At 40.4% G+C, this 57,500-nt stretch carries 53 protein-coding genes, 2 rRNA genes and 1 riboswitch (2 of these 56 only partly in view); of the genes, 3 read left to right on the top strand and 52 right to left on the bottom strand.

The window, feature by feature from the left end; genetic code table 11:
• The 29 genes from lysS to pth form a co-directional block, all read right to left on the bottom strand.
• Positions 1 to 1,412, bottom strand: the 5' portion of a protein-coding gene (lysS, locus tag PO903_RS06000; protein WP_069326098.1) for a lysine--tRNA ligase. The gene continues 121 nt to the left of window position 1, outside the view; only the first 1,412 of its 1,533 coding nucleotides appear in the window; its start codon is at positions 1,410 to 1,412; its stop codon lies off the left edge, out of view.
• Between the two features lie 281 nt (positions 1,413 to 1,693).
• Positions 1,694 to 2,173, bottom strand: coding sequence for a transcription elongation factor GreA (gene greA, locus PO903_RS05995; protein WP_069326097.1), 480 nt, complete (start codon positions 2,171 to 2,173; stop codon positions 1,694 to 1,696).
• A 239-nt stretch (positions 2,174 to 2,412) separates the two neighbouring features.
• Positions 2,413 to 3,444, bottom strand: a complete 1,032-nt coding sequence (gene dusB / locus PO903_RS05990; RefSeq protein ID WP_273592891.1) for a tRNA dihydrouridine synthase DusB — start codon at positions 3,442 to 3,444, stop codon at positions 2,413 to 2,415.
• Between the two features lie 93 nt (positions 3,445 to 3,537).
• Complete coding sequence (gene folK, locus PO903_RS05985; protein WP_273592890.1) at positions 3,538 to 4,083, bottom strand: 2-amino-4-hydroxy-6-hydroxymethyldihydropteridine diphosphokinase; 546 nt, start codon at positions 4,081 to 4,083, stop codon at positions 3,538 to 3,540.
• Positions 4,084 to 4,092: 9 nt separating this feature from the next.
• Complete coding sequence (gene folB, locus PO903_RS05980; RefSeq protein WP_137225707.1) at positions 4,093 to 4,455, bottom strand: dihydroneopterin aldolase; 363 nt, start codon at positions 4,453 to 4,455, stop codon at positions 4,093 to 4,095.
• A 42-nt stretch (positions 4,456 to 4,497) separates the two neighbouring features.
• Positions 4,498 to 5,349, bottom strand: coding sequence for a dihydropteroate synthase (folP, locus tag PO903_RS05975; protein WP_502921666.1), 852 nt, complete (start codon positions 5,347 to 5,349; stop codon positions 4,498 to 4,500).
• On the bottom strand, positions 5,346 to 6,248 hold the full coding sequence (gene pabC, locus PO903_RS05970; RefSeq protein WP_273592889.1) for an aminodeoxychorismate lyase: 903 nt from the start codon (positions 6,246 to 6,248) through the stop codon (positions 5,346 to 5,348). Before pabC ends, folP begins: the two co-directional genes overlap by 4 nt.
• The gene (pabA, locus tag PO903_RS05965) at positions 6,245 to 6,832 is read right to left on the bottom strand and encodes an aminodeoxychorismate/anthranilate synthase component II (protein ID WP_069326092.1); all 588 of its coding nucleotides are present in this window, start codon (positions 6,830 to 6,832) and stop codon (positions 6,245 to 6,247) included. Before pabA ends, pabC begins: the two co-directional genes overlap by 4 nt.
• Positions 6,832 to 8,433 carry an anthranilate synthase component I family protein gene (locus tag PO903_RS05960; RefSeq protein WP_273592888.1) on the bottom strand — a complete coding sequence of 534 codons (1,602 nt, stop codon included), beginning with the start codon at positions 8,431 to 8,433 and terminating at the stop codon, positions 6,832 to 6,834. The genes pabA and PO903_RS05960 overlap by 1 nt, the downstream gene beginning before the upstream one ends.
• 248 nt (positions 8,434 to 8,681) lie before the next feature.
• Entirely contained in the window at positions 8,682 to 9,620 is a 939-nt protein-coding gene (gene cysK, locus PO903_RS05955) for a cysteine synthase A (RefSeq protein ID WP_069326090.1), read from the bottom strand.
• A gap of 187 nt (positions 9,621 to 9,807) precedes the next feature.
• Positions 9,808 to 10,716, bottom strand: a complete 909-nt coding sequence (locus tag PO903_RS05950) for a peptidyl-prolyl cis-trans isomerase (RefSeq protein WP_273592887.1) — start codon at positions 10,714 to 10,716, stop codon at positions 9,808 to 9,810.
• 14 nt (positions 10,717 to 10,730) lie between these two features.
• A complete protein-coding gene (hslO, locus tag PO903_RS05945; protein ID WP_069326088.1) occupies positions 10,731 to 11,627 on the bottom strand; it encodes an Hsp33 family molecular chaperone HslO in 897 nt (298 codons plus the stop codon).
• A gap of 60 nt (positions 11,628 to 11,687) precedes the next feature.
• Positions 11,688 to 12,500: a type III pantothenate kinase gene (locus PO903_RS05940; RefSeq protein WP_069326087.1), complete on the bottom strand. Its 813-nt coding sequence runs from the start codon at positions 12,498 to 12,500 to the stop codon at positions 11,688 to 11,690.
• A 6-nt stretch (positions 12,501 to 12,506) separates the two neighbouring features.
• On the bottom strand, positions 12,507 to 13,373 hold the full coding sequence (nadC, locus tag PO903_RS05935) for a carboxylating nicotinate-nucleotide diphosphorylase (protein WP_137225694.1): 867 nt from the start codon (positions 13,371 to 13,373) through the stop codon (positions 12,507 to 12,509).
• Complete coding sequence (gene nadB, locus PO903_RS05930; RefSeq protein ID WP_273592886.1) at positions 13,363 to 15,009, bottom strand: L-aspartate oxidase; 1,647 nt, start codon at positions 15,007 to 15,009, stop codon at positions 13,363 to 13,365. Before nadB ends, nadC begins: the two co-directional genes overlap by 11 nt.
• A 21-nt stretch (positions 15,010 to 15,030) precedes the next feature.
• The gene (gene nadA / locus PO903_RS05925) at positions 15,031 to 15,975 is read right to left on the bottom strand and encodes a quinolinate synthase NadA (protein ID WP_137225690.1); all 945 of its coding nucleotides are present in this window, start codon (positions 15,973 to 15,975) and stop codon (positions 15,031 to 15,033) included.
• 276 nt (positions 15,976 to 16,251) lie between these two features.
• Entirely contained in the window at positions 16,252 to 18,306 is a 2,055-nt protein-coding gene (ftsH, locus tag PO903_RS05920; RefSeq protein WP_069326083.1) for an ATP-dependent zinc metalloprotease FtsH, read from the bottom strand.
• A 109-nt stretch (positions 18,307 to 18,415) separates the two neighbouring features.
• Entirely contained in the window at positions 18,416 to 18,955 is a 540-nt protein-coding gene (hpt, locus tag PO903_RS05915; RefSeq protein ID WP_069326082.1) for a hypoxanthine phosphoribosyltransferase, read from the bottom strand.
• A 48-nt stretch (positions 18,956 to 19,003) separates the two neighbouring features.
• Positions 19,004 to 20,446 (bottom strand): tRNA lysidine(34) synthetase TilS, encoded by a 1,443-nt coding sequence (gene tilS / locus PO903_RS05910; protein ID WP_137225689.1) that lies wholly within the window; start codon positions 20,444 to 20,446, stop codon positions 19,004 to 19,006.
• Positions 20,447 to 20,474: 28 nt separating this feature from the next.
• Positions 20,475 to 21,425: a protein kinase domain-containing protein gene (locus tag PO903_RS05905; protein WP_273592885.1), complete on the bottom strand. Its 951-nt coding sequence runs from the start codon at positions 21,423 to 21,425 to the stop codon at positions 20,475 to 20,477.
• 120 nt (positions 21,426 to 21,545) lie between these two features.
• A complete protein-coding gene (locus tag PO903_RS05900) occupies positions 21,546 to 22,070 on the bottom strand; it encodes a S1 domain-containing RNA-binding protein (protein WP_273592884.1) in 525 nt (174 codons plus the stop codon).
• A gap of 138 nt (positions 22,071 to 22,208) precedes the next feature.
• Complete coding sequence (locus PO903_RS05895) at positions 22,209 to 22,568, bottom strand: FtsB family cell division protein (protein WP_137225685.1); 360 nt, start codon at positions 22,566 to 22,568, stop codon at positions 22,209 to 22,211.
• A 199-nt stretch (positions 22,569 to 22,767) separates the two neighbouring features.
• The gene (locus PO903_RS05890; protein WP_069326078.1) at positions 22,768 to 23,052 is read right to left on the bottom strand and encodes an RNA-binding S4 domain-containing protein; all 285 of its coding nucleotides are present in this window, start codon (positions 23,050 to 23,052) and stop codon (positions 22,768 to 22,770) included.
• Entirely contained in the window at positions 23,052 to 23,324 is a 273-nt protein-coding gene (locus PO903_RS05885) for an HU family DNA-binding protein (protein WP_069326077.1), read from the bottom strand. The genes PO903_RS05890 and PO903_RS05885 overlap by 1 nt, the downstream gene beginning before the upstream one ends.
• 254 nt (positions 23,325 to 23,578) lie before the next feature.
• Entirely contained in the window at positions 23,579 to 25,066 is a 1,488-nt protein-coding gene (gene yabN, locus PO903_RS05880) for a bifunctional methyltransferase/pyrophosphohydrolase YabN (protein ID WP_273592883.1), read from the bottom strand.
• Positions 25,067 to 25,104: 38 nt separating this feature from the next.
• Positions 25,105 to 26,739, bottom strand: a complete 1,635-nt coding sequence (locus PO903_RS05875) for a putative polysaccharide biosynthesis protein (protein ID WP_137225681.1) — start codon at positions 26,737 to 26,739, stop codon at positions 25,105 to 25,107.
• Between the two features lie 139 nt (positions 26,740 to 26,878).
• Positions 26,879 to 28,000, bottom strand: a complete 1,122-nt coding sequence (locus tag PO903_RS05870) for a peptidylprolyl isomerase (protein WP_273592882.1) — start codon at positions 27,998 to 28,000, stop codon at positions 26,879 to 26,881.
• Positions 27,987 to 31,511 (bottom strand): transcription-repair coupling factor, encoded by a 3,525-nt coding sequence (gene mfd, locus PO903_RS05865; RefSeq protein WP_137225677.1) that lies wholly within the window; start codon positions 31,509 to 31,511, stop codon positions 27,987 to 27,989. The genes PO903_RS05870 and mfd overlap by 14 nt, the downstream gene beginning before the upstream one ends.
• A gap of 185 nt (positions 31,512 to 31,696) precedes the next feature.
• Positions 31,697 to 32,257 carry an aminoacyl-tRNA hydrolase gene (gene pth, locus PO903_RS05860; RefSeq protein ID WP_069326072.1) on the bottom strand — a complete coding sequence of 187 codons (561 nt, stop codon included), beginning with the start codon at positions 32,255 to 32,257 and terminating at the stop codon, positions 31,697 to 31,699.
• 179 nt (positions 32,258 to 32,436) lie between these two features.
• Here pth and PO903_RS05855 point away from each other — a divergent pair, with 179 nt between their 5' ends.
• Complete coding sequence (locus PO903_RS05855; protein WP_069326071.1) at positions 32,437 to 32,637, top strand: hypothetical protein; 201 nt, start codon at positions 32,437 to 32,439, stop codon at positions 32,635 to 32,637.
• 66 nt (positions 32,638 to 32,703) lie between these two features.
• Here PO903_RS05855 and PO903_RS05850 read toward each other — a convergent pair whose 3' ends face one another.
• The 11 genes from PO903_RS05850 to PO903_RS05800 all read right to left on the bottom strand — a co-directional run bounded on the left by PO903_RS05850 (position 32,704) and on the right by PO903_RS05800 (position 43,999).
• Positions 32,704 to 33,657, bottom strand: coding sequence for a ribose-phosphate diphosphokinase (locus tag PO903_RS05850; protein WP_069326070.1), 954 nt, complete (start codon positions 33,655 to 33,657; stop codon positions 32,704 to 32,706).
• Between the two features lie 199 nt (positions 33,658 to 33,856).
• Positions 33,857 to 35,242 carry a bifunctional UDP-N-acetylglucosamine diphosphorylase/glucosamine-1-phosphate N-acetyltransferase GlmU gene (glmU, locus tag PO903_RS05845; protein WP_069326100.1) on the bottom strand — a complete coding sequence of 462 codons (1,386 nt, stop codon included), beginning with the start codon at positions 35,240 to 35,242 and terminating at the stop codon, positions 33,857 to 33,859.
• Positions 35,243 to 35,418: 176 nt separating this feature from the next.
• Positions 35,419 to 35,715, bottom strand: a complete 297-nt coding sequence (spoVG, locus tag PO903_RS05840; RefSeq protein WP_273592881.1) for a septation regulator SpoVG — start codon at positions 35,713 to 35,715, stop codon at positions 35,419 to 35,421.
• A 195-nt stretch (positions 35,716 to 35,910) separates the two neighbouring features.
• Positions 35,911 to 36,747 (bottom strand): pur operon repressor, encoded by an 837-nt coding sequence (gene purR / locus PO903_RS05835; protein ID WP_069326068.1) that lies wholly within the window; start codon positions 36,745 to 36,747, stop codon positions 35,911 to 35,913.
• Between the two features lie 170 nt (positions 36,748 to 36,917).
• On the bottom strand, positions 36,918 to 37,772 hold the full coding sequence (ispE, locus tag PO903_RS05830) for a 4-(cytidine 5'-diphospho)-2-C-methyl-D-erythritol kinase (protein ID WP_069326067.1): 855 nt from the start codon (positions 37,770 to 37,772) through the stop codon (positions 36,918 to 36,920).
• Positions 37,773 to 37,991: 219 nt separating this feature from the next.
• Positions 37,992 to 38,267 carry a biofilm formation stimulator Veg gene (gene veg, locus PO903_RS05825; protein ID WP_069326066.1) on the bottom strand — a complete coding sequence of 92 codons (276 nt, stop codon included), beginning with the start codon at positions 38,265 to 38,267 and terminating at the stop codon, positions 37,992 to 37,994.
• Positions 38,268 to 38,373: 106 nt separating this feature from the next.
• The gene (gene rsmA / locus PO903_RS05820) at positions 38,374 to 39,258 is read right to left on the bottom strand and encodes a 16S rRNA (adenine(1518)-N(6)/adenine(1519)-N(6))-dimethyltransferase RsmA (RefSeq protein ID WP_069326065.1); all 885 of its coding nucleotides are present in this window, start codon (positions 39,256 to 39,258) and stop codon (positions 38,374 to 38,376) included.
• A 7-nt stretch (positions 39,259 to 39,265) separates the two neighbouring features.
• Complete coding sequence (rnmV, locus tag PO903_RS05815) at positions 39,266 to 39,808, bottom strand: ribonuclease M5 (protein ID WP_273592880.1); 543 nt, start codon at positions 39,806 to 39,808, stop codon at positions 39,266 to 39,268.
• A gap of 192 nt (positions 39,809 to 40,000) precedes the next feature.
• On the bottom strand, positions 40,001 to 41,119 hold the full coding sequence (locus tag PO903_RS05810) for a resuscitation-promoting factor (protein ID WP_371748125.1): 1,119 nt from the start codon (positions 41,117 to 41,119) through the stop codon (positions 40,001 to 40,003).
• 323 nt (positions 41,120 to 41,442) lie between these two features.
• Positions 41,443 to 41,666: riboswitch (cyclic di-AMP (ydaO/yuaA leader) on the bottom strand.
• A 195-nt stretch (positions 41,667 to 41,861) separates the two neighbouring features.
• Positions 41,862 to 42,629, bottom strand: coding sequence for a TatD family hydrolase (locus PO903_RS05805; RefSeq protein ID WP_069326063.1), 768 nt, complete (start codon positions 42,627 to 42,629; stop codon positions 41,862 to 41,864).
• Positions 42,630 to 42,676: 47 nt separating this feature from the next.
• Complete coding sequence (locus PO903_RS05800; protein WP_273592879.1) at positions 42,677 to 43,999, bottom strand: HD domain-containing protein; 1,323 nt, start codon at positions 43,997 to 43,999, stop codon at positions 42,677 to 42,679.
• A gap of 332 nt (positions 44,000 to 44,331) precedes the next feature.
• On the opposite strand from PO903_RS05800, the gene PO903_RS05795 reads away from it, so the two are divergent.
• On the top strand, positions 44,332 to 44,586 hold the full coding sequence (locus tag PO903_RS05795) for an AbrB/MazE/SpoVT family DNA-binding domain-containing protein (protein ID WP_017815545.1): 255 nt from the start codon (positions 44,332 to 44,334) through the stop codon (positions 44,584 to 44,586).
• Between the two features lie 324 nt (positions 44,587 to 44,910).
• Here PO903_RS05795 and rsmI read toward each other — a convergent pair whose 3' ends face one another.
• The 9 genes from rsmI to PO903_RS05750 all read right to left on the bottom strand — a co-directional run bounded on the left by rsmI (position 44,911) and on the right by PO903_RS05750 (position 52,730).
• Positions 44,911 to 45,822 (bottom strand): 16S rRNA (cytidine(1402)-2'-O)-methyltransferase, encoded by a 912-nt coding sequence (rsmI, locus tag PO903_RS05790; protein ID WP_273592878.1) that lies wholly within the window; start codon positions 45,820 to 45,822, stop codon positions 44,911 to 44,913.
• Positions 45,819 to 46,571 (bottom strand): tRNA1(Val) (adenine(37)-N6)-methyltransferase, encoded by a 753-nt coding sequence (locus tag PO903_RS05785; RefSeq protein ID WP_273592877.1) that lies wholly within the window; start codon positions 46,569 to 46,571, stop codon positions 45,819 to 45,821. Before PO903_RS05785 ends, rsmI begins: the two co-directional genes overlap by 4 nt.
• A 103-nt stretch (positions 46,572 to 46,674) precedes the next feature.
• Positions 46,675 to 47,046, bottom strand: coding sequence for a DNA replication initiation control protein YabA (yabA, locus tag PO903_RS05780; protein WP_137225667.1), 372 nt, complete (start codon positions 47,044 to 47,046; stop codon positions 46,675 to 46,677).
• 31 nt (positions 47,047 to 47,077) lie between these two features.
• Positions 47,078 to 47,878: a PSP1 domain-containing protein gene (locus PO903_RS05775; protein ID WP_069326058.1), complete on the bottom strand. Its 801-nt coding sequence runs from the start codon at positions 47,876 to 47,878 to the stop codon at positions 47,078 to 47,080.
• Positions 47,879 to 48,053: 175 nt separating this feature from the next.
• Positions 48,054 to 49,028 (bottom strand): DNA polymerase III subunit delta', encoded by a 975-nt coding sequence (holB, locus tag PO903_RS05770; RefSeq protein ID WP_069326057.1) that lies wholly within the window; start codon positions 49,026 to 49,028, stop codon positions 48,054 to 48,056.
• Between the two features lie 47 nt (positions 49,029 to 49,075).
• Positions 49,076 to 49,519, bottom strand: coding sequence for a YaaR family protein (locus PO903_RS05765; protein WP_069326056.1), 444 nt, complete (start codon positions 49,517 to 49,519; stop codon positions 49,076 to 49,078).
• Between the two features lie 344 nt (positions 49,520 to 49,863).
• Positions 49,864 to 50,193, bottom strand: coding sequence for a cyclic di-AMP receptor DarA (gene darA / locus PO903_RS05760; protein ID WP_069326055.1), 330 nt, complete (start codon positions 50,191 to 50,193; stop codon positions 49,864 to 49,866).
• A gap of 139 nt (positions 50,194 to 50,332) precedes the next feature.
• The gene (gene tmk, locus PO903_RS05755) at positions 50,333 to 50,986 is read right to left on the bottom strand and encodes a dTMP kinase (protein WP_273592876.1); all 654 of its coding nucleotides are present in this window, start codon (positions 50,984 to 50,986) and stop codon (positions 50,333 to 50,335) included.
• A gap of 40 nt (positions 50,987 to 51,026) precedes the next feature.
• Positions 51,027 to 52,730: an aminotransferase class I/II-fold pyridoxal phosphate-dependent enzyme gene (locus PO903_RS05750; RefSeq protein WP_273592875.1), complete on the bottom strand. Its 1,704-nt coding sequence runs from the start codon at positions 52,728 to 52,730 to the stop codon at positions 51,027 to 51,029.
• A 265-nt stretch (positions 52,731 to 52,995) separates the two neighbouring features.
• Between PO903_RS05750 and PO903_RS05745 the strand changes: the two genes are divergently transcribed.
• On the top strand, positions 52,996 to 53,520 hold the full coding sequence (locus tag PO903_RS05745; RefSeq protein ID WP_069326052.1) for a hypothetical protein: 525 nt from the start codon (positions 52,996 to 52,998) through the stop codon (positions 53,518 to 53,520).
• Between the two features lie 541 nt (positions 53,521 to 54,061).
• On the opposite strand, the gene PO903_RS05740 is transcribed toward PO903_RS05745, so the two are convergent.
• From PO903_RS05740 to PO903_RS05730, 3 genes are all read right to left on the bottom strand, one after another.
• Positions 54,062 to 54,490 (bottom strand): hypothetical protein, encoded by a 429-nt coding sequence (locus PO903_RS05740; RefSeq protein WP_273592874.1) that lies wholly within the window; start codon positions 54,488 to 54,490, stop codon positions 54,062 to 54,064.
• Positions 54,491 to 55,798: 1,308 nt separating this feature from the next.
• A 5S ribosomal RNA gene (rrf, locus tag PO903_RS05735) occupies positions 55,799 to 55,915 on the bottom strand.
• Positions 55,916 to 55,985: 70 nt separating this feature from the next.
• A 23S ribosomal RNA gene (locus tag PO903_RS05730) occupies positions 55,986 to 57,500 on the bottom strand (it continues 1,464 nt past the right edge of the window).

The following is a 57,500-nucleotide window of genomic DNA, read 5'->3' as shown; positions in this document are numbered from 1 at the left end:
CCGTATTCTAGTGCACGAATAAAGTCATCATCCATTTCATGTGCTTCATCGTTGCCTTTTTCTTTTTCAACCATTTGCGCTTCAAAACGTTGACGTTGGTCAATCGGATCATTAAGCTCTGTAAACGCGTTAGCATGTTCACGTGCCACAACAAACAGCTCGAAACGGTCTGTAAAGCGTGGATCTTCTGTGTTACGTTTAGCAAGTGGAGAGATTTCAACCGGATGTCCTGTAATAAAGGTTGGCTGAATCAATGTCTCTTCTACAAATTGTTCAAAGAACTCATTTAAAATATGACCGAATGTCATATGCGGTTCTACTTTAACATGATGTTCCTTAGCTAGTGCATGAGCTTCTTCATTCGTCATGTGTACGCCAAAGTCTACTCCTTTTACTTCTTTAACAGCATCTACCATAGACAGGCGACGCCATTGTGGAGTTAGATCAATATCTTGTCCTTGATATTGAATATGTGTTGTACCCAGTACTTCTTGAGCGATATGAGCGATCATATTCTCTGTTAGACTCATAATATCTTTGTAATCTGCATATGCTTCATACAATTCAATCATTGTGAATTCAGGGTTATGGCGCGTTGATGTTCCTTCATTACGGTATACGCGTCCGATTTCGTATACTTTCTCCAGACCGCCGACAATTAAGCGTTTCAAGTGAAGCTCAATTGCAATACGCATATACAGTTCCATATCTAGCGCATTATGATGCGTGATAAAAGGTTTGGCTGCGGCTCCACCTGCGATAGAGTGTAGTGTAGGTGTTTCCACTTCTAGATAGCCTAATGAATCCAAATAACGACGCATTGATTGAATAATACGGGAACGCGTGATAAATGACTGCTGAACTTCAGGATTCACAATCAAATCTACATAACGTTGACGGTAACGCAATTCAACGTCTTTTAGACCATGATATTTCTCTGGTAATGGATATAGTGATTTGGACAATACTTCTAGATCACTTACTTTAATAGAAGTTTCGCCTGTTTTGGTTTTGAATACTTTACCTGTAACACCTACGATATCTCCAAGATCTAGAATAGAGAACGCTTGGTACTTCACTTCTGGCGTGCTGTCTTGACGAACATAGATTTGAATACGTCCGCTTAAATCTTGAATATGTGCAAAGCTTGCTTTACCCATACCACGTTTAGCCATAATACGTCCTGCTAAACTTACTGTGATACTTTTTTCTTCTAGTTCTTCTTTGGTCAAACTATCATATTCACTAATAACGTCTGCTGCTGTAGAAGTACGTACATACTTTTGACCAAATGGATCAATACCTAGACCGCGTAACTCGTCTAATTTGTCTCTACGTATCTGCAATAGCTCACTTATTTCGTTTTCGTTATCCATCTCTTCTGGATTGGGGTTTACATTTTCTTCAGACATTGCTGAACTTCAACTCCTTCAAAGTAATACCTGTTGGCTATATTTCATATCTATTAATCGCGTTACATACAGGCTATGAAATATACACTATGAGTATAGTGTAACTGATTTGGCAGTATTCATAAATCTATAAAACGATTTTAACTGATAATATCTGCTTAACCTTTGCGAAATGTCCATATATTTCGTATTCATTTCAAGAAAAAAGCTTCCCAAAGGAAGCTTTTTCATAGGATATAACATAAATACGATCTACTTATCTTAACGTACATAAGACAATCTTATTTTTTGATTTCAAGAATTTTGTACTGGATCACACCGCCAGCAGGAACGCTAACATCAACGGTTGTTCCTTTTTGCTTACCAAGAATAGCTTTACCTACAGGGCTTTCATTCGAAATCTTATTCTGTGAAGGGTTAGATTCAGCACTACCTACAATGGTATATTCCATTGTGTCGCCAAATTCCATATCTTCTACAATAACAGTAGCACCAATACTTACGATATTAGTAACGATCTCATCACTATTGATAATACGAGCGTTGCGTAGCAACTTTTCAAGTGTAATAATGCGTCCCTCGATAAATGCTTGTTCGTTCTTAGCATCTTCGTATTCAGAGTTCTCACTAATATCACCGTACCCGATAGCAACTTTGATCCGTTCTGCTACTTCACGTCTTTTTACAGATTTAAGCATTTCTAGCTCGTCTTCCAGCTTCTTCAGACCGTCCTGTGTTAAAATGACTTCTTTGTCGCTCATCTCAACCGATTCTCCTGTCATGTGAATAATTTTCGCTCATCGCGCTTCGGGGTTTCTTGTCGAAATGATGATTGCAATAGGGATTCCCCAAAGAGGCTTAATTACTGTATCTAAACCTTTAGTTCAGGCAAATTTATACTGAAAAAGTATATGGGAATGATTACGAAATGTCAATAAAAAGGCAGGAGCAGTATTAAACACTGTATCCTGCCTTTATTATTTGTACCTATGACGATCATTTAGATGCTACATACTTGCTCTGCTTCTTCGATTTCATTCCCCGGAGAACTTAGTTCACCTACAGGAAGTCCTTCCAAGAAGTTGTGCAAAATCTGTACCATTTCATCACGCTTTACTTCTTCCATAATAGAATCTTTGATTTTGGCTGATCCTTTGATTCCTTTTAAATACCAAGAAAGATGCTTACGCATTTCTCTCACAGCCACATGTTGCCCTTTGAGATCAATCAAACGATCCATATGCAAAATCGCTATTCTGATTTTCTCTTCTGCGGTTGGCTCGGATAGTAATTGACCGGTCTTAAGGTATTCGATGGTACGGTATAACATCCATGGATTCCCTAGAGCGCCCCGTCCGATCATAACCCCATCACAACCTGTGGTATCCAGCATACGCTTCGCATCTTCAGGAGTAATCACATCTCCATTACCGATTACTGGAATAGAGACTGCTTCTTTGGCTTGCTTGATATATGACCAATCAGCTTGTCCTGTGTATAGTTGTTGACGTGTACGACCGTGTACGCTGACCGCTTTACCACCTGCATCAGCTACCGCTTTGACGTTATCGACTACGAAGATATGATCACTATCCCAACCGATACGCATTTTAACGGTAACAGGCTTACTTACATTAGCAACTACAGCAGCGACCATTTCATTGATTTTATTCGGATCAAGTAGCCATTTGGCTCCTGCATCACTTTTGTTAATTTTGGGAGCCGGGCAACCCATATTGATATCAATAATATCTGCATTGGTATCTTGATCGACCACTTTGGCAGCGGCAACTAGAGATTCACGATCTCCTCCAAAAATTTGCAGACTTAGCGGCTTCTCGCGTTCATCCACAAATAACATTTCGTGTGTACGCTTATTACCATTCAAGATGGCTTTATCACTTACCATTTCAGCACAGACTAGACCTGTACCAAATTCTTTGGCTATTAAACGGAAAGCAGGATTACATACTCCAGCCATAGGTGCGAGTACGACCTGATTTTTCATTTCTATATCACCGATTTTTAACATTCGGGTTCACTCCTTGTATCTCTATCCATAATGTAGCATGCAAACAAGCGACTGATTCCCTGTATCAAACAACAGATTTTATAATCTGTATATTTATTTTAATTTTGAATTAAAGGGCATAGTAAAAGCTTTGACATAGTGAATTCCTTGTTGTTCGGCTTCAATAAGCTGTAGCGATTGCTGAACCGAATAAAATAACTCGGGGTGCTGATCAGAGGATACTATTTCTGCTAATGGCACCAGTACAAAAGCACGTTCGTTCATTCGTGGATGAGGTAACTCTAAACGCTCGGTATGCAATTGTTGATGATCCATCCATAGTAAATCGAGATCGACTGTACGTGGGCCCCAGCGAATATCTCGTACCCGACCTAACTTATTCTCAACATCCAACATGCTCATTAATAACGGTTCCGGTTCTAATGTGGTACGTAACATTAATACCATATTTAAAAAAGAAGGTTGATCGATATACCCGACCGGTGCTGTCTCATACAGACCTGAACAACGAACAATCTCTATATCGGAATGATCATTCAGCATCTGTATAGCTTCTGTTAAGGTCTGCTCACGATCGCCCAAATTAGCGCCTAAAGCAATATAAGCCTCTGAATATTCAGAGGGAACAGATGACTTCATGACCGACTCTCACTTTCGTGTACGCCGCAATTCCACAGTAACGCCTTGAAAATGAATATCAAACGGTGGATGAGGCTTGGTTACTCTAACAGTTAGTGCATGTACCCCAGTATAAGCGTCCAGTAAAGAGGATGCAATACATTCTGCCAGAGCTTCAATCAATTTAAAAGACTGCTTTTCAACGATTTGTTTTACTTTTTCATGAATTTCAGCGTAGTTGATCGTTGTGCTAAGATCGTCGGTCTGTCCAGCAGTTGCCAGATCCATTTCTAATTCTAAATCGACATAAAAACGTTGACCTAATCTACGTTCTTCTTCAAAAACACCATGATAACCGTAATATTCCATCCGTGTTAGAATCATTTTATCCATTGAGTATTTATCCTCCTGTGTATCTGTTTCTTTGATTAACTTCTATTGATTGATGGTAGACTCTAGCATCGCATCACACATCATCGCCATCCGCTTATTCTGCTTAATATCATGCACACGAATAATCTGACAGCCTTGAGCAATCCCAAAAGCAGTGGTAGCTGTTGTTCCTTCAACTACATCGTTAGCAGTTAGATCAAGTACTGTCCGAATAAACTTTTTGCGAGATGTTCCTAATAATAATGGATAGCCTAGTGAAGATAGTTGATCGAGTTGGGACATCAGTTGTAGATTGTGTTGCGCTGTTTTGGCAAATCCGATACCCGGATCTAAAATGATATATTCAGCTTGGACTCCTGCTTGCAGAGCATGATCGATACAAGCCTGAAGATCATGAAGGACATCAGATACCAGATCGGTATAATCCATGTTATCTCGATTATGCATTAAAATAATCGGACATTGGGCAGTAGCAGCTACTTGTACCATCAGAGGGTCAGCTTGTCCGCCCCAAACATCATTAATGATATGTGCTCCGGCTTGCAGTGCTTGCTTAGCCACTTCTGCTTTGTAGGTGTCTATTGATAATGGAATATGGGGAGCTTGACGATGCAAAGCTTCAATAATAGGAATTACACGTTCTAACTCTTGCTCTGTCGATACGGGATCATGTCCGGGACGAGTGGATTCGCCACCAATATCAATCAGATCTGCTCCGTCTTTCATCATTTGCAAAGCATGTTCGACAGCTCGCTCGATTAATGTATATTGTCCTCCATCTGAAAAAGAATCTGGAGTGACATTCAAAATACCCATTATTAATGTTGTATCTCCAAGTGTTAAGTTGGTCGAACCCAAATCGTATGTTCTTGTATAGCGCATAGGCTGTTTCACTGCTGATAAGCCTCCTTAAGATAAGCGTAAGCTAATTGCAAAGTCATTGAATGGGAAAGATCCTGAGGAACCTCATACGTTGCTGTATCTTCTAATAATTGCTTTACAGGAACAATTTCTTGAACTGAATTGGTTAAAAATATTTCATCTGCTTCAAGTAAATGCTTCCATGTATAATGACCTTCATGCACAACAATACCTGCTGCCATGGCTAATTGAATAACAAAAGCGCGCGTAATGCCGGGTAGTATGCCCGTATCTATAGCAGGTGTATACAGTTGCTGATTTTTCACAAAAAAGAGATTGCTTACAATACCTTCTGCTATATGTTGTTCTTTGGTCAGCATTAGCCCTTCTACAGCCGTAGATGGATGATCTTGATATTGCATCAGTTCGCGTTTGCCCAAAATACTATTCATATAATGGAGTGACTTAAAACGAATATCGCCTTCTGGTGTGTTGCGTAATGTGTGTAAACAACGTAATGACTTGCTATGACTATATAGATGATCGATAAGCGACATTGAATCAGGACGTGCTGGAGGTAATGATTTGGCATATATAATGATATTCGGTTGCTCATAGGCTCCAGAAGGCAAACCTAATATATCGGTTCCTGCTGAAATCGTATACCGAATGTACGCCTCTGTTAATTCATTAGCATACATGAGATCTCGAATCTGATTTTGCACCTGATCTACCGATTCGTTCCACATGATTCTGAGCGATTCACAACTTGTAGATAGTCGAGTTAGATGTTGCTTCAGTAAAAAAGGCTGTCCATTATAAGTACGAAACGTCTCAAACAATCCCATTCCATACAAAAAACCGTGATCCATGACAGAGACCACGGCTTGATCTGTAGCAATAACTTGTCCGTTTAATGATACATATTTCATAATGTTGGTGCTTTATCTACTTTACGACTCAAAAAGCTACGCAACATTTCATGCCCATGATCGGTCACAATCGATTCAGGATGGAATTGTACACCTTCGACTGCATATTCTTTATGACGTAGACCCATAATTTCGCCTTCCGCTGTCTCCGCTGTAATTTCTAAACAATCCGGTAGACTTTCACGTTCCACGATCAATGAATGATAACGAGTCGCAGTAAATGGAGAAGGTAGATTTTCAAAAACAGATTTCTTATCATGCAAAATAGGTGACGTCTTACCATGCATTAATCGCTCTGCGCGAATAACATTGCCTCCAAAAGCTTGACCAATCGCTTGATGACCCAGACAAACACCGAAGATCGGAATATCGCCTTTGAAATGGTTGATTACGTCTAAAGTAATACCTGCTTCTGTCGGTGTACATGGACCCGGGGATAATAAAATATGATCGGGTGCCATTGTACGAATACCCGCCATATCGATCTCATCATTGCGACGAACAACAACCTCTTCACCCAATTCGCCTAAATATTGAACAAGATTATACGTAAATGAATCGTAGTTATCTATAACGAGTATCATTATATTCTCCCTTTCTCTGCTTGCACTTGATCGTATTGCTCACTTAACATAACTGCTCTTGCCATCGCTCTCGATTTGTTAAAACATTCGCGATATTCGCGATACGGTTCCGAATCGATCACCACACCTGCACCTGCTTGCATATACGCTATATGGTCTTTGACCGTTAATGTTCTAATAATAATATTTAATTCCATATTACCATTATAGTCAATCCAGCCCATCGAACCTGTATACGCACCACGACGAGTCTGTTCTAATTCTTCAATAATTTCCATCGTACGCACTTTCGGTGCACCGGTAATTGTTCCACCGGGAAATACAGCAGCGATAACATCATACACATCTTTGGACTCGGCTAGTTCACCTTCGACTCCAGAGACTAAATGCATCACATGAGAATAACGTTCGATCGTCATCAGTTCAGGCACACGTACTGTACCATATTTGGCGATTCGTCCGAGATCATTACGCTGAAGATCGACCAGCATAATATGTTCGGCACGTTCTTTTTCATTAGATAAAAGATCGTCTTCCATCGCTTGATCTTCAATTTCAGTTGTACCTCTACGCCTTGTACCTGCTATCGGTCGTGCAGAGACTTTGCCATCTACAACACGTACCAATAATTCGGGTGAAGCCGATACTAAATAAAAATCAGGTGTACGTAGCAATCCCATATATGGAGACGGATTGGTTAAACGAAGCCATTCATACACCGATTCTGGTGTCGAAGCTAAAGGTCGATGACTGCGTAAAGACAAATTGACTTGAAATACATCACCCTGACGGATATACTCCTGAATCGTTTGCACCGCTTTTTCAAATTGAATCTGATCAAATTCGGTCTCAAATCCATACCCATCCGTACGTGAATCGGTTAATGCTATTGGATGTTCTGTTAGAAATTGCTTACGTGCTATTGTCGATGATGCTTGAGCTTGTTGTAGAATATTCTGCCACTGCTCTGCCATCTGCGTTGCGCATGTAGCCGCATGATTATACGAAGATTGATGATCTGTACTTTTACCTATAGAGGTATGGACACAACAGTACAACTGCTTATCCGTATGATCAATCACCCAGATTTGGTTAAATTTCATCCATAGATAATCTGGCATCCCTAGATCATTGCTTAGATGATCGGGTAATTTTTCTAAAGAACGAGCGACATCGTAACTTAGAAAGCCTACACACCCTCCTGTAAATAGAGGCACTTCTGGTAATTTGGGAGCACGATCGGTCGACATCCATGTTCGTAATATATCTAAAGGCTTGCCTGTATAAGAGGCATCGGTTATATATTCAGGTTGTGCATTCGGTATAGCCAAAACAGGAGTGGTATCTGTGGACTTTCGAATATGTGCTTGCTGATCTTGACCACTGAGTATAGATACAGGAGAAAGTCCAACATAACTGTATCTGCCACTTTTCCCATTTTCCAATACAAAAGAATAAGGCATCTCTTCTTGCCACAATTGTTCCCAGCTATCCGGTAAAAGTTGATCTTCTAACGGGATACGAACGATATAAGGCAGTTGGGTGTATCCTTCTGCTTGCCAGTCTGTCCATTGTTGAAATGATGTATATACTTTGGTCAATCGATCTTCCTCCAACCTGATGATCTATTCATTGTCGTTAGTATACTAAAGCATGGATCGAATGAGAAGATGCGGAATATAAAAAAGCTTCTAGCCTTATGCCGTGTAGACAAAGGTAGAAGCTTGAGATCCATATATATTCGAATATAACATCTTAGAACAAAAGATCAGTGTATCATACAACTTGATCTCAATACGGAAACATCTTCATATCAATAAAGATACTGTAGATCATCCGATAGTTCTAATTACGATTCGAAGTTGTATAGCGGTGTACTAAGGTAACGTTCACCGTTACTTGCGATAATCACAACGACACGTTTACCTGTACCTAACTCTTTAGCCACTTGAAGAGCGGCTTTGATCGCTGCACCGGAAGAAATACCTGTAAGAATCCCTTCTTCTTTGGCTACACGACGAGCCCATTCAAAGGCTTCTTCATTTTCAACATGAATAATTTCATCGTAAATGTTTTGGTTCAAAATTTCAGGAATAAAGTTAGCGCCGATTCCTTGAATTTTGTGAGGGCCTGGTTGACCACCTGCCAAAATAGGAGAAGCTGCTGGTTCTACTGCATAAATTTTGATCTCTGGGAAAGATTCTTTCAAAACTTCACCCGCACCAGAAATAGTACCACCTGTACCGATACCTGCTACAAAAGCATCCAATGTTCCACCGATCGAACCGATCGCTTCTACAATTTCAGGGCCTGTTGTTTCACGGTGAATTTTAACATTCGCTTTATTTTTAAATTGTTCTGCAATAAAGTAATCTGGATTTTCACTCAAAATCGTTTCTGCTTTTTTGACTGCTCCATTCATACCTTCTGATCCAGGAGTAAGAACCAATTCTGCTCCATATGCACGCAGCAAATTGCGACGCTCTATGCTCATTGTCTCAGGCATTACAATTACACATTTATATCCTTTAGCAGCAGCGACCATAGCTAGTCCAATACCTGTGTTACCACTAGTTGCTTCAACAATCGTACCACCAGGTTTGAGTAAACCTTGTTTTTCCGCTTCTTCTACGATGCTGATTGCAATTCGGTCTTTGACACTGGAACCCGGATTCTGATATTCAAGCTTCAGATAGATATCTGCGCTTCCTTCAGGAACGATACTATTCAACTTAACTAGCGGTGTTCCTCCGATAAGTTCTGTGATGTTATTGACGACTTTTGCCATGCCTATAGCCCTCCTTCAAATGATAGAACGTAGCTGTGAATACGAACTCTATTCTATATGTCTAATCTACGCTATTCCGAGTAAAATAGTAGGTTTTAATATACTTTTATATTATCAATCTGTCACAGCGTTGTCAATCTAGCATTTAGCAAAAATAACACGAAATCGCTAAGATTGAATAAATATTTTATTCTGCCACAGATAAAATGTACGCATTATATTTTTCTCTTAATTGTTGCTCAATTTCATTTAAAGGTTTGGCTTGTCCTAGAGCAATTTTGCGTCTTGCAGTCTCCCGGCTCATGCTCTGCTTGGCAGAAGGAGCTGGACGAATATCGGTGACTTGTACAATCGCATAATGACCTGTACTTAATGCAATCGGTCCAACAACATCACCTGCTTGCATATCTTGAATAGCTTTTAACAATTCAGGTGGTTGAAAAGGATCATCTTGATCGATCCATCCAAGTGCTCCACCTTGTGGTGCTGAAAATGTATCCACTGACATCGATTGTGCAACTGAGGAGAACACTTCTCCTTGATCGATACGTTCTATTGCTTGTTGCGCTGATTCTTCAGTGTCTAATTCAATCCACGCCAAATCAAATTGATGCTTTTGCATCGATTGTTCGTATTGCTTCAAGTACGCATCCACTTCTGCATCTGTAATTTTGATATCTGCTGTAGCGATCTTTTCCAGTTCAATCTGATATTCAGATTCTTGTCTCAGATCATCTGCACTTAATCCAAATTGAGTATTCATTTCTTGATAAAAGTCTGCTGGTGAAGAATATCCGCTAATACGCTCTGCTAGATCATTTTGAATCTCTTCTTCAGTAACTGCGATATGGCGTACTTGCACTTCAAGCTTGACCGCTTGATGATTCAGCATTTGTGTCAAAATTTCTTTGCCATATCTTCGCTTCAATTCATTAACCCATTCTTGTTCACTGATCGACTCATTACCTACCATCGCTACTGTAGAAGAGCTAGAATGTTGAACTGCCCGGATCACCCAAAAGGCACCGAGCAGCATAATAATTACAGATAATAAGACCAAGACGGCTGTCCATACAGGTGATCTGCCTCTAGTCATATATTTCGTATTCCTTAACTTTTAGCTTCAGCAAGAATAGATTCCAGATCTTGACGATTGAATAAATGCTTTTCACCGCAGAAATGACATACTACTTCTGCTTGTCCATCTTCTTCGATCAATTGCGTCAATTCATATTCACCTAGACTCATCAACGTTTGTTCTACACGTTCACGAGAACAAGGGCAATAGAATCGCACATCTGATGTTTCCATCACTTGAGCATCAGGCACAACACGGCGTAACAGTTCTTCTAACTCTAATCCTTCTGCTAAAAGAGTCGTTACAGGTGGCAACGTGCTGATCGATTGTTCGATTTGGTCAATTTCTGCATCGGTAAGACCGGGTAACAATTGAATAATAAATCCGCCGGCTACAATAACAGAGTTGTCTGTATCTACAAGTACGCCAATACCTACCGCAGATGGAGTCTGTTCAGACTTCGCAAAATAGTACGTGAAATCTTCGCCTAGCTCTCCTGAAATAATCGGCACACTTCCACGATAAGGATCTTTAAGTCCCAAATCTTTGATTACATATACAAAGCCTTCTGTACCTACTGCTCCTGCTACATCCAATTTACCCATCGCATTACTTGGCAAATGAACATGTGGATGATCAACATATCCACGAACTTCGCCTTTCGCATTGGCATCCGCTACGATCTGACCGATCGGGCCGTCACCTTTTACTTGTAATGTTAATTTTTCTTCGCCTTTAAGCATAGCACCCATCATTGCTGCTGTTGTCAGCGTACGACCCATTGCTGCTGTTGCTGTAGGCCATGTATCATGACGTTGACGTGCTTCCTCGACTAAATGAGTAGAGCGAATAGCAAATGCACGTACTTTACCACCTAATGCTATACCACGGACGACAAGGTCCGGTTTTGTGTGTTGTTGATTTTCCATTTGTAATGGCTCCTCTCGTTGCTCTTGCTGTATTTTCCAATGAGCATGGTTCTTCTATTTTTATTTAGACGCTTTAGGCGTACCAAAAGTTTTGTCTATCGGTGTGGTTATTACATTACGCTCATAAATCAAACGTAATCCTTCAAGTGTAAGCATTGGATTCACTTCATCGACTGTTTCGGTTTCACTGGAAATCAGTTCTGCCAAACCACCAGTAGCCACGACTTTACCAATCACGCCCATTTCAGCATGAATTCGTTTGACGATTCCATCCACTTGTCCAGCGTATCCATATATAATACCAGATTGCATGGCATGAACGGTATTACGTCCGATGACTTTTTTAGGTTTCTCTAATTCAATATTCGGTAACTTGGAAGCTCGTTGATACAAAGCTTCTGTAGAAATCCCAATTCCAGGGACGATTGCGCCGCCTAGATAATCACCTTTACTGTCAATACAATCAAATGTAGTCGCTGTACCAAAATCAACAACAATGACAGGACCACCGTATTTTGCAACAGCTGCTACTGCATTCACAATCCGATCTGCTCCCACTTCGCGTGGGTTCTCATAACGCAAGTTCAGACCGGTGCGTATGCCCGGTCCGACAATCATAGGAGTATGATGTAAATATTTTCTACACATTTCTTCTAGCGTGTTCATAATTGGAGGCACAACAGAAGAAATAATAATTCCTTGAATATGATCAATCACAATATTGGACATCTGAAAAAGGTTATGCACCATCACTCCATATTCATCCGGTGTAGCTTGACGATTCGTATTGATACGGAAATGATGAAGCAATTGTTCTCCTTGATATACGCCCAACACGATATTCGTATTTCCAATATCAATCACAACTATCAAAGTGCGTCACTCCCCTTTCTTCGCACCCAAATCCAGACTAATATCCAGATTTTCAAAAGAATACGTCAGTCGTCCTACAGATATAATATCAACGCCTGTGGCTGCTAAGTTATAAATTGTATTTAACGATACATTGCCCGATGCTTCAATTTTTACATGCGGGGCTTGCTCACGAATCATATGCACTGCTTCTTGCATACGTTCTGGTGACATATTATCAAGCATAATGATATCTGCTCCAACAGTCAAAGCTTCTTGTACTTGTTCTATACTTTCAGTCTCGACTTCAATCGTCATTGTGTGCGGAATCTGGTGACGAGCTGAGTTGACCGCTTCGGTGATTCCGCCTGCTGCTTTGATATGATTATCTTTAATCATCACAGCATCATAAAGTCCAAAACGATGATTATGTCCGCCACCAATACGTACAGCATATTTCTCAAGCATACGATGTCCCGGTGTGGTCTTACGTGTATCTACCAATCTTACCGGCAAATCTTGAATAGCATCTACATATTCACGAGTACGAGTAGCGATCCCCGACATCCGTTGCAATAAATTAAGTGCTAGACGTTCTCCTGTCAGTAGATGGTGTGTACTGCCTTCTACTTCTGCAATGATATCACCTTTGTGTAGCTTTTGTCCTTCTTGAGCGATAGGTTGAAACTTCAGATCAGGATGAACTGTGCGAAATACTAACTCCGCTACCGGGAGCCCCGCAAGTATTCCATCTTGCTTAGCATGAATAACGGCGCGACTACTATGTCCTTGTGGAACTGTGGTTGCTGTAGTGATATCTCCAGCGCCTACATCTTCGTTTAGCCATAATTTGATCCATTGTATTAGATTGTCTTCGTATCCGTTAAACATCATCACTACTCTCCTTTGTTAGCCCTTGATGAATCTGTTGCACAATATGCTGTTGCCAATCTGTATCATTACGCTCTGGAAAATCTTCTCGATAATGTCCGCCACGACTTTCTTCCCGATACAATGCTGAACGCATCACAAGCAAAGCACATGTCAACATATTGGACAGCTCGATAGCTTCCTTTGTATTCATTGGATATTCAAAAATAATCCCTAATTCTTCAAGCTTAGTTAAGCCTTCTTGAAGAGATACAGAGGTACGACGAAGTCCAGCGTACTGTCCCATAATCTGTTGGAGTTCTAAGCGCCAACTGATCCATTGTTCGGCAGAGTTTGTGAATTCAGGTACATTCTTATCATAAGAAAGCATATCTTTTGCTGATAAAGAGGATTCTTGCTCGGGTTCAACCAGTGGAGGTAGTTGAAGAATTTGCTGAACTACCCGTTTGCCAAAAACAATCGCTTCGGATAATGAATTACTTGCTAATCGATTTGCCCCATGAATACCTGTAGAAGAGACTTCACCACAAGCAAATAATCGCTGCACACTACTTGCTCCTTGAAGATCGGTTTTGATACCACCCATCATATAATGAGCCGCAGGTGCCACAGGAATCCAGTCTTGAGCTATATTTAATCCATATCTCACACAGGTTGCAAAAATAGTAGGAAAACGGCGTTTCAATGTCTCTTCAGACTCATGTGTGATATCCAGATAGACACAAGTACTTTCTTCTTTTTCCATTTCACTGATGATCGCTCTAGCTACGATATCTCGAGGTGCCAGTTCTTTTAACAGATGGTAATTTGCCATAAAAGCTTCACCTGTATGATTACGCAAAATAGCTCCTTCACCGCGTAACGCTTCTGAGATCAGAAATCGCGGTGCACCTGGATAACATAAAGCAGTCGGATGAAATTGAATAAATTCCATATCTCGTACCTGTGCTCCTGCGCGGTAAGCCATCGCCACTCCATCGCCTGTAGCCACATCAGGATTCGTCGTATATTGATATAGCTGTCCACTACCTCCTGAACAGATCACAGTCGCTTCTGCTTGGACATAGACGAGACGATCATCTGGTTGCTTTACGATGACGCCTGTACATTCATTGTGATGCGTGACTAGATCAATTGCCAAATGCTCATCCCAAACTTCAATACGTGGATGTTCAGCCACATGCTGAGATAATGCTCTAACAATCTCATATCCTGTAGAATCCCCATTTGCATGTAAAATACGGCGATGACTATGAGCCCCTTCTCGTGTTAACTCCAATTGTCCGTCAATCGTATCAAATAAAGTGCCTAGACGAATCAGTTCCTGTACACCTGCTGGGCCTTCTTGCACAAGCACATCTACGGCAGACGAGGAACAAAGACCAGCTCCTGCAAGCAATGTATCTTGACGGTGATAAAGAGGAGAATCATCTGCTGCTATCACAGCTGCAATCCCGCCTTGAGCATAACGAGTATTACTGTCTAATAATGATTTCTTTGTGATCATAAGAACGTGCTTATATTCACTTGCCGAAATAGCAGCAAACAATCCTGCAATTCCTGAACCTATAATAATAACATCGACTTGTTTGTGAATATATTCACTCAGATGATAATCTATCAGGCGATTTGGAATCATAATCTGTTCCCTCTCAATCGTTCAAGATGAAGATACTTGTAGCATACGTTCCAAAGAAACACGAGCTTGATCAGCAACAGCAGGTGGTACATAGATTTGAGGTTTCATCTGCTCTAAGCAATTGACTAATTTTTTTAAATTATTCACTTTCATATTAGGGCATACTAAATATTTGCTAGCAAAGCGAAATGTTTTATCAGGGCTGTCTTTGCGAAGCTGATAACCTGTACCATCTTCTGTCCCTACGATAAACTCCTGACAAGGCGATTCTTTGCAATATTTGATAATCGCTGTTGTGCTACCTACAAAGTCACCTAAAGCAACAACATCTGGCCGACATTCAGGATGAACAACAAATTCAGAATGAGGATGTTTCGCTTTCATCTCCATCACGTCTTTGACCGTCAACATATCATGGGTGTTACAATACCCTTCCCAGATAATCATCTTTTTATCAGTATGCTGTTGTACATAGTGCCCTAAATTTTTATCAGGAACCCAAATGATTTCGTCGGAATCAACGGACTGAATGACTTTCACCGCATTTGCCGAAGTACAGCAGATATCTGTTTCTGCTTTGATCTCAGCAGATGAATTAATATAAGTAACCACTTTAGCATTAGGATGTTTTTCTTTTAATCGACGCAGACCATCTACATTGACCATATCTGCCATTGGACAACCTGCCCGCTCATCAGGGATAATCACTGTTTTGTTAGGTGCTAGAATTTTAGCACTTTCACCCATAAAGTGAACTCCACAAAACACAATCGTATCTGCTTCAGTCTGAGCTGCTTTTTGCGCTAACAAAAAAGAATCGCCACGGAAATCTGCCACTTCTTGAATCTCATCCCGTTGATAATAATGAGCTAGAATAATAGCATTGCGCTCCTTTTTTAATTCTAAAAGACGTTCCTTGAGCTGTGCATCCCGTTCTGCTTTCTTTTCCAGTGCTAACGCTTCCATCGTAATCACTCCTTCAAATTGATTGAGATTCATTTCACAATGTTTGGCAGAGAAGTATGTTCTAAGGTAGTTATAGCTTTCTGATCGAATAGTTTGTGAAAAATATCCCTTACTACTGTGTGAATTGTGTCAAATTTGTGATCAGGTTCAACCAATAATGTACACAATGCTATACTCACTTGTCAATCTATGAATTTGAACATATTTTTTAAACGCAAAAAAGCCTGAAGATCCTATTGATCTTCAGGCTTTTTATTTACTGCATTTTGTTATTGATTACGAAGTGGGTGTACTTCCACCTGTTCCATTTGGTCCACGATCTTCGCCAGGGCCATTAGTAGGGCTATTCGGAATATCTCCGTCTTTGCCCAATCCAGGTGTAGATGGAGTGTTATCTTTCTCCAAGCTCAAAGAACCACCGATTGTATCTACAGTTGGTTCGCCACCTTCTGGTGTTTCCCCTGAACCGCTATTACCATCGCTATTGCCAGTATCACTTAAAGATCCAGTTTCGATCAATTCTTTGATTTGTTCTAGATCCAATGTTTCTACTTCAAGCAATGTTTGAGCAATCAAATGCATTTCTCTTGAATGCTTTTGCAATAATTCGCGACAGCGTTCGTAAGATTCCGTAATAAAACGGTGCATTTCTTGATCGATCTCATAAGCGATTTTATCACTATAGTTTTGCTCGTGTCCGATATCACGACCCAAGAATACTTGACCTTGAGCAGTACCGAATTGCATCGGTCCAAGCTTCTCACTCATACCGTATTCAACGATCATGCTACGTACGATACCAGTTGCTTGTTGGAAGTCACTATATGCTCCAGTACCAATCTCGCCGATAAATAATTCTTCAGCAACACGTCCACCTAGCAAACCAGTTACTTTATCCAACAATTCCTGTTTCGTTACAAGCATACGGTCTTCTTTAGGAAGCATAATAACATACCCGCCAGCACGTCCACGCGGTACGATTGTTACTTTGTGTACCATATCCGCATGCTCCAAGAAATAACCTACAATCGTATGACCCGCTTCATGATAAGCAACGATACGTTTTTCACGATCACTAATAACACGACTACGTTTTTCTGTACCTACGATGATACGGTCAATAGCTTCATCAACCTCATTCATCGAAATATCACGACGATTACGACGCGCAGCAAGCAATGCTGCTTCGTTCATCAAGTTCTCCAGATCTGCACCTGTAAAACCTGTTGTACGTTTCGCAATTGTATCCAATCTTACGTTAGACGTAAGTGGTTTGTTACGTGAGTGAACTTTCAGTACAGCTTCGCGACCTTTCACGTCTGGACGATCCACCGTAATTTGACGGTCAAAACGACCTGGACGTAACAATGCAGGATCCAAGATATCTGGACGGTTAGTTGCAGCAACGATAATAATACCTTCGTTAGCTCCAAATCCATCCATTTCAACAAGAAGTTGATTTAGCGTTTGTTCGCGCTCATCATGACCGCCACCAAGACCTGCGCCCCGTTGACGACCAACAGCATCAATTTCATCGATGAAAATAATACATGGTGCATTTTTCTTCGCATTTTCAAACAAATCACGTACACGCGACGCACCGACACCGACAAACATTTCTACGAAATCAGAACCGGAAATGCTGAAGAATGGTACGCCTGCTTCTCCTGCTACTGCACGAGCAAGCAATGTTTTACCAGTACCCGGAGGACCTACAAGAAGTACCCCTTTAGGAATACGAGCTCCAACGGCGTTAAACTTACGTGGATCTTTCAGGAAGTCAACAACTTCGACGAGTTCTTGTTTCTCTTCGTCAGCCCCTGCTACATCCTCGAATGTAATTTTTTTCTTCTCTTCGTTATACAAGCGAGCACGACTCTTACCAAAGTTCATCACTTTGCCGCCGCCACCCTGAGCTTGATTGAAGAGGAAGAAGAACAGAATAAACATAATCACAAGTGGAATCATCGAAGTGATGAATGACAACCAAATACTGTCGCCTTCCATCGGCTTAATGGTTACTTGTGTACCCCCATTGTCACTAGCTGTTTCGATCTCGTTGATCGCTGCATCAGTGGCAGGGATGTAAGAAGAAAATGCATTCGACTTCGCATCTGCTGGTTTTGTTTTGTATTCACCTGTAACTAAATACGCATAGTTATCAAACTGAACCGTAACAGAGGAGACATTACCAGCAGCAAGTGCTGCTTTAAGCTGATCATATCTTGGATTATCGGTAGCTTCGCTTCCGTCACTAACGTAACGTACAATGCCCACCACGACTAAAAAAAGAATTAAATAGAAACCCGAATTCCGGATGAACCGATTCATCCCCTACCTCCTCTCGAGACACTTAAATTATTTTACCATAGCCAGACTTACGTTCTCAATAGAGCTCGAAGCCAAATAACGGATATTGCTGCTATTCAGACATAGGTAATTAGTTTGAATAAATTGCCGGTTTTAAAATCCCAATGTAGGGGAGATTCCGGTATTTCTCAGCATAATCTAGACCGTATCCAACAATAAAAGCATCCGGAATAACAAAACCGGTATAATCTGCTTCTAAGTCAACGGTTCTGCCTGCTGGCTTATCGAAAAGAGTAACTACACGTACGCTACTAGCACTACGACCGCGCAATACCTCCATAAGGTAACTAAGCGTGAGTCCACTGTCAATAATGTCTTCTACGATCAATACGTCCCGTCCTTCAACAGAAACATCTAGATCTTTAATGATTTTGACAACACCGGATGATTTGGTAGATGCTCCATAACTGGATACCGCCATAAAATCAATCTCAAGCGGTACGTCGATCCGTTTAACCAGATCAGCCATAAATACAAAAGCACCTTTCAATACACAAATCACAAGCGGGTTGCGTCCCTTGTAATCGTCACTTAGCTTAGCGCCAAGTTCTAAAATCTTCTGCTGAATCTCTTCTTCACTGATGAGTACTTCTTCAATGTCATTGCGCAACTTGGTTGAACCTCCTACATTATACTTATCAAGCCGAATCGACGATAATCAAACATTTTCTTCAGTTTTTATTCGCCTCATATGTACTACACAAGAAGTACCCGGGTGCACCAAAGCTGATCCCGAACGTCGAATTCCTGGAATCCATAGCACTTGACCGTGAAAATCAGCCAATAAAGGCAAAGTATTACGCTGAGATAATGGTATTTTCTCATCGATAAAAAGATTTTTAACTTTCTTCGTTCCGCCTTTTCCTGTAAGTTTAAACGAGTCACCTTGACGGCGAGAACGCAAACAAAGCGGAAAAGTCAGTAAATCCGCATCAAAAAACGCTTCCTCCGAAGAAAGTTCCATCTGATCTGAATCATTCCTATTCCATGGCAATAATCGGATATCTAATTGCTCCTTGGTAAAAGGAATAGATATAACCTCATTATTACGCAAAATCGGAATACAATATGGTTCATAAAACTTGGGTACTCCTCGTATAAATCGGATATTCTGATACTCTCGGACACAAGTGACCTTATCGCCAATATCCAGACTCCAACTTGTGAGACCACTTTGCATAATCTGTCCCCGAACCATCTCAATTTTGGAAAAATCAAATTGTTCGTAAGATGGTGACAGATAACTCAATATTAGTTTAATCAACCTCCGTTGTAAAGCGACATGCACTTCCACGAAAGAAGTAACTTCAAATGAAAACGATCCTTCTTCTTCTTTAACCAATTCTGCGTATAACGTCCCTGTTTCCTGTTGAATATAATCATTTTCAGTTCCGACAATTTCAGCAAGCCTTGCCAGTGATGGCACCAACTGCTCATTAAATTGCTCCAAAAATGGTAAAACATCCAATCGGATACGGTTACGTGTATACTTGCGGTGAAGATTACTGCTATCTGTAATGTAACCAAAATCGCATTCTTCACAGGCATGAATCAAGGTCGTCTTGTATATACGTAAGAACGGACGTATAAGTTCCACATTTTTTTCAGTTCTACGCATTTTTATTCCGCTTAATCCTTCAGCCCCTGATCCACGCAAAATTCGCATCAATACCGTTTCTGCTTGATCATCCATATGATGAGCCAGTGCGATCGAATGTGCAGACCATTTCTCAGCGATTCGATGCAAAAAATCATAGCGTAATGTACGTGCAGCTTCTTGTGGTCCTTGACCCGTCTCTACCATATAATCAGGCGTACTGACTTCTTCTAGCTCAAAAGGAATGTGCAAGTCTGACGATATCTTAGCTACATATTGCGCTTCTTGTGCAGATTCTTCTGGACGAAATCCATGATTAAGATGAGCGCAGACTAGCTTCCATTGATATTCATCGGATAAAGCATGCAAAACATGAAGTAGTGCTACAGAATCTGGCCCACCTGATACAGCGACAATAATGGTATCGCCAGCTGAACCAAGACGCTGTTCTTTTACAAGTGTTCTGACATGCTCTAACAACGATTGCCATGTCTTTCCACTCATCATACTCTCCCCGTTTCTTGATCGTTTTTTACTTGGTAAAGAATAAAGCGATAAGTAATGTAATTCCTAATATAATGATCGACCAGATCAGCGCATTTTTTAGGCGCCTGGTCACTGGATCGCCATTGTCTCCATATCTATTCAATACACCTGAACCACTTACTGCTTTCCATGCATAATAAGCTTCGCCAGTACTGTCAAATTCTCCGCGCAAAGCACGCTTTAACCAAGGAGCATACCGTTTCAATCTGGGCGTCTGATCGACCAGCGTTACCAGATCGGCAGAACTTCGTATTTGTGGCAATTGAGTAGATATCACTTTTTGTAAGCCTGGTTCATTGAATAATTTGATACACATTACGGCAAAAGCAAACAAATCATAGGCGTAATCTCCTGTCCGACTGCCTGCTTTCCAGAATTTGCGATCATACCATTCTGTAAATTGATGCAGACTTCGTCCTGCTTGACTTGCACCACCGTAATCGATCAATTCTACCTGTCCTTCGTCGGTAATAATTACGTGTTCTGCTTTGAGATCGCCAAATACCCAATCTGCTTCATGCAGATCACGTAGAATTTCTAGTACCCCTAGACCTGCTTTGCCTATATGTTCACTTCCTTTGGATCGAAGGAAATTACTTAATGTTTGACCTTTTACATATTTCATCACATAAAAAGGAATAATGAGTCCATCTTCTTCATAGTCATCGGCATCATATAGATAACGATTGACCTGATTTTTTCCTGTTTCTTTCCAATGCTTATGTAAAGAAAAAAGAAGTTTGATCTCTGCTTGTAACGTACGATTATAAGCTCCCATTTTCAAGGCATATAGATTACCATTCGCTAGAGCAGACACTAAATAAACGGTTCCGTTGGTTCCGGTGCCCAGTACGCGCTGTATCATATACTGTTGTCCTCTGGTTCTTCCGCTAATCATCGTTCCTGGCGGCAATTCAGAATTAGTTGATATTGACACCGGGCTTCTCCTTCTCCTCTGAGGGCAGTCTCTCAATTTAGTGTACCATACCTATAGCAAAAAAACCGCAGATGCCTAGGCACCTACGGTCGTTATTGTGTTCTATATGCAAGGTAAGGATTAACTACGCTTGGCACCACGGCCTCCACGTTTGGATTCCGTATTTTTTTTGAGTGAAGAAATGCGTTCCTCACTATCTTTCATGAAGCGTGTCAATTTATCATCAAACGTAGGTTTGCCAACTGCTGGCTTGTTGAAAGAACGACCTCCACGATCACCGCCGCGGTTAAATCCGCCACCGCCGCCTCCAGAACGTTCTCCGCCGTCTCTACCGCCGCCACCGCTGTTACGTTGCTCAAAGCTACGCTCAGGACGAGGTGGTCTAGAAGATGGTGCTGGTTCTGCTGGTTTGTCAACGGCTTGCTTGATCGAAAGTCCGATTTTACCGTCTTTGTCGACATTGATGACTTTAACAGTAACGACGTCGCCCATTTTAAGATGGTCATTAACGTCTTTTACATAGTTGTCGGCAATTTCCGAGATGTGAACAAGACCAGTGACACCTCCCGACAAATCTACAAATGCTCCAAAGTGCGTTATTCCCGTCACTTTGCCTTCTAACTTGGTGCCCACTTCAATTGCCATAGAGTAAAATAATCCTCCCTTAAAATATACAGTAAAATCCCTTACGGATTACAATCTGCGTTGATTAAATTATAACGGAAGCCGAAAATAAGGTCAACTCACTAATGCTCAGTTTTACGACTTATTTCACTTCATTATTCATTTGCTGTCTGTTGCATCGGTTGCCCAAATCGGTGTTTCACCTGGTAAATACATACCATATTGCTTACGAGCGACTTGTCCGATGTATTCAGGATCTTCCAATCGCTTCACTTCACTTTGCGATTGAGCAAATGCTGCATCTGCTTTTTGCTTCTGCACTTGATGCTGTGCGAGTTCTTCTTTTTTATCCGCTAGATGTATCGACTGCATGATGAAAGTATAGATCGCCCAGCCCAGGAATAACACCATGAAAAGCATCCAAATCCGTAGCCGTCTGCGCGCCCCATTGTTTCCTTGAGATGACTGATTATTTGTTTTGTAGCTACCGCTTCGAATCGGCGTAGGTTTTGATATCATCGGGTTGCCTCCTTGATGGTCTGTCGTTATCGTATCACCAACATTACATTTTAATTAACATTACCACAAAATAACGATTTGTAACACTTTGTCGACAAATTAAAACAAAAACAAAAAAGGCTGTCCTTAAGTCCGAAGACTTAAGGACAACCTTTTTTAAACACTGAGCAATACATATACCATTGGATATCTCTCCAAATTACTCTTTGGAAAAAATATCATCCTGTCTGACGATAGGCTCTTCTTTAAGCAATGTATACATCGTTGCTGCTTCGTCTTTGCGCGTACTATCTGCCAACCGTTCTACTTGTACAGTGACTAGCTTTTGTCCAAATTGAACCGTAATCTCGTCACCGACTTTAAGTGTAGCACTAGGCTTGGCTTCACGTCCGTTCAACAGGACTCGTCCCTGCTCGGACACATCTTTTGCCACAGTACGGCGCTTGATCAGTCTCGATACTTTCAGGAATTTGTCCAGACGCATTAGTTTACCGCTTCTTTAAGTTTGTTACCTGCTTTAAATGCAGGAACAGTAGATTCTGAAATGTTAATTTCTTCACCTGTTTGCGGGTTGCGTCCAGTACGAGCTGCACGTTTGCGAGTTTCAAACGTACCGAAACCGATCAATTGAACTTTATCGCCTTTTGTTAATGCATCTGTAATTTCGCTAAGGAAACCGTTTAATACTGTTTCTACATCTCTTTTTGTCAATCCACTGCTTGTAGAAATGTTGTTAATCAAGTCTGTTTTATTCATTATTCAAAGCCTCCCAAATATTCAAAGAAATATAGCTGCGTTATTCTGATTGTCTATACATGCACAATAAGTTTACGCAAAGTTGCTTGCCTACAGTATATTACATTCTTCACGACATCCCAAATTCCTCTATATTTCACTAGAGTTTTTGGTGCCATATGCATCATAGCATACCGTAAGCGTGTGCTTCAACGCTGCTAGAAAGATCATAACATAAGAACGTATGCTCTGCTTATTTTTTTCGAAATAATTGATTACCCTTTATTTTGCAATTTAGCTTCATCCCATAATTGATCCAGTTCTTCCAGTGTCATCGAACGAATATCTTTGCCTTGCGTGTGTAAAGACTGTTCGATATATTGAAATCTTTGTTTGAATTTGCGATTGACTAATGCTAAAGATTGTTCAGGATCAGCATCGATAAAGCGTGCAATATTCACTGCACAGAACAACACATCTCCAAGTTCCAACTGTTGATCTAATGCAGGATGCCCTTCACGTACTGCTTCTTTAAGCTCTAGAATTTCCTCGTCCATTTTGGCAAAAGCACCTTCGATATTTTCCCAATCAAAGCCGACTTTAGCTGCTTTTTTCTGAATTTTATAAGCAGTTAGTAGTGCAGGCAGATCACGTGGAACCCCATCCAGAAGAGAAGCGGCTACATCTAATGTACCTTTGAGTTTTTTCTCTTCTACTTTCATCGCATCCCAATTTTGGAGTGCCGTCTGTGCATCATTGGCTTCACGATCGCCAAATACATGCGGATGGCGGAAGATCAATTTTTGATTCAGACTTTCGATCACATCATAAACAGTAAAAGCTCCTGTTTCTTCTTCGATCTGAGCATGAAGCATAATTTGTAATAACACATCGCCTAATTCTTCCTGCATATGTTCTGGATCATCATCATCTATCGTTTCTAACACTTCATAGGTTTCTTCAATAAAGTTCTGGCGAAGCGATTGGTGAGTCTGTTCTTGATCCCATGGACAACCACCCGGACTACGTAAAATAGCAACGATCTCATGCAAACGAGCAAATGTACGATTACGTATCTGCTCATCTTCTGTACGAGGTACATAGATCAATGATAAATTACCATAGTTTTCAGTACGATCTAATTCATATACAGGTGTACGTTCGATTATTTCTTTGCCTTGCACTCCCAAATAGTGACACACGATCACTTCAAAATCATCAGGATACAGTTCCATTAAGCTTAATTTGACATCTGAAGCGGTAAACTTATCATAGACTTGTCCAATGACCGTATGAAGCTGAGGCTGAAGCAATTGAGCATTCAACTGCGCTGCATCTAGTAACTGGAATCCTTCGATAGGATCGAAGCCTAGACGGGTAAATGCCTCATCCAAAAAGCTTTCTCCACCCAGTACATTCACAGTAATATTCAGCGCTTGTCCCTGCTCACGCAAAATCTGAACTGTTTTCTCAGCCACCATCGGATGACCGGGTACAGCATAGATAATTTCTTCTGTATCTAGTCCCTCTACTGCTGCTTGTAACAATCGATTAGCAATCTCTGCGTACACTTCTGGAAATGAATTTTTCGATTCATATACATCATCAAATGTGACAAAATCAGCCTGTAAAGCTTCTAATGCTGGATGATCTTTGGTGCGAACAAATAGCTTTTCAGCTTGTTCTAATTTGCGAAAAATTCCGACGGTCAATTGATCAACATCGCCTGAACCCAATCCAACTATTGTAATTTGAGCACTCATATTGTTCCTCCTCACATTTCTCAATAACATCTCTATTTTCACGAAATTAATTTGAATTTTTGGAGTAATTTCGCTAGTTTTTTGCCTATTTTTGGCAAAGCAATAATCTCTGCTGTTGTCATGATTTTCAACTGGAATATCCCGCCGGCAAACACAACACCACCGATACATACTCCGCCTAAAGTAATCAGTGAAGCTTGAATACGTCCATCTAATCCCCAACGATCAAATAGATATTCAGCGCCGAACATCCATGCGATTACAGCACCAGACATCACAGCCACTAAAAATAAAGGCTTCACTACATCTTGCTTCCAGGTAACTTGCAAACGTGTTAATCGTATCAATAACCATGTATTCAATACAGCAGCTACCGCATACCCAACAATACCCGCAAAAGCAGCACCATTAATACCAAAGTACGGCACCAATATAATATTCAGCACCGCTTTGACCACAGTAGCAAGTAGTAGATGTACTGCTGGCGCTTTGACAGAACCCATTCCTTGCAATAATGCAGCGGTCACGATAGATACGGTGGCTCCTACACCTGTAAATGCTAACCAGCGCATCGCTTCGCTACCTGCATCATCTTGATACAACATAATATCTAGCGGAACTGCTAATACAGCTACACCCGCTGAAGCAGCAAGCCCCAGTAACCAAAACCAGCTTAATGCCTGCCGACTCTGCGATTGCACTAGATCCATCCGATCACGCACTCTAGCATCCGCCAGCGCAGGAATAAATAGCACTGATAAGGAAGTTGCTAACATCGACATTAACTGAACTAAAGGCATACCTCGATTGTATATCCCGAATTGTACCATAGCTTCTGCTTCGCTCCAGCCGATCCCTTTTAATAAGCGTGGTACGGTAAAAGTATCCACCAGACTGATTAAAGGAGCAGACAAAGAGCCTAAGCAGATCGGGAGTGCATATAATGATAAAGCTTTAAGTAGCGGAAATACAGGTTCATGCACGCTATGTGATTGAGAGGATAAAGACAACTTGTTCGCTGATTTCTGCCGATAAATCCACCAGTAGATCAGCATCACGAATAGTCCAGCGGCTCCACCAGCAGCAGAACCAAATGTAGCGCCTGCGGCGATCCAATCATCTGCGGCTCCATTACGATCTAACATCAGTAGTAGAATAACCATAGCGGCTACTCGAATCGTCTGTTCAGCAACCTGAGAGACAGCTGTAGGAATCATATTGTGCATTCCTTGGAAGTACCCTCTTAACCCTGCCATGATCGGTACTAACGGCAAAGCGAGTGCTGAACTACGTATCGCGGCTTCTGTATGTCGGTTATCAATCCAATCTGCTAGTAAAGGTGCTCCTATGTACATCAGAATGCCACCCACTACGCCTAACACGATCAACATCACGGATGAGATCGTAAGTACGCGCCTTGCTCCTTCTTCATTACCTGCGGCGATACGTTCAGCTACAAATTTGGAGACGGCAGCTGGAAAACCAGCAGTGGCTACAAGAAGAACGAGCGTATAAAAAGGATACACCGCATTATAAATACCGAATACTCCATCGCCTCCGATATTCTGCAACGGTATTTTTTGGATCGTGCCGATTAATTTAGACAATACAGCAGCTAACGCTAATATAAATGCTCCTTTGAGCATGCGGGACGATGGAGATGATTCTTTCATATGCACGGTGCTCCTTTCTAGCCAGTCGTGGCATTCTTTTTTCGGAATAAATTACACAAAAATAGCGCGGAGTCTCCGCGCTATTTGTTTTGCTCATTCAATCTACTTTTTGCTATAGAAGCCAATCAGTCATCAAATATTATTTACTGCTTTCTGCTGGTGCTTCTGTAGCAGGTGCAGTTGTTGTTGGAGCTGTTGTTCCCTCTGTAGCTGGTGCTGTTGTACCTTCTGTCGGCGCTGTTGGAGCTGTTGGAGCTGTAGTTGCTGGAGCCGTTTCAGATTTAGGTAGATTTTTCTTCGTAATCATACCTGGTACTTCTTTAGACATATACTCACTGAATTTTTGAGAAGCAATTTGAGATTTAATCGTTTCTTTTTCTTCTGTTGTAAGATCAGCAAATGCTTTTTCTGTACGAGATTCAACTTCGATTACATGATAACCGTAATCTGTTTTAACTGGATCACCGATCACACCGATTTTTTGTTCTAGTACTGCATTTTTGAAACCTTCAACCCAGTTTCCGACTTTCTCATTTTCGTAAAGACCACCTTTGTCTTTAGAACCTGTATCGTCAGAATATTTTTTAGCGATGGTTGCAAAGTCTGCTCCGCCATCCAATTTAGCTTTAACTTCTTTAGCTAATTTCAATGCTTGAGCATCTGTACGAGTTGTTTTGCCATCAGCACTTTGTAGTCCGATTAATACATGACGTACAGTCGCTGTTGCATAATCTTTTTTGTTATCTGTGTAGTATTTCTCTACATCTGCATCGGTTACTTTTTCTTTCATCACTTCAGAAGCAGTCAATACACGTGTCATATAATCTTTAACATCTTGCTCTGTCAAATTAGCTTCTTTGAGCATAGTAGCAAGTTGTTCAGGATCTACACTTGTTTTGAATTGTTTCAGTTGTTCTTCACCTTGTTTAGCACCTGCTGTTTTTGCTGCTTCGCTAGCACTTTCATCAAGAGATTTGTAAGCTACCTCTTGCTCAAGCAAAATTTCTTTATATTCGTCCATATCAAACATTTGTGCATATTGAGGAGAGAAGAATTTCATCATACTAACTTCATGATTAAATTCATTTTCAGTGATTGTACCGCCTTTATACTCGGCAACCACCGCACTTGTATCTTTCGTTTCATCATTCTTTGTTTCTGCGGTTGTTCCTTTGTTACAAGCTGCTAACAGACTGATGCACAGAATAGCAACTACTGCTAACATCGTCGTTTTCCGCGCAGCTTTTTTAATTGGCCACATCCTGTAGTTCCCCCTTTAGTTTGAATGATTCCATGATAGCCTCGAGGAATTGGCAGAGCAGTTCAAGTAGCTCGCCATCCGTTAGTCCTTTACCTTTGACTTGAATAACCATATTGGAACCCTGATTAAATTGTACACGTCTTTCGAAGCGATTGCCAACTTGGGACAGTTTGGACAAATTGAACGCTTTTTCTTGCCCTGTATGGAACTTCAGCAACACATCGTCTCCACGGCGCGAAATATTTTCGATTCCATAACGCTTGCCGTACAGCTTGAGTCGTGCCACCTGTAACAACTGCAATACCGCTTCAGGCAATTCACCAAAACGATCCAACAGCTCATCTTCAAGTTCGCCAATATCATCAAATGCAGATAAAACAGCGACCTTTTTATAAATTTCTATTTTTTGGATACTGTCATAAATATAATCAGCTGGAAGATACGCGTCAATAGACAGATCGATAACGGTATTCCAATCGTTCGCTTTGGTATCTTCTTCGCCTAGCATAGTCACTTTACGTTTCTGAATTTCTTCGGCTAACATTTGTGAATACAAGTCAAACCCGACCGAAGCGATAAAGCCCGATTGCTCTGCACCTAGTAGATTACCTGCTCCACGAATCGATAGATCACGCATCGCAATTTTGAAGCCTGAACCCAGCTCTGTGAACTCTTTGATCGATTGCAGACGCTTCTCTGCCACTTCAGTTAAGACTTTATCCCGTTGGTACGTAAAATAAGCATACGCAATTCGGTTCGAACGTCCAACCCGACCACGTAACTGATAAAGCTGAGAAAGACCCATTTTATCAGCATCATGCACGATTAGCGTATTCACGTTTGGAATATCTACGCCTGTCTCAATAATACTGGTACTGACGAGTACATCGAATTCGCCGTCCAAGAAGTCAAGAATCGTTTTCTCCAATTCCTGCTCAGACATTTGACCGTGTCCAACAGCAACTCTTGCATCAGGAACCAGTTCCGAGATTTGCGCTGCCATCTCATGAATGCCTTGTACTTTGTTATAAAGGTAATAAATTTGACCACCACGAATCAATTCGCGCTCTACTGCTTCACGAACCAGAGTATAGCTATGTTCAACCACATACGTCTGTACAGGGAAACGATTCTCTGGCGGTGTCTCAATAACAGAAAGGTCACGCACACCAAGCATCGACATATGAAGCGTACGTGGAATCGGTGTTGCTGTCAGTGTCAGTACATCGACATTGGTTTTGAGGCGTTTGAGCTTTTCTTTATGGGATACACCGAATCGTTGCTCTTCATCGACAATCAATAGACCAAGATCTTTGAAAATAATATCTTGAGATAATAGTCGATGCGTACCAATAACAATATCAACTGTACCTTGCTTGATGCCTTTGATCGTATCATTCTGCTCTTTACGTGTACGGAATCGGCTTAATACACTGATATTGAACGGATATTCAGCAAATCGTTCACGGAATGTCTCATAATGCTGTTGCGCTAAAATAGTAGTTGGGACAAGAATAGCCACTTGCTTACCTTCGATAGCCGACTTAAAGGCTGCCCGAATCGCTACTTCTGTTTTACCATATCCTACATCACCGCAAAGCAGACGATCCATTGGGCGTGTTTGTTCCATATCTTTTTTGATCTCATCAATCGCACGTAACTGATCACGAGTCTCATCGTATGGGAAAATATCTTCAAACTCTTGCTGTTCTGCTGTATCTTTTTCAAATCCATAACCCGAAGCTTCTTGGCGCTCAGCATACAGTTTGATAAGATCATCTGCAATATCTTGAACCGAAGAACGAACTTTACTTTTCACTCTCGTCCATTCATTGCCACCAAGCTTGTAGACTTTCGGTTCTTTTTCTTCAGAACCTACATATTTCTGAATCAAATCGATCTGTTCGATTGGTACAGACAGCTTATCGCCACCTGCATACATAATATGCATATAGTCTTTATGAATACCGGCTACTTCAAGTGTACCGATCCCCATATATTTACCGATACCGTGATTCTGATGAACCACATAGTCGCCTACTTTAAGTTCGGTGTAACTACGAATCCGTTCAGCATTATCTACATTCTTACTGACTTTGCGGACTTTACGCTGCTTTTTAGAGAACATTTCGCCTTCAGTAATAACGGCTAGATTAATCGATGGCAATTCAAATCCTGTTTGTAGACTTCCATCAATCATAATCGGTGTCTCAATATCATAATCGTCAAGAACCCGGCGTACACGCTCCATCCGTTCTTCACCATTTGCCACCATTAATACTTGAATGCCTGCTTTTTTCCAACGTTCCATCTCAGACTTGAGTACGTTCATCTGTCCATGGAAATCTTGCATAGTGCGACTGACAAAGTTAACGATATTGCCGGGTAGCACATGCGGAACTTGACGCAAAAAGATCGACGTCCAGATCGTCTGGAAGCCACTACGATACATAATATCATCAGTGTCTCCAGCAAGCTCAAGCGAAGGCAGGTTTTTACCATTTTGCAGTAAATGCATATTCCATTCGGATTCATCACGCTCTAATTGCTTAGCAGTCTCTAGCAATCGTGCAGGTTCTTCCATAATCAGAATCGTATCTTCAGGCATGTAATTATATAAAGTCACCTGTTCTGGATACAGCAAGCTGATATATTTATATATTTCTGGGAAATAAATATGTTGGCGCATCAATTCGATTTCACGACCAATTTCTTCACGTAGACGAATCTTCGCCTGACGATCGGTCATTTTTTCGATTTGCATTTCAAGACGAGCAGAAGCCAAATCTGCTGCATGATTCATACGGGTACGATCAGCAATAATTTCGCGACAAGGAGTAATGATAATCGATTTGACTTTATCAATCGAACGCTGATCATCAGGATCAAATGTACGAATAGAATCAATATCCTCATCAAATAATTCTATCCGGTAAGCCAGATTAGCAGTCGCAGGGTAAAAATCGATAATCCCGCCACGTACACTCATCTCACCACGTGATTCTACACGTTCTACACGCTCATAGCCAAGCTCAATCATACGCGTCAGAAATGTGTCTAGAACCAGTGTACCGCCTTCTTGCAATTCAATTTCAGCACCTGCTAATGACTCGGGAGCAGGTACAAATCGCCGAATACCGGAAAAAGGCACAACAACAATGCCTCTGAATCCAGCAGCACATTTCATCAATACATCGATGCGTTGAGCTAATGTCTCAGGGCTTGATATCGCTGACTCTGCGGCTACCAGTTCGTTCGCAGGGTATAGCAAAACCTGCTCAGGTGTTAGCGCTTCCTGTAAATCTTCAGCAAGCTTGTGAGCAGCAAACATATTATGAGTGACAACCAATAACGGTCTTTGAACTTCTGTGAACAGACTAGCCATCATGATCTGGCGTGAAGAACCGGATAAACCGGAGATGAGTTGTTCTTTCATCCCGGACACAATACCAGATGTAACAGAACCAAAATCCTTATCTTTGGCAAATGCTTGTATCAGAGTTTCTAACAAAACGGCACCTCACTTATCCTTAGGTAAAAACGGTAAAACGACAAATCGGATTCATCTCGATTTGCCTATAAACAACCGCCTTCTTATCCAACCCTTATTACGGATCAGACTCAAAGGCGGTACTTATGAATTTGGGACAGTTATCAATGTCTGTATTTGCTTACGAATTAAGGCTTATTATAGCATTAACCGTTAAATTTAGCCATCGTCTGCTCAAAGGTATGCTTTAAGCTATATTCCATCGCATTACACGAATTTTCGATCATTTCATCTAACAGTTCCTTTTCTTTTTTAGCAAAAGGAGATAGAACATAATCAACAATCGCATAACCAGGCGTTGGTCTTGAAATACCCATTCGAATACGATCAAATGTCTGTGTACCGGTATGTTGAATAATCGATTTGATCCCATTATGTCCACCTGCACTACCTTGGTAACGCAGTCGAATTTTACCTGTTTCGGTATCCATATCATCATAGACTACAATCATATCTTCTAGAGCAACTTTATAATAATCCATATATCCTCTGACCGCTTCGCCAGATAAATTCATATAGGTCATCGGCTTGATCAAAACGACCTTAATTCCATCAATATGTCCTTCACCGATCAGCGATTTACTTTTAGCTTGATTAATAGCGATCCCGTGGCGATCTGCTAAACGATCCAATGCCATAAAACCTACATTATGACGAGTTTTGGCATATTCAGATCCGGGATTGCCCAAACCTACAATCCATTTCATTCGTACATATCCTCTTTTCTTTAGAAATAGGCAATGATGCAAAAATTAAAGGTTGCTATATTATCGTGCAGTCACTAACATTTTTTGCTAAAATCAGATTATTGAATACGTATCCGCTTTTTGATACTTATCTGCAAATGATCAACTTCACGACTAACCAGTAGAGAGGGGGATTCAGCATGTACACCTTTGGGCAGCAATTGCTGAAAAACCGTCATTTTTATGATCATTTTAAACAGGAAGTGCCTGTGCAGATTTATCGTCGTGATATTCCTGTCGATATCGGAATGATTACGGCGTATGATCACCAGTTTATTGAAGTGAATCGTGTATTGTACCATCGGCAACGTCATGTTTTTTTATCAAGACCAGGTTATTAAAATAGATACGCCGATAAGGGTTACTCGCCTCAGATGGGGCAAGTAACCCTTTTATTACATCAACGCTTATTCAATTTCAAATAATTTACTGATCGACAACTCTTCATGAACACGAATAATCGCTTCACCCATAAGAGGTGCTACCGACAATACTTTTAATTTGCTTGTAGGATTAGGATGTGTAATCGGAATAGTATCTGTAACAATAACTTCTTTGAGTGGTGAGTTTTCCAAACGATCCATAGCTGGGCCAGATAATACAGGATGTGTACAACAAGCATACACTTCTTTCACTCCACCTTCGATCAAAGCATTTGCACCCAATACGATAGTACCCGCAGTATCAATAATATCATCTACCAAGATCGCAGTTTTACCTTCGATATTACCAATGATGTTCATCACTTCACTCACATTCGGTTCAGGGCGACGCTTATCGATAATCGCAAGCGGAGCACTGAGTAGATCAGCAAGCTTACGCGCGCGAACTACACCACCGTGGTCAGGAGACACGACAACAGGATTCTCAATTTTTTTGGAACGGAAATATTGAGCCAAAATCGGTACTCCAAGTAGATGGTCTACAGGAATATCGAAGAATCCTTGAATCTGCATCGCATGTAGATCCATAGCAATAACGCGATGAGCGCCTGCTTTTTCAATCAGATTCGCAACCAATTTGGCTGTGATCGGATCACGTGAACGTGCTTTACGGTCTTGACGTGCATATCCGTAATACGGAATAACCACATTGATACTTTTAGCAGAAGCACGTTTTAATGCATCTACCATAACTAGCAGTTCCATCAGATTATCATTGACAGGTGCACACGTAGATTGGATGACATAGACATGGCAACCACGAACACTTTCAGACAACTTCACCTGAATCTCTCCGTCACTAAATCCAGTCGTACGAGATTCACCCATAGGAATACCAATATAGTCAGCAATCTGTCCCGCCAACTTAGGGTTAGAATTACAAGTGAAAATTTTTAATTTAGAATCACAATAAGTCATAATGGTTAAAACCCTCCGTGGTGGTTCATTGGAATGCTTATCAACTCGGCGTTCATTTCTCTTTAGATCCGTCAAATCATACAACAAGCATTATATATTTCATATTATATAATAATTCTTTAGCGAATAGTGGCATTTTGTTCGTAAGAATCGATAATAATTTTAGCTACACATCATTAATTTTTGTTATAAATGTTAATTATTCCTTTTTATCATGAATTGCTTTCGCTTTAGCGCGAATTTTTTCAGCATATCCTGATTTGTTTTCTTGACGTTGACGAGCGATTGCCATGTCGTTAGCTTCTACATCTTCTGTAATGGTTGAGCCTGCTACCACATAAGCGCCATCACCGATACGTACAGGAGCAATCAAGTTCGAATTGCTGCCAATAAATACGTTGTTACCAATCTCTGTAACAGCTTTGTTGAGTCCATCATAGTTAGCTGTGATCGCCCCACAACCAATATTAACGCCTGAACCTACAACAGCATCCCCTACATAACTAAGATGAGGAATTTTGGAACCTTGTCCTACAGTTACATTTTTCAATTCTACAAAGTCGCCTACTTTTACTTGATCACTTAACTTTGTACCCGGACGCAAGTAAGCAAATGGACCAATATTACCTTCAGCCCCTACTTCAGCTCCAGACAGAATCGATTGACGAACCGTTGAACCATTGCCTATTGTGGAATTTTCAATTTCTGTATTCGGTCCGATGATACAATCTTCACCAATCACTGTTGCACCGTTAAGGACGGTTCCTGGATAAAGGACTGTATCTGAACCGATTACCACGTCAGCTCCAATATAAGTCGCTGATGGATCAATAATCGTAACTCCGTTTAACATATGTTTTTTTGCAAGGCGTGCGCGCATAAATCCTTCAGCTTCTGACAACGCTAGACGATCATTCACACCGATTGATTCAGCTAGATCAAATGTTTCGTAGGCAGCTACCATTTCACCTTGTTCACGCAAAATAGTAATGCAGTCTGTTAGATAATATTCTTGTTGAGCATTATCGTTCGTAATTTGAGAAAGAGCTTGGAACAATTTGCTGTTATCAAAACAATACGTACCTGTGTTGATTTCTTGTACAGCTAATTCTTCAGGCGTGCCTTCTTTTTGCTCAACGATTTTCTGTACACTACCATCAGCTCCACGAATAATACGACCGTATCCTGTAGGATCAGTCATTGAAGCTGTCAAAATCGTTACTGCTGCACCCTGACTTTCATGATTAGCAATAATATTTTCAAGTGTCTCAGGAGTTACCAAAGGCGTATCTCCACAAATAATAATCGTTGTTCCTTTTTCAGTACCCAGCAAAGATTCTGCTTGTTGAATCGCATGACCGGTTCCTAATTGTTCACTTTGTAGTGCGTATTCTGCACGATCGCCTAGATAAGCTTGTACCGCTTCTGCTCCGTGACCTACAACGACTACACTGCGCTCACAATGAACTTGCTGTACAGCATCCAGTACATGACCTACCATCGGCTTACCGCATACTGGATGTAGAACTTTGTACAATTTGGATTTCATGCGTTTACCTTTACCTGCTGCGAGTATGATTGCCATTCTTTTTGAATCCAACAATACAGACCTCCTTATTCGAACTCATATATTTAAATCATTATGTTAGATTTATCGTTAAAACTCCTTAATGAATATATCTTATTCCAGACAAAAAGAAAAGGGAGCCACAATGTAGCTCCCTGTGGCTCCCTTTTCTTTCAAACCCCAATAAGTAAACGTTAAGCACCTTCTTCAATCACTTCTTCAATCACTTCTTCTTCCAATCCTGCACGTTCATATTCAGCTAATACAGCTAACTGAATCTTCTCGCGAGTTCCAGAAGAAATAGGATGTGCGATGTCGCGAAACTCGCCATCAGGTGTCCGTTTGCTTGGCATTGCAACAAACATTCCATTGTTACCATCAATTACACGAATGTCATGAACGACAAATTCGCTATCAATTGTGATGGATGCGATTGCTTTCATTCTGCCTTCGGAATTTACTCGGCGGAGTCTTACATCCGTTATTTCCATATGTGTTCACCACCTTTGTCTATTCAAGACTTGGTTGTGTAATTCCACACATGGAAGTCAAATTCCTTCTTTTTTCTCCAAATTAATTGTATATTTTTTTATTTTATTTATCTTTAGGCTCGATTTCTACCGTTTTCACCTGATTTTGATGATATTCGTTCTCATTACGAAAATGAAAATTATCGGCAGAAAAGCTTAATTAGAATCATTTTCAAAGTAGTTCCCAGGTTGTACCGTAATTTTTTTGTTTTTAGGATCAATATCAGTTACTTTCGCAAGTGACACATAATCTGCCCACAGACGATCATCCGTGTCGACAGAACCAGATTCTAAAAGCACCCCGACTCCAGCAACCGTTGCATTAAATTCTCCTAAAAGATCAACCATACCTTGAATAGTACCGCCAGCTTTCATAAAATCATCAATAATCAATACACGTGATTTTTCTTTAAGTGCGCGGCGTGACAATGTCATCGTATGCAGACTCTTGTGTGAACCTGATACATAGTTAATACTTACCGCAGATCCTTCTGTCATCTGATGATCACGGCGTACCAGTACAACCGGCAGATTCAATTGCGTACCTGTAGCATGAGCCAAAGGAATTCCTTTGGTTTCTACTGTCATAATGACGTCGATCGGCGTATCTGCAAAAGCTGAAGCAAAAATCTTACCTACTTCATTCAAAATCGCAGGTTGCCCTAACAGATCAGACATATAAATATAGTTACCTGGAAGCAGACGATCCGGTTGTCCTAATTGACCGCAGATTTCTTCCATAAATGAAAATGCTTTTTCTTTCGCCAGCTTTGGAATATATTTCACTCCGCCTGCTGCTCCTGCAAGTGTTAATAATTCTCCCGTACCATCTTCTTCAAAAACTTCTTTAATAATGGTCAGATCCTCACTAATCGATGATTTGGCCGCTCCGTATCGATCAGCGAAAGTGGTTAATGGAATCAGCGTATGTGGTCGTGAAGTTAAATATTGAGTTAATTCAACTAACCGCGCGCTTCTCTTTAATTTTTTCACCATAACGCCTCGCTATCTACAAAATATTGACATTTTATACCCTAAATCCGAATAATTAAAGTGAATATAACATTTTTGTACGTGTTTGTAAAAGAAAATCGCAATCTTTTTCTCTTATGGCTTATCATCGAGCACCATTTAGAGTTAAAAAGACTGCGATTTGAAATCATTTAAGTTAATATCCGCACAGCATAGACTTCTTTGCAAAATCCACGTAATCCATTATAGACACGAGCTACTTTGGACTCGCGCGAGATCAATCCGAATACAGTGGGTCCACTTCCTGACATAAGCACACCATCGGCTCCCAACTGAATCATTGCCTGCTTGAGCTGTTGAACTTGCGGATAATGAGTCAGAGTAACATCTTCCAACACGTTACCCAGTTGATGACAAATCTCATCAAAAGATTTGTTTTCTAACGCTTTTTGCATTTCTAGAGCAGAAGGATGCTTAGCGATCTTATCTGCACGAAAACGTCCGTATACATCGGCAGTAGACACGTTAATAGGTGGCTTCGCTAACACAACCCAGCAATCAGGTGGACTGGTCAGGGGAGTGAGTAGCTCTCCACGTCCTGTAGCGAGTGCTGTCCCCCCTGTGATGCAGAAAGGAACATCAGAGCCAATAGAAGCACCTAGCTCCATCATGTCTTCATGGGGAATCTGGAGGTTCCAGAGACGATTCAATCCTCTAAGCGCTGCTGCAGCATCACTGCTACCTCCAGCTAGACCAGCCGCAACTGGAATCTGCTTATCGATATGAATATGTACGCCTTGCTTAATATTATATTTTGCTTTAATTTTTTGAGCAGCTTGAAAAGCCAGATTTTTCTCGTCTAAAGGAATATATCCTGCTTGACTAGAAATTTGGATCGTATCTCGAGACAATTCAGTGATCGTTAGGCGATCGGCTAGATCCACCATTGTCATGATCATCTCGACCTCATGATACCCATCCGGTCTTTTATGTAACACATCCAGCATCAGGTTGATTTTTGCTGGCGCTTTTTCATATATCTTCATGCTGTTCCTCCACCCTCAACATTCCATCCGAACGATTTGATACGCTGCGTACGGGTTCCTGTGCTTATCATTACGAATAATCCATATTATAAAAAAAATGACGTACAAAGTCTATTATATGGGTATCGGGTTCCGTTCATGTAGATCAAATATAGTCACAAAACAAAACAGTCTCTACCCCGAAAGGAGATAAAGACTGTCTTATACTAAAACAGTTATTCAATTCCCAACATATTCGATTCGTGTCTGACAATCGTCATCACAGACGGTGACTTCCACAGAATCTGTCAATATATCGGCATAGCTGTAAGACACACGTTCAAATGTCTGATGCTCTTCAGCGAGCTTGACAATAAAAACAGAAGGGTAGGTCTCTTCCAAAACTCCGGTTCGTTCGATGGTCTTCTTACGACCACCATTAGCACGTAACGTAATTTTGTGCCCTACATGAGCATCAAGACTACGTTTGATTTCCAAAAGCGCATTGTTAGCCATTGACTACAACCACCTCTTTCCCTCTTCATTATATCAAAGAAAAGAGTGTTTGTCAAATGAACATTAAATTATAGCAGTATTAATTTTATCTTGTCAACGAATTTTTTCAACGGATACCTGCTCTCAAAAATACACTGCTCAAAGTTGCGTATTCTTGCAAACTAAGTGTCTCTCCACGTCTAGAAGGTTCGATTCCTGCTTCTGCCAAAAGTTGCTCTAATTGTGTACGATCGCCACCTTCAAAATAACGGCTACGCAAGTTATTGGCGATTGTTTTGCGACGCTGTACAAAACAAGATTGCATTAATTCAAAGAAGTACGCTTCATCTTCGACTTCAACTGCCGGACGATCCCTTAGTTTCAAGCGAATGACAGCAGATTCTACATTCGGTTGCGGGATAAATACCGTTTTAGGGACGATACAGATCAATTCAGGCACGCAATAGTATTGAACAGCAATACTAAGACTTCCGTAGTCTTTGCCTCCAGGAGGGGCTGCCATGCGCTGAGCGACTTCTTTTTGAATCATAACGACGATATTGTCTAACGGTAAACGTTCTTCTAACAACTTCATCACAATAGGTGTAGTGACGTAGTATGGTAAGTTAGCCACCACACTGACTTTTTCAACTTCACTGAAGTCTTCACGGAACAATTGATGCAAATCGACTTTGAGCACATCATCATGACGTACTTTAGCATGAGGATAAGGCTCTAAGACTTCTTTCAAAATTGGAATCAAGCGACGGTCAATCTCAACTGCTGTGACTGCACCTGCTTCTTGAGCTAGACGCTCGGTTAATGCACCGATACCGGGTCCAATCTCTAATGCTCCATTTTCAGGCGTTAATTCAGCTGCTTCTACAATTTTGTTCAAAATATTGGAATCGATCAAAAAGTTCTGACCTAAGCTTTTTTTAAACGAGAATCCATATTTATTAATAATTTCTTTGGTGCGTTTGGGTGTGGCTATTTCTAATCGTTCATCCATATTATTGTTATTCCTCCGCTTCCATTTGTGAGAGTGCTGTTGCAAACTCTTCACGGCTAATTCCAAAAATACGTAAACGTTTATGGAACTGCTTTCCATTGCCATAACCTATGCCGAGCAGATTGCCCATTTTCATTCGTCGCTCCGCAGCATCAGGTTGCATCACAAGTCCTGTCATGATCAGATCTTCCCAATCGATCAGAACTTCCGCTTCTGGCATCTCAGAGTGTACACGCGCCAACGCTTCACGAATAGCTTCTGGAGAAGCATTTTCGACACCGATATCACCTTTGAGCGTAGCTTCACTTTCAGGGATAAAAGCATGCTTACATCCAGGGACTTTCTGCGCTACGATCTTACGTATCCGTTCACCTGCAAAATCAGGATCAGTTAATATAATTACACCACGTCGTTCTTGAGCTAATTTTACACGACGAATCACATGAGCACCTATAGCTGAGCCGCCTGTCTCGATCGTATCTGCGTCTACAGCTCTTTTAATCGCTACGGTATCGTCTCGTCCTTCCACAACAATCACTTCTTTAATCACGTTGATTGTACGCTTCCCTTCACTCTCTAAATGATAAGATAATCTGTTCGATATTCATCTTAACAGAACAAAAAGAAGAGGATTTATCCTCTTCTTTTTGTTTTCTTTATGCACGCTCATAGTTAATATTATTTATATCATATAACAGATGACTGGGCTTAAGCAATGGTGCTATCCCAATCAACACCCTCTCTAGGGTTTAACCGGGCCAATTACATATACAGTGTAACCGGATTTGCGTCCAAATGCTCTCGCTTGGCTCAAGCTGTCTATATACACGTCGATTTTATTACCGTTAATAGCACTACCGGTATCTTCAGCACGGCGGAAGCCAATGCCTTCAATGTATACCCACCATCCCATAGGAATGACACTCGTATCGACTGCAATCGTACGACCTTCTGTTACGCGTGCTCCCGAAGCAGTCACTGTACCTAGACCAGGTTCTTGAGACGAATAAGCAGTTAGAGATACATTGTTCAGTACTTTCGCATAAGAGAAATCTACACCTGCTTTGGAAGTACTATTACTTGATCCTCCACTAGAAGAAGCAGCTGCGAGAAGTTTAGGCTCCTCTTTTTTGGTACCAATAGCTACAATCTTATCTTTTACTTTTGCGGTTGTTTTTTTATCAACCATACGTTTGGAGACGAATTCTCCATCTTCGTATACTTTCTCGATGTATTGAACCACTTTACCTGTTTGACCGCCTTGCACTAACTTGGTTTTACCTTCAAGCATAGAACCATCGGTTTTTTTAACCGTTTGATATGGAATCTTGACTACTTTTTTCGCTACAAATGATTTGGTACGCACAATCTTGATATCCATATTGTCATGAACTGACGATTCCATCGCAGGTGTTAATTGATCTTCACCTGACAGTGTTAACCCAGCCTGCTCCAATGTGTTACCAACTGTTTTAGAGGTGGTATAAATTTTCTTGGTTCCACCATCTGCCGTAATGTTTACTGCAACCGCATGGTTAATATAAACTTTGTCCCCATCCTGAAGCGCGCCATTCATAGGCATAGATACTTTATCTTGTGGTGCCACTTTAATTTGATTTTCATCAAGCAGTTGAGAAAGCATCAATTTACGTGTTTCCACGGTTTGTGCTTTGCCGTCAATGACTACAGAAATATTTTTACCCGCTTGATTATAAAGTAGGGACAATAGCATCGCTGCAAGAGCGATCACTAATAATGCAGCCCACAATACATAGCGTAGGTTTTGTTGCTTCCAACTCAGCGCGTAAGACATGCTGGATGAGCGCGAACCATGGGTTTTTTCGAAAGGAGCAATTGCCACTTCTTCCGTCCTCCTTCATAGTCTCGCCGTCTAGCTGTGACGTAATTGTATATGACGCGACTATATAACAGAATTTTCACAGGCTGATCGTAAGCATAAGATTACCAAATCTGTGTGATAATCTTTCGTGATGTTCAAAAATGCCTGCGCCATGGTCAGTCTAAGGGACACACCTAATATCTGAAAGATCAAATTTCAAATATCGTATTCTCTGAATCTTTTCGTTTAGCCCAAAACAAAAGAAGCCTCTGGAAAAGAGCAAAGCAACTTTTCCTTGGCTTCCGACGTATCTAAATACAGTTCGGAAAACGTTAGAAAATACGAGGTTGCCTCTGCATCGCTTACGGGGTTAGCTGTCGGATTCGGACACATCATATTTCTTGCCCTTTGAAGGCTCCTCCGCTCATGGCGCGAGTACCTCCAATTCACCCCATAGACCCTGTAAAAGGAATCATACATAATGACTTCGGTATTCTGATAATAATGGCTTGAAGACATATGTTGGTTCCCCCGTTTTCCTATGCAGGAAACTCAGCGAGACCGAATCATGGAATCTTGCGTAATAACAGCAAGATTAAATCACTGATGAAATAATATCCCGAACCCAACCCTCATGTAAAGCGACCAGCAAGCACGTTTTTCTGAATAAATGGTTAAAAAGTTGTCATATTCTTCTGTTTTTTGGTTATAATTTATTCATATATCCGTTTAACGCTGTTTTTTGCGTGATTTACTCTCTTTTTCACCGAATGCCAAATCGTTCCAGTGCATTTTTAGTTGTAATTGTACTAATTTCTTCCAGTGATACCCCTTTTAGCGCAGCAGCAGCTTCTGCTACAAGTGTCACATAACCGGACTCATTTCGTTTTCCACGATAAGGATGTGGTGTCAAAAATGGGGAGTCTGTTTCAAGCAAAAGACGGTCCATTGGAACCTGTTGTAACACCTCTTTAGGTTGCTTCGCATTTTTGAAAGTAATCGGTCCTCCAAACGATAAATGAAAGCCCATATCGAGACACATTTTAGCCGTTTCCCAGCTACCTGAAAAGGAGTGCATAACCCCTCCAACTTCATGTGCTTTTTCTTCGCGCAAAATCTTAACAATATCTTCATGAGCATCACGATTATGGATAACAATCGGCATATTAATCGAACGTGCTAGACCGATTTGTTCACGCAATACTTTATGCTGTACTTCTTTCGGTGAAGTATCCCAGTGATAATCCAGACCAATTTCACCAATTGCTACTACTTTTTCATGTTTGCATAGCGATTCGATCCATTCCAGATCTCCAGGTTGCATATGAATCGCATCTACAGGATGCCAGCCAATAGCCGCATATATAAATTCATAACTTTCGACTAATTCCATCGTGGTGGGAATCGTTTCACGGTTGAATCCCACATTGATCATTCGGGTTACCCCTTGTGCATAAGCACGCTCAATCACTTCTTTACGATCATCGGCAAATTCGATCGAATCCAAATGAGTATGTGTATCAAATAACATATACTTTTCTCACTCCTTCTCTGTTTCTCGTTCTTTTTTCGCTAATCTTATATTTCAAATTCCATCTGTGGCGGATTAATTTTGTTTTCAAATATCGCTGCCACTTCTTCGGATAACTGATGAATAACTTTCTCCAACTTATCTTGCGGATAATAGAGATGATATCGACCGCGATGAATCCCGCTAATCGAACGTACAATATCCGATACTTCTGATATTTCTTGGATTCGGTTTTGACGATCTAATAATAGAATTTGTTTTTCTTTTTTAGGATCACCTGGACGAAATACATCATAAGGAAGATCGGTAGGAAAATCGATTTCTAGATCATAATCAGGATGCAATCCTACTCTAGCAAATTCACTACGTATACTGCTAATTGTCTGCTTATCAATTAGATCTGTCTCTACATATTTATACAACTTACGCTGCATAAAACGATGACATACATCTGCCAAAATATCATCGTCTTCCCTTGTCCATTGCATAAATGCTGTCTGTACTAATGCTTCATCTAGCAATAAATAATCACCAACTTGAATATCGCCTTTGAATAACTCGGGTAAAGGATACGGCAAAAATTTAAAATCAAATCCTTCATCGAATAATTCTTTGGCACGACGGAAAATTTGTTTTAATACAATATCTGAACTTCGAGTTACTGGATGAAAATACACTTGCCAGTACATCTGATAACGTGCCATAAGATAATCTTCGATCGCATGCATACCTGATTCTTTGACAACGACGCGTCCATTGTGAGGACGAAGCATCCGCAAAATACGATCAACATCAATCGTTCCATAATTAACTCCTGTAAAATAAGCATCCCGTAACAAATAATCCATCCGATCCGCATCTAACGGACTCGATACCAGATTCACAACGATCTTTTTCTCATAATCTTTGCGAATAACAGAAGCGACTCGTTCAGCAAGACCACTTTCTGCTTCTTCCAATACCCGATTCACTTCGGTATCTCCAAGTAGGATACGACACGTCCATTCTTCATGATCCATATCAAAAGCTTCTTCTATAGAATGAGAAAAAGGTCCATGACCCAAATCGTGTAATAAAGCGGCACATAATGCCACCAGACTTTCTTCACGTGGCCAATCTTCAAAACCACCACGTTCAAATTGAGAAATAATACGACGTGTAATTTCATATACACCTAATGAATGTGAAAAACGGCTATGCTCTGCTCCATGAAAAGTTAAATAGGAAGTTCCCAATTGCCTTATACGACGTAATCTCTGAAATTCAGGTGTATTAATCAAAGTCCAGATTAAACGATCTTGCACGTGGATATAATTATGTACAGGATCTTTAAATACTTTTTCTTCTCCTAAAGGTTGTACAGGCTTCAAAATAAATTCCTCCTTCTATCAATAAACCCTAACTATTTAAAATTAAAAATAGTTTTTTCGACGATATTGTCGAATGTTGTCGGTATATACAAGCTACGAATTTCCAAATCGACAAAATAATTTTAACCCCATAATACTTGATAATACCGCTATATAAAAATATTTTTTCAAAAAAAAGTGAAAAAAACTGTATTTTTCTTAAATTATAGGTTGACTGATTTGGGAAACGTTGGTATTATGAATATCATAAAACATAGAAATTTGTCGAATGTTAGCACATCAAACAAAACAATAACAACTAATATATTTAAATTTGAGAGGATTGATCAGTAATGATGAAATCAACTGGTATTGTAAGAAAAGTAGACGAATTGGGCCGCGTAGTAATTCCTATCGAACTTCGCCGTACACTAGGTATCGGAGAAAAAGACGCTTTGGAAATCTATGTTGATGGCGAGCGCATTATGCTTAAAAAATACGAGCCTGCTTGTATTTTCTGTGGTAACGCTGAAAATGTAACTTATTTTAAAGGAAAAATCGTTTGTAATGAGTGTATTTCCGAAATTCCTGTCCCTGTGACAAAATAAATAAAATAGGTTATACTAGAACTATCAACTTATTAATTCTAACCTTTTTAATATCTCCTTGAACCTTTACTCAGCATTTTGTCTGGGTAAAGGTATTTTTTTGCTTTCTTTTGGTTTTCAAAAAAGGCTTATCTTTCATTATACTTCCTTTTGCATAGCACTTCCAATTTGCACATCAAAAAGGAACCTCGAACAGATCAAGATTCCTCTATTTTCACGCTTATTTTCTTCATTGTTTTTGTTAAAAACTCATCTATTTAACGAGTTTCTTCTATTATAAATGTATTTACCAAGCAAGCTCTTTCGTAACCACTCATATGCGTCTTACTCTTCTTCATTTAATAACACTTGATATACATCACGTTTAGAGATTTCACGATCTTTTGCTGTTTTTTTCATTGCATCTTTACGTGAAATATTCTCTTTATTTTCGTAATGGATCACATGCTCTTCTACCGTCATTTGTTGCCACCATTCGCTGGCTTCAGCTTTGGCTTCGATGATAGATTGTCCCTCGATTACAACACAGTATTCACCAATCGGTGGATGCGATTCTAACCATTCCAGTACTTCTTCTACGCTACCACGTGTCCATTCTTCATGACGTTTTGTCAGCTCACGCGCTAATACCACATTACGATTACCTAAATGATGTGCAATCGCTGTTAATGTTTTGATAATTCGGTGTGGAGACTCGTATAACAGCAATGTACCTGCTCCATACTTCACACTACCCAGTACTTCTTCTTGACCTTTATGATCTCTAGGCAAAAATCCAATAAACGTAAACCGATCTGTCGATAATCCAGAAGCAATCAAAGCAGACAGTGCTGCATTCGCTCCAGGAATAGGAACCACAGCAATTTGTTGCTCCAGTGCTAACTTCACTAATTCTTGCCCTGGGTCAGATATAGCAGGCAATCCAGCATCACTCACAAGCGCCAGACTACTTCCTTCTATAATAAGGCGAATTAACTCCGGTCCACTGGCTTTTTTATTATGCTCATGATAACTCAGTAATTTGCCTGGTGTAATATCGAAATGAGTTAATAATTTGCGAGTCTGCCTTGTATCTTCAGCAGCAATAATATCGCATTCCTGTAATGTCCGTACAGCTCGATACGTCATATCTTCTAAGTTACCAATCGGTGTCGCAACTAAATACAAAGTGCCTGCCCCTTCATGAAGAACAGCAGACTCTCCTTTAGCAAAACTTTTTTGAATCTGTATGCTCATAGTGACTCCTTTAACCCGTAATAGACAGCTTTGAGATCAGGTGTATATTGTTCATGTTCATCATATACGATAAGTGGTGGTAGCATACGCATTTCTGGCTTACCTCCACGTAATCCTTCAATTAACACCATATTCGCTTCCATATGTTGACGAGGATGTACAAATCGAATACGCTTCGGTTCTACTCCATATTGACGCATCAAAATAATAATGTCGGCTAACCGGTGCGGGCGATGAACCATAGACAGCTTACCACCATTGCGAAGAAGCTTGGCAGACGTTTGAATCACATCTTCTAATGTACAACCAATCTCATGTCTTGCCATCGCATGATGAATATTTAACTTCATATCGCTTCCTGTTACAGGAGCATAAGGGGGGTTAACGGTTACGGCATCATAAGCTTCTCGTTCACCTGCAAGTGGCATATCTTTAAGGTCTTGTACGCGAATCTTCACCTGTTCTTGTAAATTATTCATGGTTACACTACGCATCGCCATATCTGCTAAGCGCTCTTGAATTTCCACACCTTCAATACTAGCATTTGTCCGTGTCGATAACAGAATAGGTATTACCCCATTGCCAGTACAAAGATCAATTACTTTACCGCGCTTAGGAATACTGGCAAACCGTGCCAGCAATACAGCATCCATCGAAAAGCTGAACACTTCTCGACTTTGAATAATTTTAAGGTCATACGTAAGCAGATCATCAATACGCTCATCTGCCAGAAGGGGTTGTTCGTTCATGGTATTTCCTTTCTTATCCTGCGTTGTTTAGAAATGATACTACATTATGATTACACTATATAAAAACCGCGGCATAATGCTGTCCGCGGTTTGGATAATGCTACTATTCAGATTTATTCAAAAAAGAAAGGCAGAATAAGCAATCGCCTTCTGTACGCAAATGTCCATAATACACATTACAGATATGGAAGCCTTCGTGATAAATACGTGCTAGATTATCATAACCTTCTCCAACGACTTCTAGATCAGGTAAGTCTGAATACAATTTAGACGAATAGGTGCCAACAGATTTAGGCTCAATAACAGGAACCTCTTTTTTCAAGACTCTGCGCAACTGTTCATTTTCGGTACTCAAGCGTTGATTCTCTTCTAACAGTTCTTTCACAGCTTGCTTCATTTTACCCATATCTCCATGCATATGATCCATCTGTGTTTCCAATTCGTGAATGTGTGTAAAAAGATTTTTCTTCTCCAAGTTCCCACCTCAAAAGCAGCCTTGATCGGGTTTACTTCACGACCACGTCATCCAATGGCAGTTCTTTGACTTTACTGATGTCAAAAATCTGAACATGTACAGTACGCGAACCGGCATTGATACCCACCACTTTACCATCGCCTAGCGAAGTGACGACAAATTTACCGATAGCCGGAAGCTCTTCCTTCACGCTCTCATAATTATCGTGCTCGAATTTAAGACAACACATTAGACGTCCACACAATCCAGAAATCTTGGTTGGATTCAAGGACAAGCTTTGATCTTTAGCCATTTTGATCGATACTGGCTCAAAGTCTCCTAACCAGGAAGAACAGCATAGAATACGTCCACAAGGACCTATACCACCTAGCATTTTAGCTTCATCACGTACACCAATCTGGCGTAGTTCGATACGTGTACGGAAGATACTGGCTAGATCTTTAACCAGCTCTCGAAAATCGACTCGACCTTCAGCTGTAAAATAGAAAATAATCTTATTACGATCAAATGTAAATTCTACATCGACCAACTTCATTTTCAATTCATGCTCTCTGATTTTGTTAAGACAGGTTGTGAAAGCATTTTTAGCTGCGATCCGATTTTCTTCTACTACTTGAGCATCATGATCTTCTGCAATCCGAATCACTTTTTTCAAAGGAAGAACGACATCAGATTCATTGACTTCTTTTTTACCAATCACTACTTTACCATATTCAATCCCACGTGCAGTTTCTACAATAACGTGTTGTTCACTTTCAACTGGAAAGTCTAACGGATCGAAATAATATATTTTACCCGCTTTTTTAAAGCGGACTCCTACTACACTATACAAAAGATAAGCCCCCTCATTTGCCAATACCGTTTTTCAACTCTACGGCAAAAATTCCGATATGAAGAATTACTTCTTATTCTCACCTGACATGACGTATTCAAAAAATGTGCGTTTGTTTAAAGCTTTGTGCACTCGGCATGATGTTATACACTGTCCGGTCTGTGATGAAGCTCCTTCAACCGCTAACGCCTATAAGAAATTGCTCCATGCATAACTGTGGATTCACATGAGAACGAAGCATTTTCTTACACTCTGCAGCAAGCGACATACACGATATCCAATGCTGCATATCACGAGTGGTAGCCACCTTGGAGAGAGACTCTAACTGATCTATAAAAACGATACTCTCGTGCCTTCCAATCTGGATATGAATGATATCCTTAAACCATAAGTGGAAAAGATCAAATACGTGCTCAATATGATCTCCAAGTCCGCCTTTAAACAGCTTTTGCTGAGCAGTAATAAGGCTCATACTCCCTCTACCTGCGGATTCCTTCCCTAATTGTAACATTACGTTTCTGATTTCTGCAAACCAATTCTGTGCTAGCAATTCTCGGCATTCCTCCAGATCAGACGCAATATGAACAACGCATCGTACTAAAGGCATTGGAAAGCCTTCATCTCCTAAGATTTGAGCCATTTTTTGAGGATCTGGCGGCGTAAATACTATAGGTTGAGTACGGGAACGAATCGTAGGCAATACTGACTGTGCATTTTCTGTGAGCAAAATAGCTACAGCAGGTGCTGGCGGTTCTTCCAAGAATTTTAACAGACTATTGGACGCTTGTATCGTCATTTTATCTGCATCTTTGATAATATATATTTTACGGTTACCCGATTCTGAACGATACGAAAAAATCCGCTGAATATCGCGGATTTGCTCAATTTTGATTGAAGATCCATCTGGCTCAATCACATGAAAATCAGGATGATTACCATGTTCCATCTTGCGACACTGTATGCACTCTCCGCAGGCTTCGTCGCCTTTATGAATACAGACTAATGCTTTGGCAAAGCTATTCGCCATCTTCATCTGACCGCTACCTGCTGGTCCACTAAACAAATACGCATGAGAAATCTTTTGATTACGCAGACCATTTTGTAACATCTGCTTAGCAATATCTTGCCCGACAATTTCTTGAAAAGACATGGTGCCTCCTTACTGAACAGCTCACTTCAAGATCTATACTCACTATATTAATATAAAAAGTTAATAAGCATACCTCGAATTTCACCCATCCGTTGCAATAACTCGATTCGTCCTTCTTCACTTTGAAGCAATTCTTCTGCCATATTCATCAACATAGAATCCACTTCATCTAGCAATTTATACTTTTTACCCCGACCCCGACGATCGAAGCTTTGCGTTTCTTTTACTTTGACACCGCGACGCACGGTATCTTCCAAAAAGCGTTTAACCAACATTTGATACGCTTTAAGTTCACGTAGTGTCATCGATTTTGCAAGCCGGTCACCCTGCATTTGAATCTCTTTAAATTGACGCTGAATATCATCATGTGTCGCTTGAGCACTATTATTTTGAAGCACATCCGAGAAATTCCGTTGTTGCACTACTCTATTGGGAGAATCGGATACGATAGGGTTACTTTTTAATGGAGGATAACCGGGGTTAATTTTCATTATTTTCTTCCTTTCTTTGCTGGCATTGAACTTCTGCTTATAGGCAGATTTTCTTTATATATGCCGGATAGTGTATATATCAATTAGCAGTCGCTAAACAGAGTCGTTATTAATTAGTATCGTTCATATTCACTGATTTACGAATAGTAAAATGAAAAAAAGTTCAATTTTTACGTATCGATACAACGAACGATCACAGATTTACAGCAGATAATAAAGACGGACCGGTTCCCAATAACGTAACCGATCCTCTGTTTGTTTCTTAATTATACTCTTTATTATTTAATTATGTTTAAAGATGTACTGATTTTTGCGTATTTTTTAAAATAAAATCAAATTCTTTTTTAGAAATGTTCAAATCGCTCAACAGGCATTACGAATACAGTAGCGCCACCTACTTGTACTTCCACTGGCAATGGAAGATACGAATCTGTTGTACCGCTCATTGGAGTAACTGGTGTAACCAGCTGTTCACGAATCTTACAACTATTACGAATGACTTCCATAACAGCTTCGATCTGGCTATCATCAACACCAATCATAAATGTTGTATTTCCAGCACGTAAAAATCCGCCTGTACTGGCTAGTTTTGTTGCCCGAAAATTAGCTTTTACCAATTCGCCTGATAGACGGTTACTATCTTTATCTTGCACGATCGCAATAATCAGTTTCATTATAATAGCCCTCCTTTTACAGATCTGTAAGGCACCAAGCCCTGCTTTTTGTATTCGACATCGATAAACATAATACCTCTATTTACTCTTTATCCATATTGTAACCGACTACCCTGAATAAGAAGCATATTCCTTATTCTTATACATGATACTGCTGAATTAATGTATCCAATACTTGCTTAATATCGTTAAAAACATGCTGTTCATCTTGCTCACCATTGATCATAACAAACCGTTCTGCGTGTTGTTCAGATAGTTCCATATATCCTTGATGTACTCGATGATGAAATTCCAATGCTTCCAGATCCAGACGATTGACTTCTCGTTCACCAGACTTAGACATAATGCGCTCTAATCCTACTTCAGGCTTAACATCAATATAGATATTCATATCTGCCCAATACTGCTGACCCTCTACATTTATCGCTAATTGATTAATATCGAGTACAGCTTTGCCCAGTTCACGTCCGTACCCTTGATAAGCCAAAGAAGACATCACATACCGATCACAGATAACGATTCTTCCTGCCTGAAGCGCTGGAATCACTTTTTGAATTAAATGTTCTCTTCTAGCACTTGCATATAATAGACACTCTGTTAATCCACTCATATCATTATCAACATTCAAAATAACTTCACGAATTTGTTCAGATACAGATATTCCCCCCGGTTCACGAGTCGATAAAAAATCAATCTGTTGTTCATTAAGATAACGTTTAATATGTTCAAGCTGACTCGTTTTACCGCTACCATCCATACCTTCTAATACAATAAATAAACCTTTTGCCTTCATTCTTATTCCTGCTTTCTGTAGACTACTGCTCGGTAGACATCTATTTATAGACACGCAATGTATTCAATGTAGAATCAGCAGTGCCTTGTATTTTGTGATGATGGTTTCGTAATGTTAACAGTCTATCATATACAGAAGAATGTATGATTTCTCCTGCATACAAAATGGGAATACCGGGAGGGTAGGGAATCACCATTTCTGCACATATACGTCCTTCTGCTTGTTCTAGAGACACTACCTCTACATTTTCTTCATCAATAGGTGTCATTGTAAACAAAATAGGCTCTGATATATTGTACTTGTTTTGCTCATTAGATTGATCTTTATCAAGATTGATAGATTTGCCTTGATTTGTTACTTGATCCCTATGCTGTTCTGTATGATCATTACTTTTCTGATCTGCACTATCCGCATTAAAGTGAAATGAAGTCACTGAACTTATCTTTTTTGACAAATGGTCATCCTTAGTGCCCTCAGAAGATCGTGTACGCTCTATTGTAGCTTGATTCTTATCTTCTTCCACGTTGTTTACTTGATGATCTTCTACACTAACTGTGAGTGGCTCTTGAGCGATCTGATGAAGAGCATCTAACAAGCGCAGACTATCTTCCAATGTCGAACCCAGACTAAATACGAGCACAACATACCGATCATCACTCATCTCAGGTACACAACCATAGTGCTCTAACCGCTCTTGCAAGACTTCACCAGACAAATACCCTTCTAGATCATAGATCACCACTTTAAAAGGATCTTGTGTATATCTCTCATCTGAAAAAGATAAATAATCGAATCTTTTGTTTTCCGCCAATTTATCCGTAAAATGATCTCGAGCTTCTAATCCAGTTGTGAAAATTTGCTTTCCATAACAATCTAATAAATAACGACTCAGATCCAGAGAAGCCATCAACGGATAGGAAGGACTTGAACTCTGAACCATCGTCAATCGTTGCTTTAATAAAGAACGAGCAATCAAATCCCCCTGCACATGTAGCATCGCACTCATAGTCATTGCCGCCAACATTTTGTGAGTAGATTGAACAACACCATCTGCACCTGCTGCTAACGCACTGATAGGGAAACGATGATGCTGGCTATAATGTGCTCCATGGGCTTCATCAACTAGCAAAGGTATCTGATAGCGATGACAAGCTTCAGCAATTCCACTCAAGTCTTTACCCATACCATAGTAATTGGGCGAAGAAAGTAGAACAGCTTTGGCAGTCGGATATTGCTTCAACGCTACTTCAATACTTTCTAGATTTGGAATTACAGCCAGACCGCTTGCTTGATCTAACTCCGGTGTTAAAAAGACTGCCTTAGCTCCTGCCATCATTAATCCATGTAATATCGATTTATGTACATTACGTTGTACAATAATAATATCCCCTGGATGACTACATACTGTTAAAATAAGAGCTAGATTACCAACTGTGCTACCACCTACAAGAAAATGGCTCTCCTCAGCTCCAAAACATTGGGCAGCCAACTGCTGAGCTTCTTGAATAACACCCTGAGGATAATGAAGATCGTCGGTACCACTAATTTCGGTAACATCCAGTTGTAGTATAGAGCTAAATAAGTCATTTCCTCTGATTGGTTTGAGCACATTCGTATAGATCATGCCATTTTTATGTCCAGGCACATGAAAGCTACGCTGATCTGAACCAGCGTAATGAGTCAAAGCATTGTACAAAGGTGCTTTGCATAATTTGGTTGTAGAAGCTATCCATTGATTAGTCATATAGTCATTCCTATAATATTTATTGTGTATTGTTCCCTATTCTTATTATAATCAAAATAACAGATATCGTCTCAAACTAACTTATGATATATGCTAGGTACTTATAATTTGAGTACGTGTATTTCAAAAGGTACATATTTAACCGATATAAGGGTAACAACTAGCGATTGGATACAGACTACTTCTCGTGGAAAATATGAAGATCAAAAGTTAAATACCACTACCAAATGATAACAATAATACAATACAAGGAGGGTCGCACCGGATGGTAGCAGAAGCTCAACAAAATGCAACTTTTTATCAATATCAACTCATCAAAAAATGGCCAGTGACCAGAGTCTGGAATTTAATATATTTACTTATACCTATTCTAACATTAGCGATTGAACTGTATTACTTTTCATGGTCTAGTTTTGGTTTTTGGGTGCTTTCTTTTCCATTAGTATTATGGATTCAATATGTTATTTCTCGTTCTGTATTGATTATGACGGTCAATCATTTACGCAAACGATGGAAATTTCAAATTCAATTTCCATGGATCGGTTATCTGCCCGATCAATTTATGGGCTATTCTACATTCCGCAGAGTGTTATTACATACAACGTGGATCGGGTTATGCTTTGCTGCTGTTTTATGTATGTGGCTCCCAGTCAATTTTTCAATTTCTTTAGTTATGTGGCATATTTGGTTTTGCTTACCCCGTTTAATCATCTTGCTTCGTTTATTCCGTAAACGCAAAGATGGCATTATTAAATTAACAAAAGAAGAAGTATCTTATTATATCCAATAATTCGACTTCCAACATTATAACTAGACTATTATATCAAAATTAAGGGAGTACTTCTTAAATAGAGTACTCTCATAACTACTCACTACTCACTACTCACTACTCACTACTCACTACTCACTACTCACTACTCACTACTCACTACTCACTCATTATTAACGGTAATGACTATATTGCTAGCAATTACAGCATAATACCCGCTATTTTATCTACTCTAACTAATTTCTAATCTATTACTGAACTCTACAAACAAATAAGCCAGTAAAAGTAAACTGCATTGACTCCATTAACAAAATATCTAAAAACTCTATTAAACAAGCAAATACAACACATTCATAAAATAAGTCAATACAACAAAAAATCGGTATCTTTCTAAATGCAGAAGATAACCGATTTTTTATTTTATAATTTTAACTTCTGTTCTCTGTTCTCTGTTCTCTGTTCTCTGTTCTCTGTTCTCTGTTCTCTGTTCTCTGTTCTCTGTTCTCTGTTCTCTGTTCTCTGTATTAATTTTGGACTTTCCATCTACTTCACTAGTCAAATGCTAAGGATTGATCGTAGCTTCAGCAATAGGTGCTCTCGAACTTTTATCAGGTACAATAACAGTCAAATAATTATTCTGTAATACTAATTGTAGTGTACGATTACCTTGTACAAAAACAAAGTTAGTCTGCTCTTCATCTATATTCTCTTGTTGTTGTTTCCAACCCCAATTTTTAATTTCTTGTAAATACAGGTCTGGTAATGTAGATGCTTCTATTCCTGGAAGCTTATAACGCACATAATTCAATTGTCTATTATTAATAACAGTATCCATATCCTTCACTTCTTCTGGAATAGGAAAACTAGACTCTACAAAAGCACCCTGATAATGAGTCCAAGAAATATTAGCTTGCGAACAACCTACTAATGCTCCCCAAAGCACTCCCAATAATAATACATTCCATATCCGATGCTTGTTCTTCCACCACATCACATCGTCCCCCTAAATAAAGATAGAATTCATCATGTTCATATATTTGTGAATATATAAGGTATAATCCACAATCAAATTCACATACTGCATAATTATACATTCTATTAATAATAAATATACTTAATTACGCTCTATGACTTCAAATTAAATTTTTCTATATAAAACGAATATCACTTTTTTTCGCTATCGTGACTTTAGAACCATCTAATACTTATATCAGTATACTATTTGTTATAACAACTTCTGTAACAAAACAGTTACACTTCACTAAGATTAAGATACAATATCTTATAATCTATAGCTTATTTATGTATTTATATAGATGAAGATCCAAAGATACATGAAGAAATATAACATCATGTAGTCATAACAAGAAATGATCCATCTCACTGACTTATTCTTTGCCTAATCAAAACGTATACAAAATATAATTGTTCTTAAGCTCTAACTTTAGTCCTATCTATTTCCTTGTACTCCATCTTATGAAAATATCATTCATTCTACACTCTTTGCTCGCTTTATAATTATGTAAAGTAATAAACACATACAGCAAGAAAGTCATGATCTTACACTGCCAACAAAAGCCTCTAGCCCAGAAGTAGACGCCTATACTACCTAGACATACTTATATGATAGTGTATTCTATTGTAGAGTTATGACGGTACCATTCTGAATTTCAGACAAAGGAATAAGAAGCCTGAAGATAAGTAACCTTAGCATAAGTAATTTCAAAACTTATAGCTGCTCTTTTCTTGAAGCTGCTCTTTTCTTGAAGCTACTTTATTAGATTCTATATAGAAAAGGATCTAATAGATTTAATACATACGATCACAATGTATCACAGCATTGGCAGCATTGAACTTGTATAGAGATTCATATAAGGATTTCTTCTATATGTGCTATCTATCGAAAGTATAAGAAGAATAATGATCATCTTGATCTAACCTTACACCCTGTTTAATCTAATCATAACAAAAATACTATCTAGTTGTCTTGATCCAAATACAGCCCTTACAATCTTTCCTAAGCCCCTTATACTCAAACCTTATGCTCTTTCTCAGAAATTAAATCCTCTACATCTACATATCTACACAGAGAAGAGATTGCCCCAACCCGTTGTCGTTGGAATCCATGCTATATCTCTCTACCCATCCTCTAAAACCAAAGGGTATAGATGCTATTGGAGTTCTAGTCTGCCTTACCTATTATTAGAGATCTATGAAAACAAACAAAATCAATAAACAAAACAAAGCAAAAAAAGAGCGACTCCTGTAAACAGGAATCACTCTTTGGGTCTTGCTCGTTGCTTGGCAACGTCCTACTCTCCCAGGACCCTGCGGTCCAAGTACCATCGGCGCTGGAGGGCTTAACGGTCGTGTTCGGGATGGGTACGTGTGGAACCCCTCCGCCATCATTACCAAACAGTCAGGCTCGTGTTGCTCCCTGAAAACTGAATCCGAAAACTGAAACATCGCATTTGTAGATTTTGGATAAGCCCTCGACCGATTAGTATTGGTCAGCTCCATGCCTTGCGGCACTTCCACCCCCAACCTATCAACCTCGTCGTCTACAAGGGGTCTTACATACTGGGAAATCTCATCTTGAGGGGGGCTTCACGCTTAGATGCTTTCAGCGCTTATCCCTTCCGCACGTAGCTACCCAGCGATGCTCCTGGCGGAACAACTGGTACACCAGCGGTGCGTCCATCCCGGTCCTCTCGTACTAAGGACAGCTCCTCTCAAATTTCCTACGCCCACGACAGATAGGGACCGAACTGTCTCACGACGTTCTGAACCCAGCTCGCGTACCGCTTTAATGGGCGAACAGCCCAACCCTTGGGACCTACTTCAGCCCCAGGATGCGATGAGCCGACATCGAGGTGCCAAACCTCCCCGTCGATGTGGACTCTTGGGGGAGATAAGCCTGTTATCCCCAGGGTAGCTTTTATCCGTTGAGCGATGGCCCTTCCATGCGGTACCACCGGATCACTAAGCCCGACTTTCGTCCCTGCTCGACGTGTCTGTCTCGCAGTCAAGCTCCCTTATGCCTTTACACTCTTCGAATGATTTCCAACCATTCTGAGGGAACCTTAGGGCGCCTCCGTTACACTTTAGGAGGCGACCGCCCCAGTCAAACTGCCCACCTGACACGGTCCCTGTACCGGATCACGGTACGAGGTTAGAACTCAAATGCGATCAGGGTGGTATCCCAACGGCGCCTCAACCGAAGCTTGCGCTCCGGTTTCTACGGCTCCCACCTATCCTGTACAAATCGCACCCCAGTTCAATATCAAGTTGCAGTAAAGCTCCATGGGGTCTTTCCGTCTTGTCGCGGGTAACCTGCATCTTCACAGGTATTAAAATTTCACCGGATCTCTCGTTGAGACAGCGCCCAAATCGTTACGCCATTCGTGCGGGTCAGAATTTACCTGACAAGGAATTTCGCTACCTTAGGACCGTTATAGTTACGGCCGCCGTTTACTGGGGCTTCGGTTCATAGCTTCGCTTGCGCTAACCACTCCCCTTAACCTTCCAGCACCGGGCAGGCGTCAGCCCGTATACTTCGCCTTGCGGCTTCGCACAGACCTGTGTTTTTGCTAAACAGTCGCTTGGGCCTTTTCACTGCGGCCCCCTCGTGCTATTCACACTACCGGGGCACCCCTTCTCCCGAAGTTACGGGGTCATTTTGCCGAGTTCCTTAACGAGAGTTCTTCCGCGCGCCTTAGAATTCTCTTCTCACCCACCTGTGTCGGTTTACGGTACGGGCACCTGCTTCCTGGCTAGAGACTTTTCTTGGCAGTGTGAAATCATGACCTTCGCTACTACAATTTTCGCTCCTCATCACAGCCTGGCCTTAGGGTATGCGGATTTGCCTACATACCAGCCTCACTGCTTGAACGGACATCCATCAGTCCGCGTCACTATCCTCCTGCGTCATCCCATTGCTCATAACGGCTTTCGGTGGTACAGGAATTTCAACCTGTTGTCCGTCGACTACGCCTTTCGGC

This window comes from Paenibacillus sp. PK4536, from assembly GCF_028594455.2.
GTDB lineage: Bacteria > Bacillota > Bacilli > Paenibacillales > Paenibacillaceae > Saccharibacillus > Saccharibacillus nuruki.
This window is presented reverse-complemented; position numbering and strand designations above follow the sequence as displayed.

Bases quoted from the DNA above. Each gene is read 5' to 3' on its own strand.
- PO903_RS05885 (WP_069326077.1), bottom strand. From the start codon at position 23,324: ATGAATAAAACAGACTTGATTAACAACATTTCTACAAGCAGTGGATTG.
- folK (WP_273592890.1), bottom strand. From the start codon at position 4,083: ATGAAGTCATCTGTTCCCTCTGAATATTCAGAGGCTTATATTGCTTTA.
- pabC (WP_273592889.1), bottom strand. From the start codon at position 6,248: ATGAAATATGTATCATTAAACGGACAAGTTATTGCTACAGATCAAGCC.
- hslO (WP_069326088.1), bottom strand. From the start codon at position 11,627: ATGGAAAATCAACAACACACAAAACCGGACCTTGTCGTCCGTGGTATA.
- PO903_RS05740 (WP_273592874.1), bottom strand. From the start codon at position 54,490: ATGTGGTGGAAGAACAAGCATCGGATATGGAATGTATTATTATTGGGA.
- pth (WP_069326072.1), bottom strand. From the start codon at position 32,257: ATGAAATGGATTGTAGGTTTGGGCAATCCCGGATCTGAATATGCCAAA.
- PO903_RS05795 (WP_017815545.1), top strand. From the start codon at position 44,332: ATGATGAAATCAACTGGTATTGTAAGAAAAGTAGACGAATTGGGCCGC.
- greA (WP_069326097.1), bottom strand. From the start codon at position 2,173: ATGAGCGACAAAGAAGTCATTTTAACACAGGACGGTCTGAAGAAGCTG.
- PO903_RS05890 (WP_069326078.1), bottom strand. From the start codon at position 23,052: ATGCGTCTGGACAAATTCCTGAAAGTATCGAGACTGATCAAGCGCCGT.
- cysK (WP_069326090.1), bottom strand. From the start codon at position 9,620: ATGGCAAAAGTCGTCAATAACATCACAGAACTTATCGGAGGAACACCG.
- ftsH (WP_069326083.1), bottom strand. From the start codon at position 18,306: ATGAATCGGTTCATCCGGAATTCGGGTTTCTATTTAATTCTTTTTTTA.
- PO903_RS05750 (WP_273592875.1), bottom strand. From the start codon at position 52,730: ATGACTAATCAATGGATAGCTTCTACAACCAAATTATGCAAAGCACCT.
- spoVG (WP_273592881.1), bottom strand. From the start codon at position 35,715: ATGGAAATAACGGATGTAAGACTCCGCCGAGTAAATTCCGAAGGCAGA.
- PO903_RS05745 (WP_069326052.1), top strand. From the start codon at position 52,996: ATGGTAGCAGAAGCTCAACAAAATGCAACTTTTTATCAATATCAACTC.
- PO903_RS05765 (WP_069326056.1), bottom strand. From the start codon at position 49,519: ATGAAAATTAACCCCGGTTATCCTCCATTAAAAAGTAACCCTATCGTA.
- PO903_RS05805 (WP_069326063.1), bottom strand. From the start codon at position 42,629: ATGTTATTTGATACACATACTCATTTGGATTCGATCGAATTTGCCGAT.
- tmk (WP_273592876.1), bottom strand. From the start codon at position 50,986: ATGAAGGCAAAAGGTTTATTTATTGTATTAGAAGGTATGGATGGTAGC.
- veg (WP_069326066.1), bottom strand. From the start codon at position 38,267: ATGGCTAACAATGCGCTTTTGGAAATCAAACGTAGTCTTGATGCTCAT.
- rsmA (WP_069326065.1), bottom strand. From the start codon at position 39,258: ATGGATGAACGATTAGAAATAGCCACACCCAAACGCACCAAAGAAATT.
- tilS (WP_137225689.1), bottom strand. From the start codon at position 20,446: ATGAGTGGAAAGACATGGCAATCGTTGTTAGAGCATGTCAGAACACTT.
- PO903_RS05855 (WP_069326071.1), top strand. From the start codon at position 32,437: ATGTACACCTTTGGGCAGCAATTGCTGAAAAACCGTCATTTTTATGAT.
- PO903_RS05950 (WP_273592887.1), bottom strand. From the start codon at position 10,716: ATGACTAGAGGCAGATCACCTGTATGGACAGCCGTCTTGGTCTTATTA.
- glmU (WP_069326100.1), bottom strand. From the start codon at position 35,242: ATGGCAATCATACTCGCAGCAGGTAAAGGTAAACGCATGAAATCCAAA.
- rsmI (WP_273592878.1), bottom strand. From the start codon at position 45,822: ATGAGCATACAGATTCAAAAAAGTTTTGCTAAAGGAGAGTCTGCTGTT.
- PO903_RS05900 (WP_273592884.1), bottom strand. From the start codon at position 22,070: ATGGCAATTGAAGTGGGCACCAAGTTAGAAGGCAAAGTGACGGGAATA.
- nadB (WP_273592886.1), bottom strand. From the start codon at position 15,009: ATGATTCCAAATCGCCTGATAGATTATCATCTGAGTGAATATATTCAC.
- PO903_RS05875 (WP_137225681.1), bottom strand. From the start codon at position 26,739: ATGAAAGAATCATCTCCATCGTCCCGCATGCTCAAAGGAGCATTTATA.
- PO903_RS05895 (WP_137225685.1), bottom strand. From the start codon at position 22,568: ATGATATCAAAACCTACGCCGATTCGAAGCGGTAGCTACAAAACAAAT.
- holB (WP_069326057.1), bottom strand. From the start codon at position 49,028: ATGTCTTTTCAAGAAATTGTCGGGCAAGATATTGCTAAGCAGATGTTA.
- PO903_RS05870 (WP_273592882.1), bottom strand. From the start codon at position 28,000: ATGTGGCCAATTAAAAAAGCTGCGCGGAAAACGACGATGTTAGCAGTA.
- nadC (WP_137225694.1), bottom strand. From the start codon at position 13,373: ATGATGTTTAACGGATACGAAGACAATCTAATACAATGGATCAAATTA.
- PO903_RS05785 (WP_273592877.1), bottom strand. From the start codon at position 46,571: ATGAACGAACAACCCCTTCTGGCAGATGAGCGTATTGATGATCTGCTT.
- nadA (WP_137225690.1), bottom strand. From the start codon at position 15,975: ATGGAAGCGTTAGCACTGGAAAAGAAAGCAGAACGGGATGCACAGCTC.
- darA (WP_069326055.1), bottom strand. From the start codon at position 50,193: ATGAAACTGATTATTGCGATCGTGCAAGATAAAGATAGTAACCGTCTA.
- PO903_RS05850 (WP_069326070.1), bottom strand. From the start codon at position 33,657: ATGACTTATTGTGATTCTAAATTAAAAATTTTCACTTGTAATTCTAAC.
- yabN (WP_273592883.1), bottom strand. From the start codon at position 25,066: ATGAGTGCTCAAATTACAATAGTTGGATTGGGTTCAGGCGATGTTGAT.
- folB (WP_137225707.1), bottom strand. From the start codon at position 4,455: ATGGATAAAATGATTCTAACACGGATGGAATATTACGGTTATCATGGT.
- dusB (WP_273592891.1), bottom strand. From the start codon at position 3,444: ATGTTAAAAATCGGTGATATAGAAATGAAAAATCAGGTCGTACTCGCA.
- ispE (WP_069326067.1), bottom strand. From the start codon at position 37,772: ATGAAGATATATGAAAAAGCGCCAGCAAAAATCAACCTGATGCTGGAT.
- pabA (WP_069326092.1), bottom strand. From the start codon at position 6,832: ATGATACTCGTTATAGATAACTACGATTCATTTACGTATAATCTTGTT.